Raw genomic sequence first — 48,624 nt, 5'->3', positions numbered from 1 at the left:
ACTCCGCCACGGCCATGCCCGCGTCGGCCTGCTTGATAAACCCGATGATCTGCTCGGTGCTGAATCTGTTCTTCTTCATGTCCGTCCTCTTGGGGGCACGGACTTTATAGCTTCAGCTGGTACGGCTCAGTGGGGGCAGGTCACCAGGCATCCGGGCGGGCAGGTACGTCGCGCAGTTCGGTGAGGGTCCAGTGGCCGCGCTTGAGGAAATCCAGCGTCAGCGTCATCGGCGTGGTGTCGCCTCCGTTGATGGCTGCGATAAACCAGTCGCGTCCATGGCGCCTGGCCATCGCGGCCACCTTGCCCGGTGCGCTGCCGGGTAGCACGATGGTTTCGTCCCAGGTCGCCGGCACGCGCTTGAGGACATCCCGCGCGGGATTGGCCAGATAGCTCTGCGGATGCCCGCCCATCGCGAGGAAGGGCGAGGTGAACAGCACCGCTTGGGCGAGTTCGTGCGCCCAGCTGTTGCCGACCAGCTCCTTGGGCTCGAACACGGTCGGGGTGTAGTCGGCGGGGCCGACGACGTAGCGGGTGAACGGCAGGATGGTGTCGTGCTCGGCGGCCAGTACGCGCTTGTAGCGGGTGATGTGCCATTCGTGGCCACGCACCGCTTCGCGGGTGAGGACATTGGGCCAGGTGCGTTCGGTCCCGCTGGGTTTGGCAGAGCCGTGGAAATCGACCATCAGCTTTTCGGCGGCGGCATCGCGCGCCATGTCGGCGTACCAGTTTGACCATTGGCGGTCGTCCGGGCCGGGGAAGTCGACCTTGATGCCGACCAGGCCGGTCTGGGCGATCTGCCGCAGCAGCGCCTTGCGCTGGGCGGCATCCTGCGTCTCGCGGCTATGCACCCACAACCAGACGCCAATGCCCTGGCTGCGGGCGTAACGGGCGGTGTCGGCCAGGGTTTGCCAGGGCCGCTTCCACGCGCGCCAGCCATCGTCGACCAGGTAGTACTCGAAGCCCAGGCTATGCGTCCAATCGACCCACTGCCGCTGGTCGTCCTCGTGCGGCTCGGCGATTGCCAGCCACTGCCAGGTCGAGCGGCCGGGGCGAATCCAGGCTGCGTCGGCCAGGCCGGGCGATGGCGGCGGGTTGAGGTTCTGCACCAGCGTGGTGTTGACCAGGTCGGTCAGTGTGCGGGCGATGATGGTGACCCGCCACGGCTGCACGATCGCCGCATCGGTGTGCCAGCCCTTGGGGTCGGCATACAGCACCCCGGACAGGCCGCCATTGGCACTGCGCTCGATGGCCAGGTCGCCGTAATCGACGACTGCCGCCTCGCTCAAGGTGATCCAGAATCGCTTGCTGTGCGCGGTGAGCGGCAAGCTGTAGCGTCCAGCGCCGAGGCTGCCCAGGGACTGGGTGGTATAGCTATTCTCGGAATCAGGCAGCAGTGCGGTGGCCCAGACCGGTGGGTCGTGCTCGGCCAGCGTCCAGCCGGAACGGTCGGCCTCGACGGTCGTGCCCGTGCGCGCGGGCAGGCGCAGGCGCACGGCCACGCCATCGTCGGCCACATGCAGGTCGGCGGCGAAGCTGCGGCCGTGCGCGTTGAGCGTCACCGTGGCGGTGTTGGCGCGATCGATCGCCATGGCCTTGCCGCCGGTAAACCTGTAGCGGGTATTTCTGGAGCCGCGTTGCACGCTGCCGATGCGGGTGGTCTCACCAAGCTCCAGGCCGTCGACGCGGATGCCCAGCGGCGATGGCGCCAGCACCGCCTGGCCATCGGCAGCGACGCTGTAGCGCAGCGCGCCGTCGTCGTCGCTGAGCACCGCCACGATCGTGCGATCAGGACTGGAGACGGTGACCGAGCGCGCCTGCACGCCGGCCGTCGCTGCGATGCCGAGAAGGAGCGCGATCCAGATGCCAGTCGTGCGTCGCCGATGCTGCGTCTTCGATGCCATTGCGTCCCACTGCGAGCGTCTGGAGAGCACCGCATTATCGCATGGCATCGATCATCGGGACTGCGATCGGTAGCGGGCAATGGAAGTGCAATCAAGCTCGGCGTTCGCTACGCATCACCGATGACCAGTGCATGGCGCGCTGGCATGCGGGTGCGCCATGCACGCCACCGCAAGACGGCGGGCATCGAATCATCAATGCGGTAAGCAACGGGCCGAGGATGGCTGTCTGCGGGTTATCACGCACCAGCCCCGCACAGCATGCTCACTGCAGCACTTCGCGCACCGGCTGTAACGAGGTCGCAAGCAAGTCGGCAGCACGTTTTCCATCGTTGTCTCTGATGGTCTTGTCAGCGCCTCTTTCCAGTAACAGCCGGTAATTGGGCATGCTCTGGTCGTCGCTTTCATGCGCGGCGGCGTAGTGCAACATGGTACGGCCCGTGGCATCGCGCGCGTTGATGTCGATCCCCAGACTCAGCAGAAAATCCAGAAAAGCCACTTCCTTCGGAAACGTGTGGCGCGGTAACCAGTGACGGGAGGTGAGGTTGTGCAACAGGGTTTGTTGGCCCGGTTGCAGGGCGAGCGGGTCCAGTCCCTTGGCCATGATCAGGCGGACCAGGTCCGGCTGGAAACAATAGGCCAGCGACGAACGCCCATCGGCCGCGGTGCGGGTGGCATCGGCGCCCAATTCCAGCAGCGCGGTGATGGGGCTGTCGCTGTCGAGCGTGTGGGACAGCAGTGCCGATTGCAGCGGAGTGTAGTGCAGCGAGTCGTCGGGGTTCTGCGCGATGGCGCGCGCGTTGATATCGGCGCCGCCGGCAACCAGCACGCGCACCTTTTCGCCGGTGCTGGCGGTGTGCAGCGGCGTGGTGCCGTGGATGTCGCGCACGTTGGGATCGGCGCCGTGCGCCAGCAGCACGCGTGCGGTGGCGACGCCGCCCCAGCCGAGCATGGTGGTGCCGTTGTCCCAGCGTGCGTCCGGGTCGGCGCCGGCATCGAGCAGTGCCTCCAGCATGTCCAGATAGTCCTGCAGGCTGAGGTGGTTGCGCAGCTTGCTGTCGACGTCTTTCACCGCCTCCTGGCTGGCCTGCTGCAACGCGTGCTTGGCGGCGAGATAGCGTTCGCGCGTCTCCGCGTCCTTGGCGTTCGCGATCATTGCATCCAGTAAGTCGAGGTTGCCGATGCTGAGGCTGTCGATCAGGTGCTGACGGTATTGGGTGCGCGTCATGGCAGCGATCGGGCCGCGGGTGACCACCAGATCGTGCAGCGGCCAATAGCGCTGGTTCGCCCAGCCGTCGACGCGTGCGCCGTTGGCGATGAGCCAGCGCACGGTGGCCAGCGTGCTGTGTTTGACTGCGGTATTGAGCGGTAGCAACCGCGTGTTGAGCGTTGCGCCGGCCTTGAGTAGGCGCGCGATCATGGCCGTGTTGTCGTGCCGGGTGGCGTAATTGATGGCGGTGGAAAATTCCTGATCCGACGCGATGTGCTCGCTCAGCCAGTCGCTGTCCGGCGTGCAGTCGGGCACGGCGCCTGCCAGCAATGCCGCCTCGATACCCGCGAGCGAGTTGGCGCGTGCCGCGTCCAGCAATGCGCGATCGGCCGCACTGCGCTCCACTACCGGCAGTGGCGGCGTGTCGTTGTCTGGCTGTGCCGGGTCGCGCTGCAGCCAGGCCAGCCACGCCTTGGCGCCCTCGCTGCCGGCATCCAGGTAGAACGTGTCGTTTTTCTGGCCATTGCCGAAGCGCATCCACGAGGCCCATTCGGTGCCGGCCATGCCCAGCGCCGACATCTGGGTGATGAAGCTGAAGAAATCCGGTGCCAGCGCCAGGCCGTGCAGCATTTCCAGCTCGTGCGAGAAATAGCGCACCGGTTGCCTGGCGGGATCCGGGTGCGTGGTGTCGATGGTCAGCCAGTCGCCATTGATGAGGGTGTAGAAGGCGAACTGGTGTTCCCACAGTGCAGGGCTGTTGGGTGCTTCGGACAGGTCGCGATCGGCCAGTTCCTGCTTCCAGTCCAGAAAGATGGGCAGGGCCATCGTGTCGATATGGGTCAGGCTCCACACCGCGTCGCGGTTGCAGCTCATGGACGGCAGGTCTTGCTGTTCCATCGCGCGCAGATGCGAGGGCACGTACCAGCCGAAGCTCACCTCCGCCGACAACTCACGCAGCACGCGGCGCAGTTGGGTGGGGACCGGCATGCGGTGGCGGTCTTCGAGCGTGAGCAGTTGACGTTCGGTTGCCGGCGGGGCGATCAGCAACGGCGTCACCTGCCAGTGGCGCTTGCGGGCGATGGCTTCCATCCAGCGCCATTTCGCTTGCCATTGCGTCCAGTGTGTCTGCATGGTGGTGTCCTGTGTGGTGCAGGCGCCGAGCACGCCCGCTGTGGCCAGGGCCACGAGGCCGGCCTCGAGAAACTGACGACGGGTGACCTTGCTCAGATGCGGTTCCTCGCGGAAGGCGGAAGAGAGGGCGGCTTGCGGGGCCAAGGATAATCCGCAAGGCGACAAGCGCCTGTCAGCAGGCAACGCGTGTGCGATACGCCAGGGCGCGACCTGGTGATGCCTGCGCCGGAGACCTTGCGCTCTGCTGCCGGGTCTCGATAATCGGCACGATACCGCGTTGTGGCTGCGATGGATGCGGCCTGCAGGCAGCTGCGGCTGAAATCCATCAGTGCATGGGCAACGTCAATCCAAGGAGGACGCAGATGCAATCAACATCGCACCTGGACGACAGGTTCGCCCCGGCCACGCGGCTGTATGCGCTGCTGGCGCGCGAGGGGGGAACCGGGGTGATCTTTCGTCGTGGGCCCACCAAGCAGGTGCAGTTGATCGCTTGGGATTTGCGCACCGATACGTTCGAGCATGGGCAGTGGTTCAAGGGCCGCATCTACGAGCGACGTTGCGACCTGTCTCCGTCGGGCCGGTTGCTGGTGTATTTCGCAGCCAAGCACAAGGGAGATTTCGGGACCTGGACAGCGCTGTCGCGCCCACCGTTCTTCACCGCGCTGGCGCTATGGCCCAAGGGGGATGCGTGGGGTGGCGGTGGTGTGTTCGAGGACGAGCAGACGTTGCTGTTGAATCATCGCCCGCATGCAGGCCGCGAGCCGTTTCCACTGCCGACCGGCTTCCGCCTGAAGCATGGGATGACGGTGCGGCCGTTCGGGCAATGGTCTGGCGGCGGCGAAGACGAGCCGATCGACAGCATGCTGCGGCAACGCGATGGTTGGCGAACGATCGACAGCGGTGAGGGCGAACGCGGCGGTTTGCGAAGCGGAGTGCTCTACCGTTTCACGCGCCCACGCGTGTGGGAGAAGGACGGCAGTGGCGGGCGTCGGCTGCAATCGCTGTTGCATGCCGTGGGGCGCCAGAACGATGCGTGCTATGCGCTGGATCATCGCGTGCTGGACCGCGATGGCGTCGTGCTGGTGGAGTTGCCCGGCACCGACTGGGCCGATTGGGATGGCGGTGACCTGGTGTATGCGCGCGGGGGCTGTCTGTATCGGCTACGCAAAAGCGATTTTCGGCGCTATCCCGAGCAGGGCGAGCAGGTGGTTCGGCTGCTGCATGACTTCAGCACTGCGCGGTTTGCGCCGGTTGCACCATCGGCGGAGGCGCTACGCTATTGAGAGGCTGTGTGCGACGCCTGAGCCCTGCCGGCACTGCAAGCTGACAAGGCCTTGGATATCCGGCACCGCGTTGCCTGCGCGGCGCCGCCGCTTGCGGCAGTAAACGGCAGACCTGCAAGGCCTCGGTACACGGATGGGCCGCGCCAGCGTCGTATCGACGTGGTCGTGCTGCAATCAGGCGCCATCGTTGGTGCGCAGTTGATTGAGCAGCAGCACGTGCAGCACCGGTGGCATGGGCACAGTGCGTTCCCCATGCTCCCATTGCTGCAGAAATGGCGCCAGCCACTGGCGATGCCAGGCAGTTGGACGGGCGCGTGCGGCCAGCCGCTGGCGTAACTGTTCGACATAGGCGTTGGCACGTGTCTGTTCGCCGCACTCCAGGTGGAAGAACACGAATGCCAGCAGCACGCTGTCCGGGCTGGCGAAGATCACCTCAGGCGGCACCACGCCGTTGTCGTTGCCGTGTTCCAGCAGCTGCAGCCAAACATCGGCGGAGCGTTGGAACCAGGGGCCAGTCAACTGATCGGCAATGCGCCCAAAATAGTGCGCATCCAGCGTGGGCAGGGCAGTCGCCAGACGGGCCAGCGCAGCGCTCAACACGGCGTCGCCATGGGCTGGATTCAGCGCCCAGCCGCCGTAGGCGCCCACGTCTGCGCTGTCCAGGATCTCCTTGCCCAGGAAGGTTGTCGCGCTAGCCATGCAATGCAGGTCATGCAGCTGCGTGGTTGCCGCACGCTGCTGCCAGGCCAGCAGGCGCGCATGCTGCAGCCCTGCCTGGACCATCAGCTCGCCCAGGGCCGGGTCATAGCTGGCCCACAGGCAGTGACGGCTGCCATCGTGGTCGCGGATCCATTGCCAATGATGGCTTGCTTCCACCGTGACAGCAGACCAGCCAGCAGCGCGCAGCGATGTGCCGAGGTGTTGCTCCACCAGTTGCGGGAGCAGCTCGCGCAGACGCACCTGCTGACGTTGGGCCTTGTCACGCGCTGTGCGTAAGGCGGCTGGCGTGCGCTTGGGTTGCAGGAAAAAACGCAAACCCATTTCGCGCTCGATCTCACCGACGCCGACGCTATCGGCCAGCCGCGGCAGGGCCAGGTCCTCGGGCGCGCCACGCCGAGGTTTGAGCCCGCGCTGTGCAGCCAGCGCACGGAGGGAGTGCAGCGTGTCGGAAGCGAGCAGGCCATCCAGGGTGGGGGCGATCCCGTCGGCAGCGTCGAAGGTCTCGTCCAGCCAGCCGTTGACCAACAGGCCATAGCAGTCGGTGAACAGCGCGCTGTCATCGGCCTGGTCGGCAAGCATCAACAGGTCGCCGAACACGGCTGCCAGCGGCAGCGTTTGGCCGGCGTCTGCTTGGCGGTAGACCATGCGTGCCTGGCCTTGCCACTCCAGGTAGACCGCGCCCTGCGCGTCCTCCAGCCAACCCGGTGCTTCGGCGGCCAGGGCCTGCGCGCGCAGGGCCGCGTCGTCGATGTCCTCGGCCGCTGCACGCACCAGCACGCCATGGCGCAGTAGCTCGGTGTGCATGCGGAACCAGGTCAGGCCGGTGTCGTAACGCGCCTGTAGCCGAAGCAGGCTACGCATGAGCGCTGCCTTGTGCGCGCCACTCACGGTGCTGCGATCGACCAGATGGATGCAGTGCTCGATGAAGTCCTCGATGGCGTGTTGTGACATCCGTGCGTCCTCTGCGGCAGTGGTCAACGTCCAGGCGTCATCATGCCAGTGGTGTGGGCAACCGCGTAAGCGTGAAGCGCCGGGCGGGACGCGTGCCGCTTGGCGCGGAGCAGCATGTCCGTTCGTGCGCTGCTGCGCACTTTCCATCTCAGGCCGTCGTCTGTGATCAAGAACTGCAACGTCGCGCCGCTACTGCAAGCTCAATGGAATCACTGGATTGCGATAGTGGAGAGTGCGTTGAACACATTGAGTCGATTACTGGTCTTGTCTCTGGCGGCTGCGATGCCGGCCATGGCCGCAGAGCCTGCGCCCTCGCCAGCCGATGGTGCCGGCGCGCGCATCCGGATGTTTGGTCAAAACGGCGTTGGCATCGTGCTGTACAAGGATGCGGTGTGTACGGCCAAGTATGGCGAGAAGGTGCGCGCGTCCGGTTCGCTCAAAAGCGCTTTCGGTTCGTTGATGGGCTCGGTGAAGAATGAGGCGATCGGCATCCCGGAGACGGAGAGCACGCGTCATCTGCGCGACCGGAAGATGATCGGCTCCAAGCCGTTCTACAAGGAATACATGATCGAGCCCGGTAAGCCGGTCGTTGTGGAAGCTGGTGCAAGCTCGCCGGCGCACTGGAGTCAGGCGCCTGGTTACCACAGTGGCTGGAGCTGCGGCGCATTGCTTGCTTCCACGTTTGTTCCGCAACCTGGCGCAGATTACGAGGTGGCCTTGAACCTGGATTTTCGTAGCTCGGTTTGCACGCTGGCCGTCAACCGTGTGGATGCGAATGGTCAGGTCAGCCCTGTGGATGTTGCGCCCGTGGCCAAAGACTGCAAGTAATTGCAGCCCATCGCCGCAGCAGAAATAAGACAGGTGCAGCGCAAGCGCTGCACGAGTGGCAATGGCCACTCTCGGATGCTCGATCGCATGCTGTCACGCCGGTTATTGCTGGCGACGTGTATCGCCGCGATTGCCTGGGTTACTCCTGTGGCTGTCGCGCATCCGGGTGGATTGAACAAGCACGGCTGCCACAACGACCGCAAACACGGTGGCTATCACTGTCACCGCTCCGCCAGTGGCGACGGCAAACCGACGACCGCGGCCGAGCCGCTTGATCGGTCCCCGTGGATTCCGTCGGCCGGGGCGGTCTTCCGCAATTGCGCAGAAGCTCGCGCAGCTGGCGCTGCACCGGTGCGGCGTGGCGATCCAGGATATGGCCCACATCTGGATCGCGATCATGATGGCGTGGGATGCGAGCCGTCGCGTCGGCGCTGATTCACCACGCGATCCTGTTGGCGCATCACTGCAATGCGTGGCGCATCCGGGTTGCCAGCATGCGCCACGCATCTGTGCTGGATGCGTGGCCCAGTACCACCCCTCACCAATCCGTCGGCGCGTAATCCTTCAGGAACTGCCCCCACACGTGCTCGCCGGTGTTGAAGCCGTGGATGATCGGGTCGACGATGCGGGCGGCGCCATCGACGATGTCCAGCGGCGGATGGAAGCGTTCTTCCTTGACCTTGAGTGCGGCGATGTCGGCCGGATCCTCGTCGGTCACCCAGCCGGTGTCGACGCTGTTCATGTGGATGCCGTCGTTCTGATAATCGGCCGCCGAGGTGCGCGTCATCATGTTCAACGCGGCCTTGGCCATGTTGGTATGCGGATGCCGGGTGGTCTTGAAGTTTCGGTAGAACTGCCCTTCCATCGCCGAGACGTTGACGATGTGCTTGTCGCGCTCGGGCGTGCGCAGCATCAGCGGCTTCAGGCGCGCATTGATGATGAAAGGCGCGATGGCGTTGACCAGTTGCGTCTCCAGTAGCTCCACCGAGGGCACTTCGGCCAGCAGCAGGCGCCACGAATTGCGCCCGCGCAGATCCACCTGTTGCAGATCCTGATCCAGGCGTCCATCGGGGAACAGATGCTGCTGACCCACCAGCTCGTCGTCCAGCAGCGCCACCTGCGACAGCTCGGCGGCGCGGGTGAGTCCGTCGGCATCGGCGAGGCCACGCCCGTGCACGGCCGGCAGTGCGGTGGCCGAGGCTTCCCGCAAGAGCTCGGGCGTACGCAGGCCTTCGTAATGACCGACCAGCTTGCGCACGGTCTCCGGCAACTTATGCAGCGCGGCGGTTTCGCCGGCCATCATGTGCGCGTAGAACTGCGGCGGGCGGCGCACGGTCTGGCAGGCGTTGTTGATGATGAAGTCCAGCCGCTCGCGGGTGGCCAGCAACTGGCTGCAGAACGCTTCCACGCTGGGTGTGTGGCGCAGATCCAGGCCGAACACCTGCAGGCGATGGCCCCACTCTGCGAAGTCCGGTTCCTGCGCATACCGGGCGGCCGAATCGCGCGGGAAGCGCGTGGTGACGATCAATTCGGCACCGGCACGCAGCAACTTCAGGCCGGCCTGGTAGCCGATCTTGACCCGGCCGCCGGTCAGCAACGCCACGCGTCCGCGCAGGTCGGCGGTTTCGGTGCGCTTGAAGAAATTCAGCTCCGCGCAGACCGGGCACATCTGGTCGTAGAAGTGGTGCAGCTGGGTGAATTTCTGCTTGCACACATAGCAGTGGCGCAACTCCGGCGAATGCGTGGGCTCCGGCGCGGCGGTGGCGTTCTCGCCGTTGTGTGCGTCGTGCAGGCCGGCGGCATGCGGCGGGAAGACGTTCGGGGTACTGAATACCGGCTTGCGCCGCAGTGCGCGGATGCCGCGTTGTTCGAGCAGCGCCTCGGCCTTGCGCACTTTTTCCTGATGCCGTTCGCGCTCGCGCTGCTTGAGCAGCTGCCGCCGCGCCTTCGGTTCGGGGTGATAGACCTTGGCCACCACCTGGTGCAGCCGCACGCGGTCGGCCTCGGGCAGTGCATCGAGCACGCTGCGGTCGGCATCGATGGCTTCCAGCAGGTCCAGCGCCACGCGCAGGCGGTCGGTCAGGGGCAGGTCGTCGGCGGGCGGGGGCGGGGCGTTGGTGTTCAAGATGGATCCGGAAAAGAGCGGTGGAAAGCGAAGCGAGTGCGGCGAAGGCCGCTGGCAGTCCGCAACGGAGCGTGGGCCGGTGAGGGCAGTGGCCTGACCCTGACGCAGCAGGTCGGAGCCCTCGGCTACGGCTAGTTTCGCCGATGCAGGGGCGTTGGCGCCAATGGCGTGTCAGGCCGGGCCGGCGCTGGCGGGGACTCCGGCGCGGCTGGCGTCTCTGTTTGGGTTGTGGGGGGCGGCAGATCCAATGCTGTGCCTGCGGCGCGATCGCCTGTGAGCGCCGGTGTGAAGCGCCTTGCGTGCCGCCACCTGAAACGCGGGGGAAGGGGCGGCAAGCTGGATGCGATCGCGCCAAGGATTGGCTAATCTTTCGCAATACACCGGAAGGGCATGCTGCCCGTCCATACAAGGGGATATCGATGAAGACGGTTGTGCTGGCCACTGCGCTGGCCGGTTTGCTCTGTGCGTGTACCGTGGTTTCACCCGATCCGGGTCAACAGGCGGTACTGGTGGATAAGCCCATGTTCTTCGGTAAAGGCGGCATCCGTCTGGACGATGTGCGCGATCCTGGGCGCACGTATACATGGGTAACCACCTCTGCGTCGTATGTGGATGTCACACCGCAGACCGTGCAGGTGGCGTTCGACGATTTCTCATCCAGCGACAACATCCTGTTGGATTTCTCCACCCAGATCCAATACCGGATCACGGCGCCAGCACTGCTGCTGTCCGGTTTCGGGCAGGACTGGTTCAAGAACAATGTCGCCAGCCAGTACGCCTCGATCGTGCGCGATCAGGTCAAGCGCTACGACATGACCAAGATGATGAGCGACCCGGATACCGCAAAGAAGATCGACGATTCGGTTACCCAGAACGTCAGTGCGCTGGTCAAGCAGCAAGGCCTGCCGATCCAGATCCAGAACATCACGCTAGGCCGCGCGCGCCCCAATCCGGATGTGTTGCAGCAGATGAACCTCACTGCTGCGCAGCAGCAGCGTGTCAAGACGTTGGTGGAGGCGACAACCGCAGAGCGGCAGCGTGAGCAGGAACAGGTTGCCAAGGCCGATGCCGACAACGCGTATCGCAATCGCATGGGTCTGACGCCCGAGCAGTACTTGGCCAGCCAGATTGCCGAACTCAACGCCGATGCCTGCAAAAAAGCGCAGGCGTGCTACATGGTGCCGTCCGGCACCTCGGTGATCGCCAGATAGCGTGCGTCGCCAATCATCGGCAAGGCAACGTGTGTTGCCTTGCCGTTGCATGTCTTGGGCTTCAACAGCCGGTGGTCATTGCGGAGTTGAAGACGTTGCAATGCGTCGTGCGTTGGGGAATGCCATGCAGGTCAATCCAGCGTTCCAGTGACGGCTCACGTGGCCGGCAATTTCCTTATTGTCCTGGCTGCGTTAACCGCTTCGCTCGACCATGCCCAGAATGATCGCCTGCAGTTCGTGTTGCGCCTGCGCTTCGCTGAGATCGCCGGTAACGGCGGCATCGGAGAGTGCGTCGGCAGCGCCGAGCATGGCCCATAGGCTGGCTGACGAAATGCCGGAGGAGGGGCAAAAAGGCGCCAGCAGCGCTGCGCACTTTGCGATGAAGGCGTGTTGGTATTGCTTTTTGACGGCGGCCAGTTCCGGGGAGCCGGTCAGGGCGGCGACGACGCCGGAGATTTCGCGTCCCTGGGTCAGCACGCAATTGACGTAGCTGGTGGCGATGACGCGTGCCTTGTCCTGCAGGGTCGCCGCAGCGGCCTCGACGGCGGCGTCGAAGAGCACCGTCTGGCGCGCGTCGTAATCCTGGTAGAGCGCGGCCAACAGCCCGTTGCGGGTACCGAAGTGGTCGTACACCACCGGTTTGGTCACGCCAGCCGCGTCGGCCAGCCTGCCCAGCGTCAGGGCATCGGTGCCTTCATCGCCGATCAGTTGCCATGCCTTTGCCAGAAGCTGACGCGTGCGTTCTTCCCTGGGCAGGCGGCGACGTGGCGATCCATCGGGCGGTGAACTCATCGGGACTCTGCGGCGCTTGGGCAATGTTCGGCAAACAGCTTACGGCCAATCGCCCATGCGGTCTCCAGATGCGCCGCCGGAAAGCCAGGGTCGGAGGCAAGCAGAAACTGCGATGTCGCGACCGGTGCGCCGCAGTAATCGAAGATGCCGTGGTCGATCTGCGTCTGCATCGCCTGGTCGTAGCCGTGGCGAGCGAAGGTCCCTGCGTCCGCACCGCCCACAGCCACCAGGTGGATCTGCAGGCGCTGCAGCTTCTTCATCACTTTGCCGTTTTCCGATTCCGCATAGGCCCAGCCGTTGGTGAACACTCGGTCGATCCAGCCTTTGAGCAAGGCAGGAAACGACCACCAGTAGATCGGATAGACCAACACCAGTGCGTCGGCCCGATCGAGCCGCGCGTGTTCGGCGGCGACGTCTGCCGGTGCCGGCGCCTTTTTCTGGAACAGGGCGATGTCCGCCGCAGTGAAGCGTGGGTCGAATCCTTCCGCCGCCAGATCGGCGATTTCGACCGTGTGCCCGGCCTGGGACGTGGCGAGCCCATCGGCAATACGGTCGGCAACCGCATGGGTCAGTGATTGGCTGTCCGGGTGTGCAACGACGATCAAGGTGTGCATGAATTCGCTCGGTGGCAATGACTTACCATTAGTAACTTACTTTTAGTAGATTGTCGACCTCGGCGGATATTCGTCCTGCACTGCTGGCCGATCCACGCCTGCTGCCCATAGGCGTGCAGGGTCACTGCAACGCTGTGTTTGCCCATGAACGCCCTACCATCGCGCTGCCTCCAAATCGTCTGCGTTACGGTGATCTCTCAACGTTGCAGAAGGACAAACGCATGGGCCTGTTGGTCGACGGCAAGTGGCAGGACGGTTGGTATGACACCGACAAAAGCGACGGGCGTTTTGAACGTTCGCAATCGCGTTTTCGTAACTGGGTGACGCGCGATGGCAGTGCGGGTCCACACGGGGAAGGCGGTTTTCAGGCGGCTGCCGGGCGTTACCTCCTGTACGTGTCGCTGGCCTGTCCGTGGGCGCACCGCACGCTGATCTTTCGACGCCTGAAAGGTCTGGAGTCGATGATCGACATCTCCGTCGTGCACTGGCTGATGGGCAAGCAGGGCTGGACGTTTGCGCACGGCCCGGGCGTGGTGGACGATCCGATCCATCATGCGCGGCATTTGTACGAGGTCTATCTCAAGGCCGATCCGCACTACTCCGGGCGCGTGACCGTGCCGGTGCTGTGGGACCGCGAGCGCAACACCATGGTGAGTAACGAGTCGGCCGATATCATCCGCATGTTCAACAGCGCCTTCGACGATGTCGGCGCTGCAGAAGGCGACTTTTATCCAGAGCCGTTACGCGAGCAGATCGACGCGATCAATGCGCGCGTGTACGACACCGTCAACAACGGTGTGTACAAGGCAGGCTTTGCGACGACGCAGGCCGCCTATGAAGAGGCGGTTGTGCCGTTGTTCGACAGCCTGGACTGGCTCGAAGCGCGCCTGGGGCAGCAGCGCTATCTGTGCGGCGACCGCCTCACTGAAGCGGACTGGCGCCTGTTCACCACGCTGGTGCGCTTTGATGCGGTGTATGTGGGGCATTTCAAATGCAATGTGCGTCGCATCGCAGACTATCCAAATCTGTCCGGATTCCTGCGCGAGCTGTACCAGATCCCGGGCGTCGCTCAGACCGTGGATTTTCAGCATATCAAGCAGCATTACTATCAGAGTCACGACATGATCAATCCGACCGGCATCGTTCCGATCGGGCCGGAGCTGGACCTGGACGCAGCGCATGGGCGTGGCGATTGAACAGCGCTACCGATGCAACCTCTCGCATGGATTGGCCTATGCTGCACGTCCTTAACGTAGGCGGGAGCGCGACATGCTCAATCATGTGATGGTGGGATCGAACGATATCGCGCGCTCGCGCGCGTTCTACGATGCGGTATTGGGTCGTGTCTTCGGCGCACCCGCACCGATGGTCAATCAGGCGGGCTCCGGCCATACGCGGTTGTTCTACCGGCATGCTGGCAGCATGTTCTGTGTCAGCGAGCCGATCGACAACGCGCCTGCCACGTGCGGCAATGGAACCACGGTCGGCTTTACCTGTGACTCGCCGGAGCAGGTGCACAGATTCCATGACACCGCCGTCGCTGCCGGCGGCGTCTCCATCGAAGATCCGCCAGGCTTGCGAGAGGGCAGCATGGGGCCGACCTGGTTGGCCTACGTGCGCGATCCCGATGGCAACAAACTCTGTGCCATTTATCGGCCCGCATAAACCCTGGTGCCTACCGCGTACTTGGGTAATCGGTCACCCGGAGGTTCGGCGCGCTGTTCTTGCGTGGATCTGTCAAATGCCGACAATGCAACAGCATTGATGCTGTAGCGGAGTGGGTCCAGTGGCCGTGCACGCTTGGGTGCGCAAGCGTGCGCATGCCGGTCCTGAGTGACAACAGTACGACGATGACGCGATGCGTTACCGCTGGCATCCACCAGCGGCCCCAGCGCGGTGCACGCTTCTATTGCTTTGCGGCACTACGTACGATCAACGTCGCCGCTCCCACCGAGATGGCATCTTCAACGGCACCGGTGCTGGTCTGGCCGTAGCGCTCGATCGCGCGCATGCGCAGGTTGAAAGTGAGGTAGGCCGCTGCCACCGCCGTGGTGGCGCCCAGCAATGCGGCAACTCCACGCTGGTGGCGCGGCGCCAGCGCCGCACCGACGATCACGCCAGTGGCAATGCGGGCGATCATGCCGGCGGGCACGATACGGTCGGGTGCGGTTTTCATCTTGTCGCCGGCCAATTCACCGCCGGCGAGCGCGAGCATGCCGGCCGACGCCAGCGGATTGGCCAGGAGCATCGGTGCGCCATTGTCGGCAGGCAGGTTGCCGGTGCGTGCGGCATTGGCAACTGCAGCCAGCGGGGTCATCGAGCGCATGCCGGCGACGGCGCCCATCAGGATCGAATGAATCAGCGACATGTGAACCTCTGCAGGGTCTTGCATGCAGCCTGAGCACAACGGCCTGCCCGCATGCACGTAGATAGGTACGACCAGCAGACTAGGTCCTGCGATGTGTGCGAGATGGCAAGGTGGCGCCAAGCCGGCGTGCACCGCTTCAAGGTGGTGCGGTGACCCCCAGCAGCGACTTCAACCCGTGCGTGATGCCACGTGGTGCGACGCTCAGGTGATCTTCGTCGTTGAGCACATCGAGTTCGATGTGAAGCGATGGATAGTGTCTGGAACGCAATGTCCGCACCATCGCCTGCGCGTCGGTCACCATGTCGTGGTTCTGGTGGTAGCGCATTTGTTCGTACTCGCCGACGTACAGGTACACCGTTGCCGGCAGATCGGAACGGCTGGATGCGGAGGTCGCCTCCTGCGCGATGAGCGCATGCTGGCCGTACCAGTACGAGGGACTACCGAGGAGATAGCCGGAAAACATCTGCGGTGTATCCAGCAGGATTTGCGTACCCAGCAAGCCGCCGTAGGAATGCCCGAGAAACAGACGTCTGCGTTCGTCGGTGCGGTAGCGGTTGGCAACGAAGGGCAGGACAGACTGGCGAAGGTAGGTTGCGTAGGCGACGCTGCCGCCGTGTGCGGCATTGGGCGGCGCAGTCTGGCCATCCTCCAGTGTCGGGGTGTAATCGCGCCGGCGGCTGGGCATCGGCTCCTCGCCCACTGCATACGACAGCCCAACGAGAATGAAGTCTTCGATCGCCGGGCCTTCGCCATTGAGGCGTCGTGCGATCTGTCGTACCACCGGAAACGCGTAATCGGCGTCGGTGACGTAGAGCACGGGGTAGCGACGTTGCGGGTTGTCCGCATAGCCACGCGGCAAGGAGACGAACACCTGGTAGCGACGCCCGGAGGATGGGTCCGGCACATCCCAGACCTGGCTGTCGAGCATTGCGTAGGGCTTGCCATCGCCACGTTGCGTGCCCACCGCCGTGGCCGCTGGCGCTTCAGCCTTTGCCGGTGTTGGCTGTTGCCCTGCGACGTGCGCCGGCGGCGCCTTGGTGCAGCCAGCGCATAACAGGGTGAGCAGTGCCGCTCGCAGTACATGATTCAACGTGGTCTCCTTCCGGTGTGGCCATATCCCAACAGAAACCTGGGGGGTGAGTGTCATGCAGAGCGGCCTGAAGTTGGTGTCGCTTGCCTGTGTGCTGCGTGTGGTTTGATGTTATCGGACCGATGCCTGCATGGATGGGTGTACTCACTTCGCCTTGTGCTGGACGTGCGAGATGCTGCGGCGATGCAATGCAAGCCTGTGTTGAAACCAGTGCAGGCACGGTGCCGTGACATGCACATCACTGCGCATGGAAGCTCAATTCAGCTGGCCGAGATAATGCAGTGCAGGCGCGCGTGCCATGTCATTCGGATTGGTGCCTGGTAGTCCTTGCGGAACGTCCATGCCCTTGCTGCGATAGAAATCGGTCCAGTACGGCGAGATCTTGCCGGTGTGCGGATTCTTGAAGTTCATTGGTTGCAGCGCAAAGACCTGTTGCGCGCGGAAGGCGCGTTCGATGAAGTCCGAGCAGTAATAGCTGTCGTCGTCCTGCACATAGGTCTGGTTGTAAGGCTTGCCCAGCATGCGCCGTGCCTGGGCGATGGCAGCCGGGATCGCCCCGCGATAGGCCTCGGTGAGTCGATAGACGCTGATCTGGCGATGCTTTGCATTGGCGTCGACGACGAAGTCGCTCAGTGCCTGCTGGCGCGAGCCTTTGTCGTCGGCATGCAGGACCACTTGGGTGTCGCCATCGCCGGCGACCAGCGCCACATGATCGAAGCTGGGCGCATCCTGCCTGGCGGTGGCGTCATCGATGGCGCCGCTCAGGCCGGTGCGTGCGGCGGTGACGAACAACAAATCGCCGTCCTGCAACTGCAGCGCCATCGACGTTGTGGGCAGGCATGCCAGTGCGAGCAAGGCGAGTAGGAGAAGTAAGCGCATGGAGGCAGGGCAACTGATGCAAGGGGCGCCATTATCGCCAACAAACGCGGCGGGCTGGCGATGCGGTAGGCGGTCTGTAAAATGCGCTTGCCAGCGGGCGTCGCCGCCGCCATCGCGTCGCGGCAATTCGTGTCTGTCTGGAGTGTTGCATGCGTGCTTCTTCTGCTTCTGCGTTATCGCCGATCGGCCGGCTGTTTGCAGTGGCTGCCTTTCTGGAAGGCCTGACCTGGGCCGGGTTGCTGCTCGGCATGTTGCTGAAATATGGGCTGCAGACCACCGATGTCGTGGTCTGGCTATTCGGGCGTCTGCACGGCGCTGCGTTCCTGTTCTATGTGGCGGTCAGCATCATCGCCGCGCTGCGTTTGCGCTGGCCGTGGTGGGCCTGGGGGCTGAGCCTGTTGGCCGCGCTGCCGCCGTTGGTGACGGTGCCGCTGGAGATGTGGTTTCGGCGCATCGGTTTGTTGGGCGGACGGGCGCGCGGTGGTGGCTGAGTGTGCTGCTGCTCGTTGGACCTGGTATGTGCCCGCCTCATGTGACAACGCAGTGCAAAGCAGTGCTACCGGCCGAGGTGGACGCGCTACAAGGCCTTTGCCACCATAGGGCGACCAAGGAAGACGTGGAGTGCAGCAATGCGTGATTGGATGATGGCGGCGGCCCTTGCCATGGCAGGGGTGCTCGCATTGCCGCTGTGCGCGCAGGCGCAGCAGCAGTCAGTGGATCTGGCACCGTATCTCAAGAACGACCAGTTCGAGCGGATCAAGATTTCGCCGACCGGTGCCTACTACGCCATCACCATGCCGCTGGAAGATCGCACCGTGCTGGGTGTGGTACGGCGTCAAGACAAGGTCGCCACGGCAAAGGTCACCGGTGGCGCCAATAGCGGGGTGGACGATTTCTGGTGGGCCAGCGACGACCGCATCGTGGTGTCGATGGCGCAGCAGTTGGGCTCGCGCGATCAGCCAGTGGCGATCGGCCAGCTGCACGCCATCGATGCCGATGGCAAGAATGGCCGGCTGTTGGCCAGTCCGTATGGCACCAATCCGGATATCAACGGCGTACAGCTGAAGATGGACCTGGAGCCCGGCACGTTCATGCTCGATACCTTGCCCGGTGATCCGCGCAATATCCTGGTGTCGGCGATCCCGTTCGTTGGCGATCCGAGCGTGCGCATCGATAAACTGGATATCCAGACAGGCCGGCGCAGTACCGTGGCGACCTCGCCGGTGCGTCGGGCGAGCTTTGTGACCGACCAGCAGGGGCGCATCCGGTTTGCGCAGGGCTCGGATGTGGAAAACACCAGCAAACTGTATTACCGCGACAACGACGATGCGCCATGGCGGTTGATCAACGATTCGGCCACCAGCCGGCACCGCGAGTTTCCGCTGGGGTTTTCTGCCGATGGCAGGCAAGCCTATCTGGAGGTGGAGCAGGCGTCCGGCAGCAATGTGGTCGTGGCGTGGGATCCAGCGACGAGCAAGTCGGCGCCGCTGTTGCATGACGACACCGTCGATCCATACCGGATCCTGCGCGACTTGGACGGCACCACGCCGATCGGTGTGAGCTACATGAGTGACCGGGTACGCAACCGCTTCTTCGATGAGAAGGCACCCACCGTAAAGCTGTATCGCAGCCTGGAAAAAGCCTTCGATGGCAATGCGATCTATATCACCTCGGCCACCAGCGATCGTCGCTTGGTGCTGGTCTATGTCTGGAGCGATCGCAATAACGGCGACTATTATCTGTTCGATACGGTGAGCAAGCATGCCGACCGTGTGTTCAGCCGCCGCGAATGGTTTCCGCCCGATGGCGTGCCTGCGACGGAGCAGGTGAGTTTCAAGGCGCGCGATGGCCTGGAACTGCATGGCTATCTGACCCGACCATTGCATTCCGAGCCCGGCAAGCCGTTGCCGCTGATCGTGATGCCGCACGGCGGGCCGTTCGGTGTGTTCGACAAGTGGGAGTTCGATGACGACACCCAAGTGTTGGCGGCAGCCGGTTATGCGGTGCTGCGTGTCAATTATCGCGGCTCAGCCAACTACGGACGTGCCTTCACGCAGGCCGGTGCCAAGGAGTGGGGCGGACGCATGCAGGACGATGTCACCGATGCCACGCGCTGGGCCACGACCCAAGGCATTGCCGATGCCACGCGCATCTGCATTTACGGCGCCAGTTACGGTGGCTACGCGGCGCTGATGGGGGTGGCCAAGGAACCGACGCTCTACCGCTGCGCCGCCGGCTATGTCGGCGTCTACGATCTGAACATGATGGCGCGCGATACGGCGCGCTATGCGCGCTGGGCCAAAAACTGGACCGGCGATTGGCTGGGCGCGCGCGAAACCCTGGCGGCGCGTTCGCCGGTGACATTGGCAAGGCAGATCAAGGTGCCGGTGTTTCTTGCCGCAGGCGGCAAGGACGAGCGTGCGCCGGTGGAGCACACCGAGCGCATGGAGCGCGCATTGAAAGTTGCAGGCGTTCCGGTAGAGGCGCTGTACTTCCCGAACGAAGGCCACGGGTTCTACACCGAGGCGCATCGCCGCGCGTACTACACGCAGCTGCTGGCGTTCCTGAGCAAGCAGCTGGGCGGCGGCATCGCCAAATAATCCACGTGTTGGTGAGGTGCCGTCTTCGCAGGCAACGCGCCCGAAGCCGATCGGCGTCGCGTTGGGACGCACAGATGCGGTCTTCGCACCGAAGGGATGTCTTCGGCGCGATGGCACCCGGTGAGCGCCGAAGACCGCCTCAGTTCTTCGGCATCGGCTTCATCTGATACTCCGCTGGCGGTGTGGCGCCGAGCAGGTACTGCACGAAGTAGTCCCAGCGGCGACGCGTGACATACGGGGTGAGATCGCCGTAGCCATGTTTGGCGTTGGGCAGCATCAGCATGTCGAAGTTCTTGTTGGCCTTGATCAGCGCATCGGCCACCAGCAAGGTCAGATACGGCGGCACGTTGTCGTCCAGCGTGCCGTGCACCAGCATCAGCTTGCCTTTGAGATTGCCGGCACGGCCGGCGTTGGCCTGGTCGTCGTAGTTGGAGGTGCCGTCGGTGTTGACGATGTGTTCGCCGTGATATTTCTCGGCCCAGTCGTCCTCATACCCGCGGTTGTCGTGATTGCCGCTTTCCGACCAGGCGACCTTGAAGAACTCCGGATAACGCAGCATCGCGCCGGTGGAGGCATTGCCGCCGCCGGAATGGCCCCAGATGCCGACCCGGCTCAGATCGATCCACGGGTAACGTTTTCCGAGTTCCTTCAACCCGGCCACCTGATCGGGCAGGGTGTTGTCGCCCATGTTGGCGTACCAGGTGTCGTGGAAGGTCTTGCTGCGCCACGGCGTGCCCATACCGTCGATGGCGACGACGATAAAGCCGAGTTCGGCCAGCGATTGATTGTCGCCGTGGCCGGCCAGGAAGCTGCGGCCGCGCACCGAGCCGGTCTGCGGGCCGGGATAGACGTAGTCGATGACCGGATAGCGGCGCGTCGGGTCGAAATTGGTGGGCTTGAACATCAAGCCATACAGCGTGGTCTTGCCATCGCGCGCCTTGACCGTGATCGGCTCCGGCGGCACCCAGCCGGCGGCCTTGAGGCGGCTGATATCGGCGGTGGCGATGGTGCTGACGGTGCGCCCGTCGCCGGCATCGCGCAGCAGCGTGACCGGTGGCGTGACCGAGGTGGAATAGGTATCCACAAAGCGCGCGCCATCGGGCGACAACGCAATGCTGTGATCGGCGACCTCGGGCGTGAGCAACACCGGTTCGCCGCCATCCAGGCTCACCTTCCACAGCTGTTGGTAGTACGGGTCCACGCCCGGGGTACGGCCGACGCCGACGAACCACGCGGTGCGCGTGACCGGGTCCACGCGTAGCAACTCGGTGACGTTGCCGGTACCGGTGGTGATGGCGCGCTTGGGTTTACCGGTGGACAGGTCGTAGAGGTACAGCTGGCCCCAATCGCTGCGTTCGGAAAACCACACCGCTTCGTTGCTGCCAGGCAGATACGCCCAGTTGGCGGCGACCTGGCCGCTTTCGTAATAGGTGTTGGCGGTTTCATCGAAGGCGGTGCGCACCTCGCCGGTGGCCACGTCGGCGATGCGGAACCACGCCTGCTTGTGGAAGCGCGAGGTGGAGACGAACGCCAGCGTCTTGCCGTCGGGCGCCCACTTCACATCGTCCCAGAGCCCTGGCGAGCAACTCACGTCGTCGCACAGCGTGGAGCGGTGCTGATCGGGCGGCAGTTTCAGCCGCAGCACGCTGCGCGTGGGCACGTCGATGATCACGCGCTCGATCATGGTGACGTCCTTGTCGCCGGCCAGCGGGTATTTCCAGGCCTGCAGTTCCGGATGCCCGAGCTTGGTGCTGACCAGGTACATGTCGCCGGTCTTGCGCTGGTCCTGCTGGAAGGTGGCGATCTTGCGCGAGTCCGGCGACCACGCCACGATGGCGTGGTCGCTGTGCTGCCAGCCGGCGTTGTCGGTGGCGTAGCCGAAGTTCTCCACGCCATCGCGGGTGAGCTGGGTTTCCTGGCCGCTGGCCAGATCGCGCACCCACAGGTTCCAGTTTCGGATGAACGCTTCGCTGCGCTTGTCCGGCGACAGTACGCCCGGTTCCGGCTTGTCTGTCGTGTAGACCTTGCTGCACCGCGCCCGTACATCGCAGCTCACCGCTGTGTCGCGGGTGCTGAAGCGGTAGCGACCATCGGCGGTGAGCTTGACGCGCGGTGCCAGCGTGTCGGCCTTGATCGGTTTGTCGCCGGTCTTCAACAGACGGTTGAGCGAGGCGGCCAGCGCGGAGGGCTTGAACAGCGGCGCGGTCTTGCCGGTGGCAGTGTCCAATTGCAGCAGGCGGTCGCCGTTGGCATCGTGATCGACATAGGCCACGTGAGTGGCGTCCAGCCAGTCGATGCGCGTGGCGGCATGGTCGACCAGCGGCTGCGCGGCGTAGCTGATCAGGCGTTCGGCACGGGCGTAGTCGGCCTCGCCGACATTGGGGGCCTGCGCGCAGGCGATGGCGGGCAGGGCGGCCAGCGCGATGGCGGCGAACAGGTGCCGCATCGGCAACAGGGTGGGCATGCAGAATTCTCCGGGACGAAGGGAGCGCGCAACCACGGCCAGCGCGACCGCCCGATGCTACCGGCCTGGCGCGGCGCCTGCCTCTGCCAGAAGTCGTGCTTGCGCTATTGTCGCCTGTGGCGGGCCGCACCCGCTTCGGCGAGCGACGCAGCCGAGAAAGCGGACCGGTGAGCGCATCGAGCGGTTGCCGACGTGGCCTGCATGCGCCGATGATAGGTCGGCCACTGACTACGAGAACGTTCCGCCATGAACGACGCTTCTCTGGGTCCACGCATCACCATGCGGCACGATTTTTTGCTGAACGCACGCAACGTTGATTGGAGGCCGTCTGATGTCTTGGTTCCGCCGTTTGGCACTGTCCCCCTTCATCAAGGCGCACCCGCCGCGCAAGACGCGGCCCGCGCCGGCGGACCTGCTCGCCACGTATGAGACGGTGCTGCCTGCCAGTCTGCTTGAGCTCTGGCGCAAACAAGGGTTGGGGCATTACGGCAGCGTGCAACTCGCGCTGATCGACCCCCGGCAATGGCAACCGGTGCTGGATCGCTGGATCGTCTCGCCGCCTGACGCGGTGCGGCGCATTCCGATTGCGCTCACCCCCTTCGGCGCATTGGTGTACTACCGCAAGCTGACCGCCACCGACGAGGACGTGTCCTACCTGGACCCGGTATCGAAAGCCACCGGGGACTTGAGCTGGAGCCTGGACGACTTCTTCAACCAGTACGTCTGCGACGCGGCATCCTGCGATTCCCTGATCCCATCCGCGCTGCTGGCTGCCGCGCACACGGAGTGCGGCCCACTCGCTGCGGGCGAGGTCTACGAGATCGATCAGATGTTGTTCTCGATGCAGATGCTGCGGATCAACAAGGTCGATGCGTTGGCGTTGCACACCCGGCTTCGCGACGCTGTCGACGGGCCGGCGAGCGTCGCCGCGACGCCCACGACCAATGGCGATGCGTTGCCCGCAGAGCAGCGCTCCACCTTCGAGGGCCTGTTCAACCAGCGACAGAACACCAACGACCTGCATGGCCTGTACCTGTCGTCTTATATCGACTGGCATCGCATGCTGGCGCTCGAGCCCGACGGCCAATATCGCCTGCTGTTCTGGAAAATCGATCATCGCAGTCTTGCACGCACCGATGTGCGCGCTTATTCGGGCCGCTACGAAGTCGCGCGCTCCGAATTGGGCGACGAACACGTGACGCTGGACATCCGGCTACGCCGCGACTCGAGCGGTAGCGATGCCAACGATGCGCAGCTGGTGGTGATGCGCTCGGGTACCGACCTGTTCCTGCTGCGCACTGACGAACTGGCAGATATGGCAACGGCCATGGACGGCGCGACAACGCTTGGCCGCAGCGAATACTACTTCCGCAAGGTGACGTTGGCCGACGCGTTCGTCGAAGAGCCATCCGCTGGACGCGCCGCGCCGCCGCTTGCCGATCTTCCACAGGCGTTGCAGCAACTGGTGAACGCCAACGCGATCATCGCCACCATCACCCATGTGGACGAGGCCGACCCGGACGCAGAAGACGATGGTGCCGGCACCGTGATGTGCCGGTTGGACCGAGGCCGAGACGATGGCTTGCGCATGAACATGCCGCTGCGCTCGCCGCCCGGCACGGGGCGTGCCCTGTATGGGTGGGTGTGGGAAATGGACCCCGCAGCCTGTCGGGCCGGCATCAAATATCAACGCGGCAGCGACGGCGAGATGGAACATGGTCCGGTTGTCGGCGATGTGTTGACCAGTCGCCTGAGCGGGGAATGAGGTGACGGTGCGTAGTGCCGGTAGCGCGCCAAGGCGCGCGCTCACTTGCCCATGCAGCGCTTCCAGCGCTCGTTGACCCGCTGCGCGAACCAGGCGGTGGTGAGGGTGCGGGTGATCTTGGGGCTGTCCAGCGTGATGCCGGGCAGCACCGCGCGTGGCAGCGGTTTGCCGGCGCTGCGCTCGGCCAGCGCGAACACCTGGCGATACAGGTCGGTGTCGTCGAATGCGGCCGTGGTACCGGCTTCCAGTGCACGGCGGAGCTGGCGGTCGCTCATCGCCAGCTGGCTGCCCAGGGCGCGCGCGGCGCGTTCGGTGCCGCCGGGTGCATCGAGACTGGCGCCGGGCGTGAGCAGGTCGCCATCCAGCGCCAGCGCGATGCCGCTGGCCTTGCTCAGCGCAGCCTGGAAGGCCGCGTTGCGGCTGGCGTACCAGCCGGCGTTGAAGTCGGCGAAGCGATACAGCAGCGCATCGTAGGTGGCCGGATAACCGAGCAGGTGCCGGGTGCCGAACCACAGCCCGCCGCGACGGGTGAACACCTCGTGGCGGATCGAGTCGCCGGGCGGGTACGGATAGCGCTGGGCATGCTGCTCGGCAAACGCGATGCTCACCTGCATCGGCCCGGCGGTGTGCACCGGATTGAGCCCGTCGAACAGACGCGCGCCCAACGGCACGCTGCCGGTGAAGTCTTCGAAGATGCGGCTCAGCTCCTGCTCGGTGCGCGCGCTCGCAATGCGCGTGGCATAGCTGCGGCCATCGGGCGAGGCGATGCGCAAGGCGGCATCGACCATGAAACCGGGAATGTGGTGCGCGCTGGCGCGGCGGTCGATCTCGGCGCGCGAAATCTTGCCGAGGTTGGGCACCACCGGGTTGGCCTGGTAGGTCGATTCCTGTTCGGTCACCGCCAGCACTGCGCAGATGGAGTCCGGCGTGGTTTCAAGCTCCTGCGAGGACAGCGCCACGTACACGTCATCGGCCCAACCGGTGCGATCGGCGAGCGTGGCCGGCAGGCGCCGTGCGATATCGGCCTTGACCGCATCCGGGGAGCGCTGTGGCGCACGCGGTGCCTGGGTGGCGCAGGCCGACAGCAAGGCGATGGCGAGCAGCGTGAAAAATCGGAGCAAGGGCGAGGGCACGGTGTCTTCCAGAGCGAGGGGGCAGCGGTCGTATCGCAGTTTACGTGCCTGGTCCGAGGCAGGGTCAGAGCGTGGCGCCGGAGTTGCTGGCGGAGTCGAACCGGTCCTGCGCACGCTGCGACTGCTGCGCCAGCAGGTGTCCGGTCTGCCAGGTGGTTGCGGGGCCGGGATATCCGCAAGGCGCGCCGGCTGCCGCGCAGCGCAAGGTCATGGCAGCGCACGGGGATCTGCAGACACGGCGCAGGGTGCCCAGGGCCGCTGCCGATGGCCGATGCGTGCAGTGCGATTCAAGACTTGCGCCGCCAGGCCGATAGCCGCACACCACCTGCGCGACGATCACATCACTTGCCGCGTCCGCCGGTCATCATTGCAAGTGCATGACATGCGAGAACGCGATCGATCGGACGTGGGGTCCGCTGGATTCAACCGCTGTCCGACCACGGGAGTGTTTGAGGTGCCGCAGCAAACAGCAAGGCCGGGCCGCGTCGCACACGCCGCGGCGGTCATCGTGTGCGCATGTCGTGGTCTGGCCCCGCCGTGAGTGGCCGATGAGTCTGTTTGCGTCACGCTGGCCGCGCGTGCTGGCCGCGCTTGCGGCGCTGTTGATCAGTGCGGCGGCCTGGGCGCAGCCGCACCCATGGAAGACCATCGAGTCGGCGGCGCTCGACGACCCCATCGCCGCACTGCAGGTTGCGCAGGCATCGCTGCAGCAGGCCCGCCGCGACCACAACGTCGATGCGGAGTTCTGGGCGTTGCTGGCGCAGGCGCGCGTACTGATCTCGCTGGAAGACACCGACCGCCGGCTGGCAGCACTCACGCAGGCGCGCGGACTATTGGACCAGCTGCACGGCAGCGCGGCGCAGGCGCAGTTGTGGCTGGGCATCGTGCAGGCACTCAGCGACGTGCGCGAGAACCCCAATGGCGCCATGGTGGCGCGGCTGGACGCCTTGCGTCGCCAGGCCCGCGCCCTGGGCCGCAAGGATCTGCTGTGCGAAGTCGAGGCGGTGGACATGTGGAGCATGCTGGCCTCCGGCAGCAGCGACGAGGCCTGGAGCACCGCGCAGGCCAGCTACCAATGCGCCGCGCGCGAGCAGATGCTGAACCTGGAGCTGGATGCCTTGACCCAGCTCGGCGCGCTGGCCAGCCGCGTCAGCGGCCGCGTGGCAGAAGACAGCGACGCCGAGGATTACCTGCAGCGTGCGTTGGGCCGTCTGCAAGGCCAGCCGGCACGCTTCCAACGCAGCCTGATCGAATACGAGTACGGCACCTCGCTTGCGATGCCGCAACCGGAGGCGGCGTTGCTGCATTTCAGGCGCGCGCTGGCACTGAGCCGCGCACTCGGCGACCAGGCCGGCGTGGCGGCGGCCTTGACCAGCGCCAGCGAGGCCTTGATCGCAACCGGCGATGCCGCTGCGGCAGTGGCGATGGCGCGCGAAGCGCTGCCGCTGATGCAGCAGCAAGGCAATATCGGCCGCGTGGCCGCCTGCCATGCGGTGTTGCTACAGGCATTGACGGCGTTGAAGGCCACCACGCTCGATACCGAAATCGCAGCCGCCAAGGTGGCCGACGATCCACACCTGTCATGGAGCCGGCGCGCACAGCTGATCGATGCGGTCGCGCGTGCGCTGGCGGCGCAAGGCCGGTATGCAGAGGCGTACCAGCAACTCCAGCATGCCAATGCCTTGCGCGCGCAAAGCCTGGATCGTCAGCGCGACACGGTGATGCTGCGTCTGCAGGCGCGCTATGAAGACGCACGCCGTGGCGCCGAAACCGCCGAGCTGCGCCGTCGCAGCGAAACTGCGCAACTGGCCTTGCAGGCGCACGAAGCCGGCCAGCGTGCGTTGTGGATCGCGCTGTGTGCAGCCTGCCTGTTGCTGATGGGCGCGCTGGTGGTGCTGGCGTTCGGTGCGCGTCATCGTCGGCAACTCTCCCGGCTGGCGATGCGCGACGAACTCACCGGCCTACCCAATCGCCGCGCCATTCGCTCCGAGGCGCAGCAGCAGATCGAGCAGGCCTCGCGCACGCAGCTGCCGTGCATGCTGGCGTTGATCGATCTGGATCGTTTCAAGTTGATCAACGATGTCTACGGCCACGCCACCGGCGATGCAGTGCTCAAGGCGTTTGCCAGTGCGTCCCGGTTGGCGCTGCGCACGCAGGACCGTCTCGGCCGGCTGGGCGGCGAAGAGTTCCTGTTGGTGTTGCCCGGTTGTAGCGCTGAAGAGATTCCCGCCGTGTTCACCCGCCTGCGCAATGCGGTGGCGGCCATCGACATCGCCGGCCTGCCCGCCAACCAACCGGTGCGTTTCTGCATGGGTGCGGTGAGCACTACCGCCGCGACCGGTCTGGACGTGCTGCTGGGGCAAGCGGACCTGGCGTTATACGCCGCCAAGACCGCCGGGCGCGATCAATGGGTGGTCGGTTGATCGGCGAGCGCGGCGCGGTGCGCCACCAACTCGGGAGTGGGATACCCGTTGCGCAAGGCGGCGACGCGTTCGCGCGTCGGCAGCCATTGCCTCTGCCTTCCATTGCCTGGATCGCGTGCGCTGCCTGCGCCGCATGGCGGCAGCGATCAGCAGACGTGTGCATGCCGCGATGTCGCTGCGCCCAACGTCACGGGGTGAGGCGCGCCTGCGTTTGCACGACGCCGATCCGCCGCGTTGCGCGTAAACTGCGCCGCCACGCCCGAAGGATGCCAGCGTGAAAAACAAGCGCCGCCCATCGGCACCACCTTCCGCAGCATCGCGGGTGGAAGGATGGATTGTTCGCGTGGTCGTCTTCGCGCTGTTCGTGGCCTGCTGCGCGCGGCTATGGCTGTCGCTGGAGGCGATCGTCAAAGGCCGCTACATCAGCGTCGTGCGTGGCCGGCCGACCCGGATCTTTTATGCGGACAGCGACCCGCAGCGGTTCTGGATCTCCATCGGCTGGGACGTTTTGCTGACCAGCGTTCCATTGGCGATCATGGCCTGGGTCACCCATGTCTGGTGGACGGAACGTCGGCGTCGTCGCTGATGGGCTTGGTCAGTCCACCCCCCACGTTGCCATCGATCCTGCGGCGGTGATGGGGGCTGCGATGCAGGCGCTCGGCTTCAGAGTGCTCACGCGCTATGGCGAGCAACCGTCAGTGCGGCGGACGGTGCGCAGGAATCGAGTGGAACAGGCCGATTCCAGGCATCGGCTGCGCTCTGATAACCCGCGCAGTCATTGTGTCGGCCGCGCGTCAGCGATCAACCGTTTGAGTGCATGCAGCCGTCATGCCTGTTGCGGTGTATCGATGTCTTGCGTATCGCACAGCCATCAGGGGTCTTTGCGCTTGCGCGTGGATGTGTGCGCATTGGCGGGCCAGGTGTCGTAGCCGTAGACGAACTGTTTCTGGTCGGCCCCCATGGTCGGATCGCACTGCCAGGAGTTGGCGACGCTACCGGCCTCCAGAACACCATCGACTTCGCGCACCGACTGCGACGCGAAGGCGCAGATCGCCCCATACAGTTTGACATCCCGGTCTGTGCTTGCGGTTGGGTGTGCATGCTGCACGAGCACGATGTCGCTGCCATTGAAGTGATGTACCTGGGCAGCGTGCTCGCGGTTGGTGCTGAAGTAGCAAGGCGCACCGATGCCCAAGCTGAGCACCTCGTCATCGCGCAAGAGCGTGCATGTGCCCGCGTGTTCGCCCAGCCGAATCGTGCGCCCGGCCAGTGTCGCGGTGGTCACCGGATAGCGGGTGGTGACCTCGGAGGTCGGTGGCGATGCAGGCGTCTGCGCACGCGCCGGTGTGCCGGTCAGCATCAACAGCGAGGCAAGCAATGAAACGGTGAGATGGATGCGCATGCAACCTCCTTGTCCTGAGCGCTGCAGTATCGCAGATGTGTCCGACCACCAAGCGCGAACGGCAATCTGCCACGTTCACGACAGGATACCTGTGGTCGGTAGGCGGGGCGGCATCGCCACATCTGCCCCGCGCTTCCTGGGCACGCGCCCACTGGATGCCGACGCGTAGTGGGCGCTACCGAAGTGGCGTAATCAGCGCCGCACAGGCAGCGTCGCCAGTACGCCGTCCAGCACCAGTTGCGTGCTGAAACCGGCCTTGCCGAGCCGCTTGCTCACTTCATTGGGGACATCGCGTCCGCTGGTGAGCCTGTTCGGTGCGCCGGTGTAATGAAACAGCCGCCCACCACGGCGCAGCACGCGCGCCAGCTGGTGGTAGAACAGCTGCGAATACAGTTCGCCGGCAATGCCGAAGCGCGGTGGATCATGCAGGATGGCGTCGAACGTAGCGTCGGCCATCGTGGCGATCTGTTGCGAGACATCGGCATGGGTCAATTGCAGGCGGCCTGCGCTAGCGGCGTCATCCGGGTCCGGCGACCAGGGATTGAGCGTGCGCAACCACAGTACGTCGGCGTTCTTTTCGAACGAGTGCAGTTGCGCCACGCCGTCCTCCAGGCAGCAGGCGGCGAAATACCCCAGGCCGCCGCAGGTGTCCAGTACGGTCTTGCCGCGCGGGCTCACCAACGCGACCTTGCGACGCGCATCGTCGAACGGCGACAGCTGCGCCGACGGCAGCATCTTGATGCCGTCGATCTCGAAGGTGGGAGCGCCCCATTCGGTGGGTACCAGCTTGATCAGTGCGCCGCTGAAGCGCGAGATCGGCGCGAAATCGTCGCCGTCCCAGAAATACAGCGTGCGGTCCTTGAGCTTGCCTGGATACGGATAGCCCCGGCCGCGCCACTGCCAGGTCTGCGCATCGAGCTGCGCGGTGCCGGTGCTGCGCCCCAGATCCAGCGAACCGGTCCACTGGGTCAGGCCATTGCCGCGTGCTGCCAGCAGTGCGTGCGCATCGGGAAGAGTAAGCAGGGGGCCGGAATAATGGGTCACGTGGTCGCAATGTCGTCGCCGCCCGCCAACAGCGGCGGGTCGGATCAAGAATGGGAATGGAAAGGCAGGCGCGGCGCATCGTAACCGACGCAGCCGGGAGGTGGAGTCGCGGCGCTGTCTGCGCGATGGATCCGCGTACCTACCGGTCCTGACCCGGCCTGCGGCCTGCGGCCCGCACCGGGCAACGCGGCAGCACGCCAGTATGCACGGCCAGGGCCCGGCCGCAGGGTCAGGGCGGCAACCGCACGTGCTGCGCCATTGCCGGCTCCTGCTGCAGCGTTTGCCGCTGCGGCGGTTGCTGATTCCGCTGATCGGCCTGGCGCGTCCTGTCCCGTCGCGTCGGCGCCTGCCCAGGTCCGCACGTGCGCGGAAGCCGGGCGGCGGGGCGACGACGAAAGCATGGTTGTCGCGGACCGCGACCAGCTGGCCAGCTTGCTGCAGCCGGACCTTGCCGCTCTGGATAGCGGCGACGCGCTCGGGGGATGAAGGGCGTTCGCCGGGAAGCAGGGAGTCTGCTAGGTGCGATCGGCGCTTGCTGGACTCGCAACGGCGCACGCGCGAAGGAGACGTGGTGAGCCAGACGGTCAAATCTTCCCGCAACAGACCGCTGTCCCGCCGCATAATGCGGCCATCCCAGGCGTCCGCGCCGGGCATCGACGATCGCAAGAGGCGCGGAATGCTAAAAGGTGTGCTGTTGGGCTTTGCCTGCTATGCGGCCTATTCGATCAGCGATGCGTTCGTGAAGCTGCTCGAAGGCAGCTTGCCGGCGTACGAAGTGCTGTTTCTCGGCGCGCTATTGATGCTGGCGGCGGTGCCATTCTTGAAGAAGCCGGAGGACCGGCTGCGTGAGTTGGTGGTGGCCAAGCAGCCCAGTCTGTGGCTATTGCGTGCGCTCGCCAGCGCCATCGGCAACCTGACGTCGGTGATTGCCTTCACCACCTTGCCGATGGCCGAGGCATTCGCGCTGATCTTCCTGATGCCGATTTTCGTCACCGTGCTGTCGGTGGTGTTTCTCAAGGAAGAAGTGCGCTGGCGGCGCTGGACCGCGGTGATCGTCGGCTTCATCGGTGTGCTGATCGTGTTGCGGCCGGGCTTTCGCCATCTTACCCATGGGCATGTGGCCGCGATCGTCTGCGGCCTGGTCGGCGCGATCTCGGTCATCACCTTGCGCATGGCCGGGCATAGCGAAAAACGCCTGACGCTCTACGGCGCCGGCGTGCTCGGCCCGTTGGTGATGGGCGGCATCTTGATGCTGCCGAGTTTCGTGTGGCCCTCGCTGTATCAATGGGGCCTGCTGGCCGGCTATGGCCTGCTGGCGGGCCTGGCGGCGATCTTCCTGATGTTTGCCACGCGCATGGCTCCGGTCAGCGTGGTGGCGCCCACGCAATACAGCCAGATGTTGTGGGCGATCGCCTTCGGCTATCTGTTGTTTCACGACCACCTGGACTGGCCGATGGCGGTGGGGATCGCATTGATCCTGGGCGCGGGTTTGTTCACCCTGGTCCGCGAAGAGCAGGTGTCGCGGTGGTGGCGGCGGACCAAGATAGTTTGAATCGCGGCGCGGGGCGGGATTGGGGGTCGGCAACTGCGCTGCTGCGCTGCCGTCGATGCACGCGGATGCTTTTGCCAATCCCCAATCCCGTCCTACGGCCCGCCGACATCTGACGTATGCATCGAGCGCCAGCGTTCAACGATGCGCGCATAGTCGCCGCTGGCCTTGCTCAGGTGCAGCCACTGGTCGACATACGCTTTCCATGCGGGGTCGTCGCGTGGCAGCAGGAAGGCTTTTTCGGCGTATTGCAGCGGCTGCTCGGGGGCGATGGCGCAGAGTCCGGGCAGCCGGGCTTGCTGGTACAGCGCCTCGGAGGCGTCGGTGATCATCACGTCGGCGCGGTTGTCCAACAACTCCTGGAAGATGATGGTGTTGTCGGCGAACAGGCGCAGGTTGGCGCGCGGTAGCTCGCGTCGTGCGAACGCTTCATTGGTGCCGCCGGGGGGCTCGATCAGGCGCACCTCGGGCCGGTTGAGCTGCGCCAGCGTGCGGTAGCGGGCCTGGTCGGCGCAGCGCACCAGCGGAATCTTGCCGTCTACATCCAGCACCGCGCTGAAGCTGGCCTGGCGTTGCCGTTGCAGCGTGACCGAAATGCCGCCGACGGCAATCTCGCAGCGGTCGGCAAGCAGGTCGGGCATCAGCTGCGGCCAGCTGGTGCGTACGAAGCTCACCCGCGCGCCGAGGCTGGCGGCCAGCGACTGCGCCAGTGCGATATCGCTGCCCTCGAACTGACCATCGTCACGCAGCAGCGAGTAAGGGCGATAGTCGCCGGTGGTGCACACACGCAAGACGCCCGAGTGCAGCACGGCATCCAGCCGCGAGCCTGGCTCGGCGGCGGGCGCGATGCCGCACGTCAGCAAGGCGGCAAGCAGGATGCGACAGCGCATGGCGTTCCCTCGAAGGTGAGCGGCCATGATAGCGACGGTCCGGGTCGTGGGAGGTGGTTGCTGCATCGCGCCAGGGTCTTGGATCTGCACCTGGCGACCACGACCGGCGGCCAGCGATGGGCTAATTGCGCGCCGTCGCTCAGTCGCTGCCGATGTTCATACCGCTGCGGCGTCCGCCGATGCAGGCCCGCCAGTGTGGACGCTCGCCCTTCTGGCGCAGGCGCACATTCGTCGACCTACCCGATGCGCCACCGCAAACCCCTGGTGTCAGCCAGCGCGATCTCGTATTTTTGACGGCTTGTTCACTTGCCGGTGCCGTGCCCATGTCTGACTCGTCCGCGCCCGATCATCTGCAACGCAGCCTGTCCAATCGCCACCTGCAGCTGATCGCCATCGGTGGCGCCATCGGTACCGGGCTGTTCATGGGCTCGGGCAAGACCATCAGTCTGGCCGGGCCGTCGATCCTGTTCGTCTATCTCATCATCGGCGCGATGTTGTTCTTCGTGATGCGCGCGATGGGCGAGTTGTTGCTGTCCAACCTGGAATACAAGTCGTTCATCGACTTCTCCACCGATCTGCTCGGGCCGTGGGCCGGGTTCTTCTGCGGGTGGACGTACTGGTTCTGCTGGATCATCACCGCCATTGCCGATGTCATCGCGATCGCCGCCTATGCGCAGTTCTGGTTTCCGGGATTGGCGCCGTGGATTCCGGCGATTTTGTGCGTGCTGCTGCTGCTGAGCCTGAACCTGGTGACGGTCAAGTTGTTCGGCGAGATGGAGTTCTGGTTTGCGCTGATCAAGATCATCGCCATCTGCGCCTTGATCGTCACCGGCGCCGGCTTGGTGGCGTGGGGCTTCCACTCGCCGTCGGGCAACGTGGCCTCGCTGAGCAATCTGTGGAACGACGGCGGCATGTTCCCGATGGGCATCGGCGGATTTTTCGCCGGCTTCCAGATCGCGGTGTTCGCGTTCGTCGGCATCGAGCTGGTCGGCACCACCGCGGCAGAAACCGCCGACCCGCGGCGCAATCTGCCCAAGGCAATCAACTCGATCCCCGTGCGCATTTTGATCTTCTACGTGCTGGCGCTGGTGGCGATCATGGCGGTGACGCCGTGGCGGCAGGTGGTGGCCGACAAGAGTCCGTTCGTGGAGCTGTTCGTGCTGGCCGGCGTGCCGGCAGCGGCAAGCCTGATCAACTTCGTGGTGCTGACCTCGGCCACCTCGTCTGCCAACAGCGGCATCTTTTCCACCAGCCGCATGCTCTACGGCCTGGCCGAAGAGCGACACGCGCCCAAGGGGTTCGCCAAGTTGTCGCGTGCGGCGGTGCCGGCGCGTGGGCTGCTGTTTTCCTGCGTGTGTCTGTTGCTGGGCGCGATGCTGGTGTATCTGATTCCGAATCTGGTCACCGCGTTCACGCTGGTCACGACCTTGTCGGCGGTGCTTTTCATGTTCGTGTGGTCGCTGATCCTGTGCGCCTACATCGCGTATCGGCGCAAGCGCCCGGAGCAGCACGCCGCCTCGGCGTTCAAGATGCCCGGCGGTGTGTTGATGTGCTACGTGTGCCTGGCGTTCTTCGCCTTCGTCATCGTGTTGCTGACCTTGCAGGCCGATACACGGCAGGCACTGCTGGCCAGCCCGGTGTGGTTCCTGATCCTGGCGATCGGGTATGCGGTCAAGCGGCGGCAGACGCCCGCCCGCTGACTGGCAGCACCGCCGTGGTACCACACGGAAGCCCCGCATCGCGGGGCTTCCGCATGTCTGCTTGCACAGCGCCGCCATAAAAGCCACTGGCAGTTAAGTACGTTTGTGCGCGCCGTTGACGCGGGTCGGATGGAACGGGATGCTCGCCGCCATCCATCGCCACGGCCTGCCGCATGATCACCATCCACCCGATTGCAGGAACCCAGCACACCCACGGTTGCTGGGTCGACTTATGCCAACCGAGCACGCAGGAGCTTGCCGAGGCCGCCGAGCGTGTCGGTTTTGCGTTACCGGATCGGGCCGCCATCGGCGAGATCGAATTCTCCAGCCGGGTGCGGTTTCAAGGCGAGGTGCTGTTTCTCAATGTGCCGCGCTTTCAGGACGACGATGTCCCGACCGCACCGCTGGGGTTTGCGGTGTCGCCGACCATGCTGGTGACCCAGCGCGGGCAGCGCATCGGCTCGCTGGATGCAGTGGCCGCGCGCCTGGAGCACGAGCCTTGTCACAGTTCGGACGACTTGCTGCTGCGCATCTTCGACCAGTTGGTGGGACGCCTGGCAGACCGGCTGGAAGCGCTCGAAGCCGAAGTCACCGAGACCACGCGGCACGTGTTCGACGAGCCCCACAACACCAAGGATCTGGAGCGCATGCTGCACCAGGTCGGTGGCATGGGCCGGCGCCTGGGCGGGCTGCACAACGCGGGCCAGGGCATGCTGCGGCTGGTCACCTATCTGGATGGCGCCACGCCGGAGTGGTTCGGTGCCGATGCGGCCAAACGCATCGGTTTGCTGCACAAGGACCTGAGCACCTTGAGCGAATTCCAGCAGCACATGGACGATCGCATCGAGTTCCTGCTCGACAGCGTGCTGGGCATGATCAACATGGACCAGAACAACGTGATGAAGGTGATGGCGGTGGCGTCGGTGGTCGGCATCCCGCCCACCGTGCTGGTCGGCATCTGGGGCATGAATTTCGCGCATATGCCAGAGCTCAAGTGGCACGGCGCGTACTACTGGGCGCTGGGCGTCATCGTGCTGAGCGTGGTGGTGCCGCTGGCGTGGTTTCGCAAGCGCGGTTGGGTATGACGCGCTCTATGCCGGCGAGGTGAGGTGGGTGGGGTGTGCGCGATACCTGCTCCGTTCTGCAAGCGGCCACGCCTCGGGAAGCGGCCTGTGAGGCGTCGAGACGGCGCGGTGAATGGACTGCGCGCCTTGTTTCAACGCACATGGTGTTTCGTACGTCTTCGACCGCGTCTTCGACGGCGTCGTTCGCTTCAATGCGTTGATGTGGTCACACGCTTTGCGCGTGTGGCGCTGGATGAGGGTGGTGTGTTGCGTGGTGTCGAAGGCTGCCCCCATCCGCCCTTCGGGCACCTTCCCCCGCGATGCGGGGGAAGGGATGCTGAGCGTTTGGTTTGAGGCGTATCGCGCGGTCGCGCAGCGCGTCGACGGGTATCAGGTATCGGTGTGATCAGCTGCCTACCGCTAACCGCTAACCGCTAACCGCTAACCGCTAATCCCCAATCCCCAATCCCAATTCCCAATTCCAATTCCCAATTCCCAATTCCCAATTCCCAATTCCCAATTCCCAGCCATCACCCCTTGGCCTGAAAACTCGCCTCTTCATACGGCTGCACCACCACCCAGCCTTCGCCGGTAAAACGCATCTGCAGGCTTTCGCCCGAGCCGCGACCGAACAGCGTGCCGATCGACACGTCGGTGACCAGCTCCGGGCTCAGCGTGCCCGACCAGGCCACGGTGGCGTTGGGGTCGGTGAATACCGGGCCGCTGGCGGCGGTGACCGGCAGGGTCAGCGGCTCGTAGTGCGAGGTGATCGCCACGATGCCGTGGCCGCTCAGGCGCACGTTGAACAGGCCGCCGGACAGCATGCCGGCCACCTTGCGCATCATCGTGATCTTGTGTTCGACACCGGACTCGAACGCCAGCACGTCGTTGCCGTTGACGAAGATCGCTTCGCCGTTCAAGCGTAGCAGCGTCACCAGCTTGCCGAGGTCGGCCAGATACACCCGGCCCTGGCCTTCGGCCTTCATCAGCTGCATGCCTTCGCCGCTGACGGCTTTTTTCAGCAGGTTGCCCAGGCCTTGCTCGAGCAGTCCCTCGCGGGTGAACTTGACGTTGCCGGTGCGCGCGACCATGGCGCCGGCTTTCGACCACACCATGCCGTCAAGGCGCACTTCCAGCAGATGCGGGTTTTCCAGTTCGAACGGATCGGGGCTGACGTCCTTTTCCTTGGAATGGGCGAGAAACTCGTTGAGCGTGCGTACGGCCATGGGTCCGTCCTGGAATGTGAAAGAGTGCGCATGATACGCGGCGCCCCGCATGTTGGCGGTCTACGCTGCTGTCAGGTCATGCCGCAGTGCCGGTGTGCCTCAAGGCGGCACACGCCGCCTCTGTCGCCGTAACACGTCAAACGCGCTCCCTCGACATGATCTGCGTCGATAACGGCGCAGATCGTCGGCCAGACGCCACGACGTGGATGCAGCTGTTTTGCATCGTTGAGTCAATGGCCTGTGCGCCGAATTGCGCCCCAAGCTGTGCACATGCCGTACTGAACCGTTGAAGGTGCGTGGCGCCGCTGCGGCCGGCGCCGGGATGCAGGACGCGGACGACCGCTGCTGCGAGCTGTCAGGCGTTCCTGCGAGTCTGTGTCTGGTTGCGTGTTCGGCGCCTGGGTGCGCTGACGCTCGCTCGCCGCTGCAACATGCGTTGTCTCATCATTGCGATGGTCGCGACGCGTGCGGGATTGTTGCCGTAGCCATCTGCTGGCGATACATCATCCGACGATCGCCAGCGATGCCGGGCAATGCCCGGCATCGCTGGCGCACACTCAGCGCGTGGCCGCTTCGGGCTTGCGCACGCGTTTTGCAGGCGCGGGGTTGCTCTCGGTGCCCGGATACAGATTCAACAGCATCAAGGTGACACCGTTGGTCCAGCCGAAGCCGTCCTGCAGCGCGTATTCGCCACCGCCGCCGCCGGCCGCGTCGGCCTCCAGGCCGTACTTTTCGACCAGCTTGTGCTCGCGTGCGAACAGCGCCTGCACCTGGGTGAGGAAGCGTTCGCCGATGGTGCGCGCCAGCGCGTCTTCGCCGTAGCGGCGCAGTCCGTCCACCGCGACCCATTGCAACGGTGCCCAGCCATTGGGCTCGTCCCACTGCTGACCGGTCTTCACTGCAGTGGTGGCCAGGCCACCCGGACGCAGCAGGCGCGCGCGCACGGTGCTGGCGGTGCGCTTGGCATGCGCGTCGGTGGCCAGGCCGGTGAACAGCGGATACAGCGCTGCGGCACTGACCTGGTCGCTGAGCTTGCGGGTCTGCCAGTCGTAGTCGGCGTAATACCCGGCCGCGTTCCACAGGTGCGCCTCGATGGCCTGCTTGCGCTGCTGCGCGAGCGCGGCGTAATCGAGCGTGCACTCGGCGCCCGGCTGCGCGCAGGCCTGCGCCAGGGTGCGTTCCAGGTGATAGAGCAGGCTGTTCAGATCGATAGGGATGATGGCGGTGGTGCGGATGGTGCGCAGGTTCTGCCCATCGCCGAGCCAGCGGCTGCTGTAGTCCCAACCGCTTTCGGCACCGGCGCGCAGGTCGCGGTAGACCTCGGCGGCGGGGCGGTCACCGGCCTCGGCGGCGGTGCGGGTGTCGTGTAGCCAGGCTTCCGGGCGCGGGGTGTCGCGCTCGTCCCAATAGCGGTTGAGCAGGCTGCCGTCGGCCAGGCGCACCACATGGCGCGCGGCCTGGCCGGGCTGCAGGTCGTCACCGCCCTGCATCCAGTAGGCGTATTCCTTTTGCAGTTGCGGCAGGTAGCGTTGGTAGACCGCTTCGCCTTCCACGCCGGCCTGCAGTTCCACCATGTAGGAGAAGAACGGCGGCTGCGAACGGCTCAGGTAATAGCTGCGGTTGCCGTTGGGGATATGCCCGTAGGTGTCGATCAGGTAGGCGAAGTTGTCCAGCATCTGGCGGCTGAGCGTGGTCTCGCCGCTCTTCACCAGGCCGAGCATGGTGAAGTAGGAATCCCAGTAATACACCTCGCGGAAACGCCCACCCGGTACCACGTACGGATGCGGCAGCGCCAGCAGGCTGCTGTACGGCGGCACGTGGGTCTGGCTGCGCACCAGCTTGGGCCACAGCAGATCGATGTGTTCGCGCAGCGCGGTGTCCTGGCGGATCGCGTCGGTCTGCACCGGCGGCGACTCTTCGAAATTGGCGTTCACGAACTTGCGCAGGTCGAAACCGGGGTGATCGTGCTGCGCCAGATAGTCGGCGTTGATCAGCGACGGGTCGCGCAGCGGCAGAAAGTCGACAAAGTGCTTCTGGTCGTCGAACAGCTCGCCGCTCTGCACCGCCTGGAACAGTTCCGGGTAGGCCAGGTCGGGCGTGGGCGGGGTAGCCGCCGGTGCGTTGACGACCGGTGTGTCCAGCGGCGCAGCAGTCAGCGTGCAGGGCGCGACGAACATGCTCAGCGACAGGCCAAGCAGCGACGTGCAGCACGGGGGCGCGGCAGAACTCATGGCATCTCCAGAGCGGGCAGTGACGTAAGACATGGTAAACGACCGAAGTAGCGGACGGGACCGGATGGCGGTGTCGGTGAACCGTCAGGCCTTGCCGGTAGACAACAAGATTCAACGAATCCGGCAGCGCTGCTGCCAGTGGCTGCGCTGTCAGGCCTATCATCGGCCCTGATCCATGCGGCTTGAGCAACGACGGCCTGTCACGGCTCGTCGAAGTGGCTGCAAGATGCGCGCCATTCAGCGCGGGCGATTGATCCGAAGCAAGCGCTGCAGCTGCAACGTGCCGGGCACTGCTGTCCTGGTGGCCGCGTCGAAGATCACCCCGCGCTCGCCCTGCGGGAGCGGGACGGCACGCAGCGCGCCAGAAGCTGCTTCCCTTGCGATCGGTGCGAACGGATCCGGGCAGTGTCGGCCACGAGATCCTGCGTGTGTTCGGTAACGGCAAGCAGCACATTGCGCGGCTGCGTCGGCTGCGTCTGCAGCAGGTGCTGGCGCGTCACGGCATGTCTGTCAGCGGTTGTATCGGCTTGAAGGCCTGCGGGTAACCGGCAAACGCCAACGATTAAGAGCGGCTAACAAAACGACTTCGCGTCAGCCTACTGCAGGCCGGCTATCTGCTGCCTGGTTGCAGGGGCCTTGCCCGCCCAGCGTCGCGGGACACGCTGCAAGTACGTCCTTGTAAGCTCTTACGCGGCATCCATGCCGCGTAAGGTCCCGCGACGCTGGGCGGGCAAGGACCAGTCGAGATGGTCGGCATGCATGGGTTTAAACAAAGCAACCAGCGGAGTCTCTGGTGCGGTGTCCTCGCCGCTTGCGGGACCGTGTGGCGGCATGGATGCCGCCACCGAGCCTCCAGGGATGGATTCACGGCGTGTCCCGCCAGCGGTGAGGGCACCGCGCATTCGACCCACGCAGTGTTTGATCTGGATTTCTGACTGCATCCACCAAGATACGACCGACAGAACCACTGCACTCACCGACAGGCGCTCGCTCGCCAGGTTTTGTTAGCTGCTCTAATTCAAGGACACACACGCAGAGCAGCGCGATATGCCGGACAGCGTACCGGCAAGGCACGTTTTCCGGTGTGTTCGGAGTGTTTTGGTTGCTGCACTGGCGCGCAATGTGAATGGCGTCTGGCGTTTTTTTGACAGACAACGAATTTCAAACGCGCGCAAACGGCGTGCCCGCTAGATTTGCGCGTCACGTACCGGGGTTTGCGGTGCTGTGCCCGCCTTTTCCATCTTATTGGTCTCCCGCATTGTGACTACCCGCAGGAAGGAAGCGCTTGTCCCGCATGTCGCCGCAATTGCGTGCACGGGCGCGATCCTGTTCTTTCTTGCCTGTCTGTTGCTGTATATGCCGCCGCCGCGCGAAACCCTGCAACACGATGACGGGTTGCAGGTGTATTTCGTGCCGCGTGCGCAATCGACGCCACCGGCGCCGGTGCAGCCACCGCCGCAGCGCGAGCGCATACCAAGCGCTGCATCCGCCGCGTCCGCTGCCGCGCGCAGTGCGCCGCCGCCTACCCGCACACCGCCGCCGCAACGGCAGGTGGCGGCGGCCACAGCGCCAGCCAACGAATCGATGGCCGCTCAGCTCTATACCCGCGAGGGACGCCTGCGCATGCCGCGCGATGCGCAAGTGGATGCGATGGCGCAACCCGGCAGCGCGGTGCCGCCGGGCATGGCCGATGAGCGCGCACAGGCCAAGGCGCGCAACGTGATGGAGCGGGTCAATCCGGTGCAGTACCAGGAGACGCGTTTTGCCAAGGACTGGAAGAGCGATGGCACGCTGGGCGATGTGGCGATGCAGGAAATGAATCGCGGCATGAAGAAGTTCAACGACACGATCAACGGGCCGCAGACCCAGGTGGCCAAGGCGCGGCCGCCGCCGGACGTGCGCTTCAATCCGGCGTTGGCGGAGAATCAGGCCGAGATGGGCAGCGTTGCCACCGGCGATGCCTACAAGGCGGCGCCGATCGCGCATGAAACGCCGCCCGACCTGAAGGGCGAAGCCAGCCGCCGTATCCGCGAGGCCATGGCGGCGCTGGAGCAGCGCAGTGCGCGTTGCGATGCGTCGCAGCGCAAATCCCTGTTGTCGCCGGTACGCACGCATCTGAGCGATCTTGAGCGTGCCGAGCACGCCTTGAACAACGGCGCCGACCCGGTGATGGCCGCACAGATGCTGCCGCGCCAGGCCGACAGCGCCTACGATCTGGCGCGCCGCGCGCTGTGGTATGCAGATCGTCAGTTAAAGCAGTGTGCGACCGGGTGAGATGCAGGCTTCGGGTGTGCGCGTTCTTCCGGCTTACTTGAGTTCCGGTAGGTAGTCGGCCCTCATCCGGTGCTGCGCGCCACCTTCTCCCGCGTGCAGGAGAAGGTAGCTTCGTCTGCGTGGTTCGCTTCCCTTCCCCCGCAGTGCGGGAGAAGGGAGTTTGGTCGGCGTGGTTTGTATCCTTCCCCCGCATCGCGGGGGAAGGTGCCCGAAGGGCGGATGGGGGCGCTGTTGCGGCGCAAAACCGTTACAGACGACCAGTCGCAACGACCGTCAGCGCGCAAAGCCCGAACCTGCACCCCACCACTCCGCCTCAACCGCCCTGCGCGAGGCTTTGTCGGTAGCGGTCCTTCTCCGCACTCAACGCCACTTCCGCACGCATAAACACTGGGCCGATCGCTTCATCCCCACGACTTGCGCGCGCTTCGCCGATCAGCACGGTGAGGCCGAGTGCATGTTGTTGATCGGCGATCTCACGCAGGCCTTGCAGCTTCTGTTCGGCATCCGGGCCGCGCAGCACCGCGATGAATTCTGCGCTGTCGGTGACACGGTCCACGCTGTCGCCGCCGCCTTGCACGTAGGCGGCCAGCGCCTTGTCCAGTTGCTGCAAACTGCGGCCCAGCAGACGCTCGCTCTGCTTTTCGACCAATGCGGCGAGTTCCTGGACTTCCAGGATCACCAGGTGATAGCCGGTGTCGGTGCTGGCTTGACTTGCAACCGGCGCAACCGGTTGCAGGATGGCGTCGCGTTCGAGTTGCAGTTCGCGCTTGCGCTCGTCCAATAGACGCATGGTGACGCGCGCCAATGCCTGCAGGCCGGTGCGTTGAATGTCGGTGAGGGTGCGCGGCTCGGTATCCAGCACGCACACCGTGCCCAATGCCACGCCATCGGGGGTGACCAGCGGCATGCCGGCATAGAAGCGTGCGCCGGTGTCGCCGGTGACCACCGAAATATCGGCAAAGCGCGCGTCCTGGGCCAGGTCGGGCACTTCCATCAGCTGCTCGGGGCTGCGGATGGCGTGATCGCACACCGCCTGGCTGCGGTCGGTCTGCTGCAGGCCCAGGCCGAGTTGGGCCTTGAACCATTGGCGGTCGCGATCGACCAGCGACATCAAGGCGATCGGGGTGTCGCACAGCGAGGCGGCCACCTGCACGACGTCCTGATAGGTGTCTTCGGGCAGGCTGTCGACGATGCGGTATCCGTCCAGGACCTGTTGGCGAGAGGTTTCGTCAGCCATGGGCATCTCTTTCATCGAAGTAAGTGCAACAAGCGCGAAGAAGTAGCCACGATACCGGTGCTGCCGGTAACGCGGCGTGGATAGCGGCCGCGCGCATCGGCGCGGCCTGAGACCGATGATCGACACCCGCATCCGGGCCGTCGCGTGCAACCGGGCGGGAATGCGTCAGGGGCGGTCCTGACCCTTGACGGACGACCGTGCTGCGAGCCGTTGCCGCGCTACCTGAGGCCTAGCGACGGTCCCGGTCGTCGCCGCCCGTGGACGTGTGGCCAGCGCGTAAACGCATCGTCCGGTGCGTGTGTAATGCATGCACCAACGCCGTTGCTGACGCGCAGAGACGGCAACGCCGCACACCGACCCGGCCACCCCGAAGGCTGTTCAGTCGGTGTGCGGGCCGCTGCCGTTCAGCGCTTGACCGGCTTGCCATCCACATCCAGCACCTGCACCTCGCCCAGCTTGAGCGCGCGCACCGGGGCCTCGATCTTCTTCAGGTCGCCCACGATCACCCAGGTCATCGCGTCGGGCTTGATGATCTGCGCGATGGCCTTCTGCGCGGCCGGCTGGTCGATCGCTTCCAGGCGCGGCTTGAGCGTCTGCACGTAGTCGTCCGGGCGGTCGAACTGCACGATGCCTTCGATCGCACCGAGCACGGCGGTGGTGGTTTCGTAGCTGCCGGGCAGGGCGCGGATGCTCTGGTTCTTGATCTTTTCGATCTCCTCGCCGGTCAGCGGTTTGTCGCCGACGATGGCGCGGGCTTCCTTGAGGATTTCGTTGGCCGACTCGGCGGTCTTGTCGGTCTGCACCGGTGCGGAGAACAGATACGGCCGTTGGCCCTGCGCATCCATCAGGCGGGTGCCTGCGCCGTAGGCCCAACGCTTGTTCTCGCGCAGGTTCATGTTCAACCGCGAGGTGAAGGTGCCGCCGAACGCATCGTCGGCCACGCCGATGGCCAGGTTGTCCGGGGTCTTGGTCGACGGTGCGAGCAGGCCGGCCAGGATCACCGACTGCGGCGCATCCGGCCGGTTGATCAGGTACACGCGCGGCTTGGGCTGTGCGGCCACCTCGACCAGGTTCTTCTTCGGCAGCGGGCTGGCCGGGGCCTTCCAGTCGCCGAAGGCCGCATCCAGTTGCGGGATGATCTGCGCCAGGGTGGTGTCGCCGGCAACCAGGATGCGCAGGTTGTCCGGGCGCAGCCACTGGTTGTGGAAGGCCTGCAGGTCCGTGGCATTGAGGCTCTTGATCGCCGCCTCGGTGCCGCTGCCGGTGAGCGGGATGCCGTACGGATGCTTGTCGCCGTACAGCAGCGGCGGCAGCGCACGCATGCCCAGGCTGGTGGGCTTGGTCTTTTCCTGCGCGATGCCGGCCAGCCACTGGCCACGGATGCGTTCGATGTCCGACGACTTGAACGCAGGGGTGCGCACGATGTCGGAGAACAATTGCAGCGACGGCTGCAGCTGGTCGTTGAGGGCATTGAGCGAGGCGCTGCAGCTATCCAGATCGCAGCCGACGCCGGTGATCGCGCCCAGGCGTTGCTTGCGCTGGGCCACTTCCACCGAATCCAGCGACGCGGTGCTCTCGTTCATCAGGGCGGCGCTGAAGCTGGCGGTGCCGAGCTTCTTGCCCTGGTCGGCGGCGTAGCCGGCGTCGAACAGCAGCTCGACCTGGGTGACCGGGATGGTGTGGCGCTCGGCCAGCACCACCTCGATGCCGTTCTTCAACGTGCCGCGCTGCAGTTTGGGGAAGCTCAGGTCAGGGAACTGGGTGGTCTTGGGCACGCCCGTGCTGCGATCCACCTTGGAAGCGACGACCTTGTACTTGCCGGCGGCGGGGAGCTTGGGCGCCGGCTTGCCCGGTTCGGCGGCGCGGGCGACCACCGCCTTGTCTTCGGCAGCCGGGTCGAACTCCTTGCCGGCCGGCAGCACGGTGAGCAGATAGTCGCCCTTGCCCAACCAGGTGGCGGAGGCCTGCTTGACGCTGTCCACGGTGGCGGCCTGGCCGCGCTGCAGATCTTTTTTGTAGGCGCCCGGGTCGCCGCGATAGACCTGGCCCTCGGCCAGGAGCACCGCCTTGCCGGTGAAGCCTCCGACCTTTTCCAGCCCACGCACGAAGCCGGCGCGATAGGCCACCTGCGCGCGCTGCAATTCGTCGGCCGTCGGGCCTTGGGCGATGAATTTCTTGAGTTCTTCGTCGATCACCGCTTCGACCTTGGCCGGGTCCACACCGTCCTTGACGTCGGCCTGGATCTGCACCTGGCTGGACAACGCAAACGGCTGCACCGAGGCGGACACGTCATCGACCAGCTTGTCCTGGTAGACCAGGCGCTGATACAGCCGCGAGGTCTTGCCGCCGCCCAGCACGGTGGTGGCCAGATCCAGCTGGATCATGTCGTCGGTGCCCAGCTGCGGCGCGGCCCAGGTGCGGTAGATGCGCGGCTGCGAGACATGGTCGTGCTGCACGCCGCGCTTCTGCGCGGCCAGCGGAGTGACCCACGGCTGCTGACGCGCCACCGGCTTGCCGGACGGGATATCGCCGAAGTACTGCTCGGCCTTGGCGCGCGCCTGCGCCACGGTGATGTCGCCGGCCAGCACCAGGGTGGTGTTGGCCGCGCCGTAATTGTCGTTGAACCACTGTTTGACATCGCCCAGCGAGGCCGCGTCCAGATCTTCCATCGAGCCGATGGTGTCGTGCTGGTACGGGTGATTGGCCGGGAACAGGTTGGACAGGATGTTCTGGTCCACGCGGCCATAGGGGCGGTTCTCGCCCTGGCGCTTTTCGTTCTGCACCACGCCGCGCTGGGTGTCGAGTTCTTGCTGGCCGATCGCGCCGAGCAGGTGACCCATGCGGTCCGATTCCAGCCACAGCGCGGTATCCAGTGCGGTGGTCGGCACGGTTTCAAAGTAGTTGGTGCGGTCGAACCAGGTGGTGCCGTTCATGTCGGTGGTGCCGACCTGCTCCAGCGGCGCGAAGAAGCTGCCCTTGTTGTTTTCCGAGCCGGAGAACATCAGATGCTCGAACAGGTGCGCGAAGCCGGTCTTGCCGGCCGGCTCGTCGCCGGAACCGATGTGGTACCAGATGCTCACCGCCACCACCGGCGCCTTGTGGTCTTCGTGCACCACCACGGTCAGGCCGTTGGGCAGGGTGAAGCGGGTGTAGGCGATGTCGGGAATGGCGCTGTTGTCCGCAGTCTTGGAGAGGCTGGCCGGGGCGGCCTGTGCGGCGGGCGGAACGGTACCGGCAGCGACGCCGAGTACGCCGGCGATCAACAAGGACAACGGACGCAGCATGTGACACTCCAGAGCAGGACAATCGGCCGAGGGTAGTAGCTGCCTGGCGGCGCCGCAAATGCTGTTCGGCGGGGCGCTGCGGCCAATGCCCCGATAGCGCCACCACGGCAGCCGGCGCTGCGGGCAGCGGCCAGGGTGCGGTGGGCATGCGGTGCGCCGGGCGCATGCCGATTCCCCGCGCGCCGATGGCGATCTGCCTGCCGTACGGTTGCCGTGGCGCGCGCTCCCGGCAAGGGCGATTCGCCATGCACGTGCGACATAGGCCGGGGGTGGCAGAGACTGCGGCATGCCGGACGTGCCGACTCGCGCGCCGATGGCGATTTGTCTGCCGCATGGCGGCGGGACCGCGCGTTCTCGCGCAATGGCGGTCCGTCGTGCACGCGCGGCGCACGCACGCGATGCGTCACTGCCTGCCAAGGGGCAGCGACGCATCGCGCGATCTACAGCGCTGGCGTTTTCCACTGCTCGCTCTTGATCGCAGACAAGCAGGCTCGGCCTTGGATCCTCAAGTTGCCGGTCGTTTCGCCGCTACCTGGGCCACCTCCCTTGACCACGTTGACCGCCGATCACGCCATGACCGTCCTGTCGCCGCCCGCGCCGATGCCTGCCAATGACGCCCTGCGCGTGGACGCGGTGCGTCGGCTGGGAGTGCTGGATACCGAGCCGGAAGCCGAATTCGACGACATCGCCTGGCTGGCGGCGCATGTGACCGGCGCGCCGATGGCGCTGGTGTCGCTGCTGGACGCCGACCGCCAGTGGTTCAAGGCGCGCTGCGGTACCGATCTGGACGGCACGCCGCGCAGCGCGTCGTTCTGTTCCTACGCGGTGATGGGCACCGAGCTGATGGAAGTGCCCGATGCCGAGGCCGATCCACGCTTTGCGCGCAATCCGTTGGTCACGGCCGCACCGGGCGTCCGCTCGTATGTGGGCGTGCCGCTGATCGGTCGTGAGGGCTATGCCTATGGCACCTTGTGCACGCTCAGCATGCAGGCACGGGTACTGGACGAACGCCAGAAACAGGCGCTGATCCGGCTGGCGCGGCAAGCCACCAGCCAGCTCGAAGCCCGACGCGACCGGCAGGAGGCGCAAGCGCAACGGCAGACCCTGAGCCGCCTGCTGGAGGCCATGCCCGATGGGGTGGTGTCCTGCGACAGCGAGGGGCTGCTGCGTGAATTCAATCGTGCCGCCCGGCAATGGCATGGCACCGATCCGCGCGTGATGCCGCCGACCGAATGGGCGCAGCATTTCGATCTCTACAGCGCCGATGGCAGCAGCCCGCTGCCCACCGATGCCATTCCGCTGCTACGCGCCTGGCGCGGCGAGCATGTGCGCAATGCCGAACTGGTGGTCCGTGCGAACGGCCAGCCTGCGCGCAGCGTGCTGTGCAATGCCGACCCGGTGGTCAGCGACCAGGGCACGGTCCTGGGCGCGGTCTGCGTGATGCACGACATCACCCAGCTCAGGGATGCCTCGGCCGCGCTTTCGGCCGAGCGTGCACGCCTGCAGGCGCTAGTGGACGCCTCGCAGGACGTGGCGATCATCACCTTCGATCCGCACGGTCGCATCGAGCTGTTCAATTCCGGCGCCGAACGTCTGTTGGGCTATAGTGCCGATGAAGTCGTCGGCACGCATCCTGCGCAGTTCCATCTGCCGGCCGAGCTTGAGCGGCATATGGCTACGCTGGCGTTGTCGCCGCCGTCGTATCTGGACCTGGTCGTCGCTGCCGCCGGCGATGTGCTGTGCGAAGAACTCTGGACCCTGGTGCGCAAGGACGGCGAGCTGCGCCGCGTGCGTCTGTGTTTCAACATCATCCACGACGCGCAGCAGGGCCTGGCCGGTTATCTGGCCATGGCCATCGACGTCACTGCCGAACTGCAGGCGCAAACGGCCGCTCAACTGGCCGCGCAGCACTTCAGCGGCGCCTTCGAAACCGCGCCGCAAGGCATGGCGATCGTGGCGCTGGATGGCGGCTGGCGCGACGTCAACCCGTCGTTGTGCAGCATCCTGGGTTACCCGCGCGAGCAATTGCTGCACACCACCTTCCAGACCATCACCCATCCCGACGACCTGGACATGGACCTGCAACTGGTGCAGGAGCTGATCGACGGCAAGCGCGACAGCTACAGCATGGCCAAGCGCTACATCAGCCAGCAGGGCGCGGTGATCTGGGCGCACCTGTCGGTGTCGTTGGTACGCGACAGCAGCGGGGCGCCGGTGCATTTCGTCTCGCAGATTCAGGACGTCACCGAACGCCACGTGGCGGCGGAGCGGCTGGCCGAGAGCGAGGCGCGTCTGCGTGCGATCAGCGATGCCACCCCGACGCTGATCAGCCAGTTCGATGCCGAGCAGCGTTGCCTGTTCGCCAATCAGGCGCATCGCGACTGGATTGGCGTGGACCCGGCCAGCCTGGTCGGCTGCCATATCACCCAGGTGCTGGGCGACGACCTCAGCACTGCCGCGCGCGCTGCATTGGCGCAGGTGGTCGCCGGGGAACACGCAAGGTTCGAACATGTGCTGCAGGGCGGCAGCGGCACGCGCGATGTGGAAATCAGTCTGGTGCCGGAAACACAAGGCGCCTCGACGCTGGTGCAGGGCTTCCTGCTGATGGCCCAGGACGTCACCGCGCACAAGGCGTTGCATCGCCTGATGCACGAGCGCGCCACCCGCGACGCCCTGACCGGCCTGCCGAATCGCCACGCATGGTCGGAAGCATTGCAGGGCGCGGTGAGCCATGCACAACAGCAGCAACGCGCGGTGGCGGTGATGTTTCTGGATCTGGACGGGTTTAAACGGATCAACGATCTGCACGGACATCGTGCCGGCGACGCCGTGCTGGTCGCATTCGGGCAGTGTCTGCAGCGTGCGGCGGGCAGCCGGTATCTGGTCGCGCGACTGGCTGGCGACGAGTTCGTGGTGCTGCTGGACGATCTGCAAGATCCGCAGGCCGACTGCGCGGCCGTTGCAGAGCGCATCCGCATCGCTGCGGCCGAGGGGGCGGTGTTCGGCGACCAGCACTTGCCGATCCAGCCCAGCATCGGCGTTGCCTGGCAGCACGGTGCACAGGCCGAGACATCCAGCCTGATGCACGCCGCAGACGAAGCGATGTATGCGGCCAAACGCGCACGCTTGCCGGACGGGCTAGTTGTTCAGTCCCGGCATTAGATGGATCGGATCCACCTTGAACAGATCGGGTTCGGATGTCCACTGTTTGCAGATGAATTCGTACGGTGTCAGACCT

Annotated in this window: 35 protein-coding genes; 17 read left to right on the top strand and 18 right to left on the bottom strand. The window is 65.2% G+C overall.

All coding sequences use genetic code 11. The features are described 5' to 3' along the window. Positions 1-140: 140 nt before the first annotated feature. On the bottom strand, positions 141-1,901 hold the full coding sequence (locus GGR61_RS20005; RefSeq protein ID WP_184623607.1) for a glycoside hydrolase family 97 protein: 1,761 nt from the start codon (positions 1,899-1,901) through the stop codon (positions 141-143). A 262-nt stretch (positions 1,902-2,163) separates the two neighbouring features. Next, the gene (locus GGR61_RS20000) at positions 2,164-4,383 is read right to left on the bottom strand and encodes an ankyrin repeat domain-containing protein (RefSeq protein WP_184623605.1); all 2,220 of its coding nucleotides are present in this window, start codon (positions 4,381-4,383) and stop codon (positions 2,164-2,166) included. Between the two features lie 218 nt (positions 4,384-4,601). Here GGR61_RS20000 and GGR61_RS19995 point away from each other — a divergent pair, with 218 nt between their 5' ends. After that, entirely contained in the window at positions 4,602-5,522 is a 921-nt protein-coding gene (locus GGR61_RS19995) for a hypothetical protein (protein ID WP_184623603.1), read from the top strand. Positions 5,523-5,696: 174 nt separating this feature from the next. Here GGR61_RS19995 and GGR61_RS19990 read toward each other — a convergent pair whose 3' ends face one another. Next, positions 5,697-7,193, bottom strand: coding sequence for a hypothetical protein (locus GGR61_RS19990; RefSeq protein WP_184623601.1), 1,497 nt, complete (start codon positions 7,191-7,193; stop codon positions 5,697-5,699). Positions 7,194-7,475: 282 nt separating this feature from the next. On the opposite strand from GGR61_RS19990, the gene GGR61_RS19985 reads away from it, so the two are divergent. Then, positions 7,476-8,021 carry a hypothetical protein gene (locus GGR61_RS19985; protein WP_260289055.1) on the top strand — a complete coding sequence of 182 codons (546 nt, stop codon included), beginning with the start codon at positions 7,476-7,478 and terminating at the stop codon, positions 8,019-8,021. A 538-nt stretch (positions 8,022-8,559) separates the two neighbouring features. Here the strand turns inward: GGR61_RS19985 and GGR61_RS19975 are convergent. Further along, positions 8,560-10,146 (bottom strand): SDR family oxidoreductase, encoded by a 1,587-nt coding sequence (locus GGR61_RS19975; protein WP_184623599.1) that lies wholly within the window; start codon positions 10,144-10,146, stop codon positions 8,560-8,562. 431 nt (positions 10,147-10,577) lie between these two features. On the opposite strand from GGR61_RS19975, the gene GGR61_RS19970 reads away from it, so the two are divergent. Beyond that, positions 10,578-11,357, top strand: coding sequence for an SPFH domain-containing protein (locus tag GGR61_RS19970; protein WP_184409539.1), 780 nt, complete (start codon positions 10,578-10,580; stop codon positions 11,355-11,357). A 192-nt stretch (positions 11,358-11,549) separates the two neighbouring features. Here GGR61_RS19970 and GGR61_RS19965 read toward each other — a convergent pair whose 3' ends face one another. Further along, the gene (locus GGR61_RS19965) at positions 11,550-12,149 is read right to left on the bottom strand and encodes a TetR/AcrR family transcriptional regulator (RefSeq protein ID WP_184623597.1); all 600 of its coding nucleotides are present in this window, start codon (positions 12,147-12,149) and stop codon (positions 11,550-11,552) included. Further along, positions 12,146-12,763, bottom strand: a complete 618-nt coding sequence (locus GGR61_RS19960) for an NAD(P)H-dependent oxidoreductase (RefSeq protein WP_184623595.1) — start codon at positions 12,761-12,763, stop codon at positions 12,146-12,148. The genes GGR61_RS19965 and GGR61_RS19960 overlap by 4 nt, the downstream gene beginning before the upstream one ends. Before the next feature lie 221 nt (positions 12,764-12,984). On the opposite strand from GGR61_RS19960, the gene GGR61_RS19955 reads away from it, so the two are divergent. Beyond that, complete coding sequence (locus tag GGR61_RS19955) at positions 12,985-13,959, top strand: glutathione S-transferase family protein (RefSeq protein WP_184623593.1); 975 nt, start codon at positions 12,985-12,987, stop codon at positions 13,957-13,959. A 73-nt stretch (positions 13,960-14,032) separates the two neighbouring features. Next, on the top strand, positions 14,033-14,428 hold the full coding sequence (locus GGR61_RS19950; RefSeq protein WP_184409530.1) for a VOC family protein: 396 nt from the start codon (positions 14,033-14,035) through the stop codon (positions 14,426-14,428). A 241-nt stretch (positions 14,429-14,669) separates the two neighbouring features. Here GGR61_RS19950 and GGR61_RS19945 read toward each other — a convergent pair whose 3' ends face one another. The 3 genes from GGR61_RS19945 to GGR61_RS19935 all read right to left on the bottom strand — a co-directional run bounded on the left by GGR61_RS19945 (position 14,670) and on the right by GGR61_RS19935 (position 17,100). Continuing rightward, a complete protein-coding gene (locus GGR61_RS19945; RefSeq protein ID WP_184623591.1) occupies positions 14,670-15,131 on the bottom strand; it encodes a DUF4126 family protein in 462 nt (153 codons plus the stop codon). A 136-nt stretch (positions 15,132-15,267) separates the two neighbouring features. After that, the gene (locus tag GGR61_RS19940; protein WP_260289053.1) at positions 15,268-16,221 is read right to left on the bottom strand and encodes an alpha/beta hydrolase-fold protein; all 954 of its coding nucleotides are present in this window, start codon (positions 16,219-16,221) and stop codon (positions 15,268-15,270) included. Between the two features lie 255 nt (positions 16,222-16,476). Next, positions 16,477-17,100 carry a YiiX/YebB-like N1pC/P60 family cysteine hydrolase gene (locus GGR61_RS19935; RefSeq protein ID WP_184409527.1) on the bottom strand — a complete coding sequence of 208 codons (624 nt, stop codon included), beginning with the start codon at positions 17,098-17,100 and terminating at the stop codon, positions 16,477-16,479. A gap of 149 nt (positions 17,101-17,249) precedes the next feature. On the opposite strand from GGR61_RS19935, the gene GGR61_RS19930 reads away from it, so the two are divergent. Both GGR61_RS19930 and GGR61_RS19925 read left to right on the top strand, forming a co-directional pair. Further along, on the top strand, positions 17,250-17,591 hold the full coding sequence (locus GGR61_RS19930; RefSeq protein WP_184623587.1) for a DUF3817 domain-containing protein: 342 nt from the start codon (positions 17,250-17,252) through the stop codon (positions 17,589-17,591). Between the two features lie 138 nt (positions 17,592-17,729). Further along, positions 17,730-19,700 carry a S9 family peptidase gene (locus GGR61_RS19925; protein WP_184623585.1) on the top strand — a complete coding sequence of 657 codons (1,971 nt, stop codon included), beginning with the start codon at positions 17,730-17,732 and terminating at the stop codon, positions 19,698-19,700. Between the two features lie 139 nt (positions 19,701-19,839). Here GGR61_RS19925 and GGR61_RS19920 read toward each other — a convergent pair whose 3' ends face one another. After that, positions 19,840-22,164 carry a S9 family peptidase gene (locus GGR61_RS19920; protein WP_184623583.1) on the bottom strand — a complete coding sequence of 775 codons (2,325 nt, stop codon included), beginning with the start codon at positions 22,162-22,164 and terminating at the stop codon, positions 19,840-19,842. Between the two features lie 331 nt (positions 22,165-22,495). Between GGR61_RS19920 and GGR61_RS19915 the strand changes: the two genes are divergently transcribed. Continuing rightward, entirely contained in the window at positions 22,496-23,929 is a 1,434-nt protein-coding gene (locus GGR61_RS19915; protein ID WP_184623582.1) for a GAD-like domain-containing protein, read from the top strand. Between the two features lie 41 nt (positions 23,930-23,970). On the opposite strand, the gene GGR61_RS19910 is transcribed toward GGR61_RS19915, so the two are convergent. Further along, positions 23,971-25,062 (bottom strand): DUF1615 domain-containing protein, encoded by a 1,092-nt coding sequence (locus GGR61_RS19910; RefSeq protein WP_184623580.1) that lies wholly within the window; start codon positions 25,060-25,062, stop codon positions 23,971-23,973. A 548-nt stretch (positions 25,063-25,610) separates the two neighbouring features. Between GGR61_RS19910 and GGR61_RS19905 the strand changes: the two genes are divergently transcribed. Next, complete coding sequence (locus GGR61_RS19905; RefSeq protein ID WP_184409520.1) at positions 25,611-27,485, top strand: GGDEF domain-containing protein; 1,875 nt, start codon at positions 25,611-25,613, stop codon at positions 27,483-27,485. A gap of 343 nt (positions 27,486-27,828) precedes the next feature. After that, a complete protein-coding gene (locus GGR61_RS19900) occupies positions 27,829-28,071 on the top strand; it encodes a hypothetical protein (protein ID WP_326520282.1) in 243 nt (80 codons plus the stop codon). A 285-nt stretch (positions 28,072-28,356) separates the two neighbouring features. Here GGR61_RS19900 and GGR61_RS19895 read toward each other — a convergent pair whose 3' ends face one another. Both GGR61_RS19895 and GGR61_RS19890 read right to left on the bottom strand, forming a co-directional pair. Next, positions 28,357-28,887, bottom strand: coding sequence for a hypothetical protein (locus tag GGR61_RS19895; RefSeq protein ID WP_184623578.1), 531 nt, complete (start codon positions 28,885-28,887; stop codon positions 28,357-28,359). A gap of 192 nt (positions 28,888-29,079) precedes the next feature. Continuing rightward, on the bottom strand, positions 29,080-29,931 hold the full coding sequence (locus GGR61_RS19890) for an SAM-dependent methyltransferase (protein WP_184409518.1): 852 nt from the start codon (positions 29,929-29,931) through the stop codon (positions 29,080-29,082). Between the two features lie 676 nt (positions 29,932-30,607). Here GGR61_RS19890 and GGR61_RS19885 point away from each other — a divergent pair. Then, positions 30,608-31,483 carry a DMT family transporter gene (locus GGR61_RS19885; protein ID WP_184623576.1) on the top strand — a complete coding sequence of 292 codons (876 nt, stop codon included), beginning with the start codon at positions 30,608-30,610 and terminating at the stop codon, positions 31,481-31,483. A 92-nt stretch (positions 31,484-31,575) separates the two neighbouring features. On the opposite strand, the gene GGR61_RS19880 is transcribed toward GGR61_RS19885, so the two are convergent. Continuing rightward, positions 31,576-32,370, bottom strand: a complete 795-nt coding sequence (locus GGR61_RS19880) for a transporter substrate-binding domain-containing protein (RefSeq protein ID WP_184623574.1) — start codon at positions 32,368-32,370, stop codon at positions 31,576-31,578. 323 nt (positions 32,371-32,693) lie between these two features. On the opposite strand from GGR61_RS19880, the gene cycA reads away from it, so the two are divergent. From cycA to GGR61_RS19865, 3 genes are all read left to right on the top strand, one after another. Further along, positions 32,694-34,070 carry a D-serine/D-alanine/glycine transporter gene (cycA, locus tag GGR61_RS19875; RefSeq protein WP_184623572.1) on the top strand — a complete coding sequence of 459 codons (1,377 nt, stop codon included), beginning with the start codon at positions 32,694-32,696 and terminating at the stop codon, positions 34,068-34,070. Positions 34,071-34,243: 173 nt separating this feature from the next. Next, complete coding sequence (locus GGR61_RS19870; protein ID WP_184623570.1) at positions 34,244-35,155, top strand: CorA family divalent cation transporter; 912 nt, start codon at positions 34,244-34,246, stop codon at positions 35,153-35,155. Positions 35,156-35,267: 112 nt separating this feature from the next. Next, entirely contained in the window at positions 35,268-35,540 is a 273-nt protein-coding gene (locus GGR61_RS19865; protein WP_184623568.1) for a hypothetical protein, read from the top strand. Positions 35,541-35,664: 124 nt separating this feature from the next. On the opposite strand, the gene GGR61_RS19860 is transcribed toward GGR61_RS19865, so the two are convergent. Then, positions 35,665-36,360 (bottom strand): AIM24 family protein, encoded by a 696-nt coding sequence (locus tag GGR61_RS19860; protein WP_184623566.1) that lies wholly within the window; start codon positions 36,358-36,360, stop codon positions 35,665-35,667. A gap of 557 nt (positions 36,361-36,917) precedes the next feature. Then, positions 36,918-38,591 carry an alpha,alpha-trehalase TreA gene (gene treA, locus GGR61_RS19855; RefSeq protein WP_184623564.1) on the bottom strand — a complete coding sequence of 558 codons (1,674 nt, stop codon included), beginning with the start codon at positions 38,589-38,591 and terminating at the stop codon, positions 36,918-36,920. 386 nt (positions 38,592-38,977) lie between these two features. Between treA and GGR61_RS19850 the strand changes: the two genes are divergently transcribed. Continuing rightward, on the top strand, positions 38,978-39,136 hold the full coding sequence (locus GGR61_RS19850) for a hypothetical protein (RefSeq protein WP_184623562.1): 159 nt from the start codon (positions 38,978-38,980) through the stop codon (positions 39,134-39,136). A 715-nt stretch (positions 39,137-39,851) separates the two neighbouring features. Continuing rightward, positions 39,852-40,865: a hypothetical protein gene (locus tag GGR61_RS19845; RefSeq protein ID WP_184623560.1), complete on the top strand. Its 1,014-nt coding sequence runs from the start codon at positions 39,852-39,854 to the stop codon at positions 40,863-40,865. Positions 40,866-41,178: 313 nt separating this feature from the next. Here GGR61_RS19845 and GGR61_RS19840 read toward each other — a convergent pair whose 3' ends face one another. Both GGR61_RS19840 and GGR61_RS19835 read right to left on the bottom strand, forming a co-directional pair. Next, positions 41,179-42,117 (bottom strand): GAF domain-containing protein, encoded by a 939-nt coding sequence (locus tag GGR61_RS19840; RefSeq protein ID WP_184409509.1) that lies wholly within the window; start codon positions 42,115-42,117, stop codon positions 41,179-41,181. Positions 42,118-42,506: 389 nt separating this feature from the next. Then, positions 42,507-45,386 carry a pitrilysin family protein gene (locus tag GGR61_RS19835; protein ID WP_184623558.1) on the bottom strand — a complete coding sequence of 960 codons (2,880 nt, stop codon included), beginning with the start codon at positions 45,384-45,386 and terminating at the stop codon, positions 42,507-42,509. 474 nt (positions 45,387-45,860) lie between these two features. Between GGR61_RS19835 and GGR61_RS19830 the strand changes: the two genes are divergently transcribed. After that, on the top strand, positions 45,861-48,548 hold the full coding sequence (locus GGR61_RS19830; protein WP_326520646.1) for a PAS domain S-box protein: 2,688 nt from the start codon (positions 45,861-45,863) through the stop codon (positions 48,546-48,548). Positions 48,549-48,624: the final 76 nt, after the last annotated feature.

The sequence above is a fragment of the Xanthomonas sp. 3058 genome (assembly GCF_014199765.1).
In the GTDB taxonomy this organism is placed as follows: domain Bacteria; phylum Pseudomonadota; class Gammaproteobacteria; order Xanthomonadales; family Xanthomonadaceae; genus Xanthomonas; species Xanthomonas campestris_B.
Note: the sequence above shows the minus strand (reverse complement) of the source record. Positions and strands in the feature narration are given on the sequence as shown.

Excerpts from the sequence above, each read along its gene's own strand:
- GGR61_RS20005 (WP_184623607.1), bottom strand. The coding sequence starts at position 1,901 with ATGGCATCGAAGACGCAGCATCGGCGACGCACGACTGGCATCTGGATC.
- GGR61_RS19995 (WP_184623603.1), top strand. The coding sequence starts at position 4,602 with ATGCAATCAACATCGCACCTGGACGACAGGTTCGCCCCGGCCACGCGG.
- GGR61_RS19990 (WP_184623601.1), bottom strand. The coding sequence starts at position 7,193 with ATGTCACAACACGCCATCGAGGACTTCATCGAGCACTGCATCCATCTG.
- GGR61_RS19985 (WP_260289055.1), top strand. The coding sequence starts at position 7,476 with ATGCCGGCCATGGCCGCAGAGCCTGCGCCCTCGCCAGCCGATGGTGCC.
- GGR61_RS19965 (WP_184623597.1), bottom strand. The coding sequence starts at position 12,149 with ATGAGTTCACCGCCCGATGGATCGCCACGTCGCCGCCTGCCCAGGGAA.
- GGR61_RS19960 (WP_184623595.1), bottom strand. The coding sequence starts at position 12,763 with ATGCACACCTTGATCGTCGTTGCACACCCGGACAGCCAATCACTGACC.
- GGR61_RS19955 (WP_184623593.1), top strand. The coding sequence starts at position 12,985 with ATGGGCCTGTTGGTCGACGGCAAGTGGCAGGACGGTTGGTATGACACC.
- GGR61_RS19950 (WP_184409530.1), top strand. The coding sequence starts at position 14,033 with ATGCTCAATCATGTGATGGTGGGATCGAACGATATCGCGCGCTCGCGC.
- GGR61_RS19945 (WP_184623591.1), bottom strand. The coding sequence starts at position 15,131 with ATGTCGCTGATTCATTCGATCCTGATGGGCGCCGTCGCCGGCATGCGC.
- GGR61_RS19935 (WP_184409527.1), bottom strand. The coding sequence starts at position 17,100 with ATGCGCTTACTTCTCCTACTCGCCTTGCTCGCACTGGCATGCCTGCCC.
- GGR61_RS19930 (WP_184623587.1), top strand. The coding sequence starts at position 17,250 with ATGCGTGCTTCTTCTGCTTCTGCGTTATCGCCGATCGGCCGGCTGTTT.
- GGR61_RS19925 (WP_184623585.1), top strand. The coding sequence starts at position 17,730 with ATGCGTGATTGGATGATGGCGGCGGCCCTTGCCATGGCAGGGGTGCTC.
- GGR61_RS19920 (WP_184623583.1), bottom strand. The coding sequence starts at position 22,164 with ATGCCCACCCTGTTGCCGATGCGGCACCTGTTCGCCGCCATCGCGCTG.
- GGR61_RS19915 (WP_184623582.1), top strand. The coding sequence starts at position 22,496 with ATGTCTTGGTTCCGCCGTTTGGCACTGTCCCCCTTCATCAAGGCGCAC.
- GGR61_RS19905 (WP_184409520.1), top strand. The coding sequence starts at position 25,611 with ATGAGTCTGTTTGCGTCACGCTGGCCGCGCGTGCTGGCCGCGCTTGCG.
- GGR61_RS19895 (WP_184623578.1), bottom strand. The coding sequence starts at position 28,887 with ATGCGCATCCATCTCACCGTTTCATTGCTTGCCTCGCTGTTGATGCTG.
- GGR61_RS19885 (WP_184623576.1), top strand. The coding sequence starts at position 30,608 with ATGCTAAAAGGTGTGCTGTTGGGCTTTGCCTGCTATGCGGCCTATTCG.
- GGR61_RS19880 (WP_184623574.1), bottom strand. The coding sequence starts at position 32,370 with ATGCGCTGTCGCATCCTGCTTGCCGCCTTGCTGACGTGCGGCATCGCG.
- cycA (WP_184623572.1), top strand. The coding sequence starts at position 32,694 with ATGTCTGACTCGTCCGCGCCCGATCATCTGCAACGCAGCCTGTCCAAT.
- GGR61_RS19870 (WP_184623570.1), top strand. The coding sequence starts at position 34,244 with ATGATCACCATCCACCCGATTGCAGGAACCCAGCACACCCACGGTTGC.
- GGR61_RS19865 (WP_184623568.1), top strand. The coding sequence starts at position 35,268 with ATGGACTGCGCGCCTTGTTTCAACGCACATGGTGTTTCGTACGTCTTC.
- GGR61_RS19860 (WP_184623566.1), bottom strand. The coding sequence starts at position 36,360 with ATGGCCGTACGCACGCTCAACGAGTTTCTCGCCCATTCCAAGGAAAAG.
- treA (WP_184623564.1), bottom strand. The coding sequence starts at position 38,591 with ATGAGTTCTGCCGCGCCCCCGTGCTGCACGTCGCTGCTTGGCCTGTCG.
- GGR61_RS19840 (WP_184409509.1), bottom strand. The coding sequence starts at position 42,117 with ATGAAAGAGATGCCCATGGCTGACGAAACCTCTCGCCAACAGGTCCTG.
- GGR61_RS19835 (WP_184623558.1), bottom strand. The coding sequence starts at position 45,386 with ATGCTGCGTCCGTTGTCCTTGTTGATCGCCGGCGTACTCGGCGTCGCT.